This window comes from Rhizobium sp. IY2 (assembly GCF_047532935.1).
Taxonomy (GTDB): Bacteria; Pseudomonadota; Alphaproteobacteria; order Rhizobiales; family Rhizobiaceae; genus Rhizobium; species Rhizobium anhuiense.
The window spans coordinates 1-53,586 of the sequence record NZ_JBLKNU010000019.1 but is presented as its reverse complement, the minus strand read 5'-3'; the positions used below and the strand labels follow the sequence as shown (position 1 = coordinate 53,586).

The following is a 53,586-nucleotide window of genomic DNA, read 5'->3' as shown; positions in this document are numbered from 1 at the left end:
AGGCTCATAACCTGAAGGCCGCAGGTTCAAATCCTGCCCCCGCAACCAAATCCCACATAGACCGCCATACACGCTGATACAAAAAGCCCGCCTCGTGCGGGCTTTTGGCGTTTCCAGATGGAATTAAGCCAAGGCTTCAGCACTCGCCCCAGAGCCCATGGCAGCGTGGAAACGGAAAAATGTGTCGTGCCGGAACTGTCGGACCGCCTTTCCGCACCATGGCAAAAAGTCCTCAATGCAGACGCGGTCGGCGTCGTTCGCTGAGCTGCCGTCCCCGGTTCCAGCGGGCGATGGTTTCCGGCACGATGTCCGTCTTGCGGGCCGCCGGCTCGGCACATTCGCGAATGCGTTCAAGCGCCGCACTTGCCTTGGCGGCATAATCCAGTGCGGCCGGATCGTCCGAATGCACTCCCTGGATCGCAGCGAAGACGGCTTCTGCTTCAGCCAGCCGTCTGCTGGCAGTAAGGGCGATGCCACGCTTGTAATGCGCCTGGATGAGATGCGGCCCGATCTCGCCGACCTGGCGGAAAGTCTCTGCGGCCTGGTCATATTGATGCAGGGCAAGCTGCGTGTCGCCAAGCCGCATCTGGATCGGTGTCGGATCGGGCGCTCGCTCGGTGAGCGCGTTGTAGGCAGTCAGTGCCTCCGTCAGCTTGCCGCGGTCGAACAGCAGATTGGCAAGGCCGAATTCCGCGCCGGTATGGCCGGGAGCCGATTGCAGGACCTGGTTGAAGGCAATCTCCGCCTTACCGCGGGCGCCGTTGCGGTACATATCGAGCGCCTGTTCATAGACGAAGCGAATGCTGCGCGGGTTGAGCACGCCATGCAGGTTCTGGCCGTTGCGGGTGCGGAACAGGGTGCAACTGATCCGCCGTTCCTCTACCCCGAACATATATTTGTAAGGTTCGTTTCCGCGCAGGAAGTCATAGGTCTTGAAACCGTCCTCGATCGCCCGCCGGATGCAGTAGCCATGCAGGATAAGGCCGGGAGACGGCGTCTTCCAGTTCTCGTCGCGGCCGGTGATATAGAAGAGGATGGCCTTCTTCTGCCGGTCGACGATATTCGCCAGCGCGCCGAGCGGCTGGTCGCCGTACCACAAGACCGGCACGTCGAGATTGCCGCTGTTGAAGCAGTCCATCAGCATCTCGCGCGTGGTGACGATTAGCCGCTCGGTCCGCTCCGCACCCTTGCGGGCGCTCCATTTGATCCGCCAGAGATTGAAGAGGATGTTGAGGTCGCGATCGATGGTCTCGGGGGTTGCCATGGTGATCCGGTAGATATCGTCGCCTTCGACCTTGCGCAGGAACCGCCGGAGCTTCTGGCGTGTCTGGCTGCTCATGCGCTGTTCGAGATAATCGTCGAAGCTTGCCGGCAGCGGGACGATCGGGCAGATCGTGTTGTCGATGTTCTCGCTGTTCATCGGCGAGCTGTCGCGAAACATCACCTCCGGCCCTTGCAGCGCCTCGATCATCTTCTCACGCCGGCCCGCTGGGCCGCTGAAATATTCGATCTTCAGATCGGTCCAGTTCTGATGTTTGATAAACGAAGCAAAACCGGCAATGGCATGATGCTCGTAATCCGGCCTGACGATGAAGCCGGTGTAATCGGCCGCAAAATTCCCGGCCATTATGATTTCGTCGTAGAAGAGCCCGGTCTTCTCGTTCAGATGGGTGATGAGGCGCAGCGGAAAGAAGGCGACATAAGGTGCTGCGGGATCGCGCTCGCGAAGGGCAAGGATGAACCAGCGGCGCCGGCGAGAGAGATAATTCTTCAGCCAGATCCAGGAGAGGAAATGCTGCGCGTCGGGATCTTCCATGAAGACCCGATCCCAGTTGTCGCGTAGCGCCTCGAACCCGGCAATAGTGTCGATAACATCTATGCGCATGTCCGCCCCCCAATACCCCATACGTCACTCGGGAGGTTTCATTCTAATGGGAAACACCGATCTTCAAATAAACCGTCCGGATGATTTGCAGGGCTTAAATATGATTAGTCCTGAGCCGGCGCTTAACCCAAAATCGAAGTCGGTTTTCAGTAAAGATCACATATCAATTCAAAGACATAGAGCGCGATGCCCCTGTCGAATGCGACGCTTCAATCTATCTCGCCCGAAAGTGTGCAACGGTTTTGGAAAGAGATACTCGTAAGAGTTACTCAGAGCTCGCCGGCGATCCTCGGGCTCGCATGGATGAAGGCCCAGAGCGTCCGGCTGATGGCGACGATTTCGGCGATCGACTTTTCCAGAAGGTCGAGCTCGCGCGCGTCCATCTGCTCGATCTTGCCATAGCGGATCTCCTTGTCGTCCTCGACCAGCCGCATCAGCTGCGTGCTGGAGATCTCTCCCTTTTCGTCGAAGGAATAGATGCAGTGATTGTATTTGTTGCGTGTCTTGGATTCCTTCTTCAGCCGCGACATGGCTGAAAGGATCGCCTTCCGGTCGGAAGCTGAGGTCGAAGCGAGCTTGGCAAGCCGTTCGATGAGATCGATCCGGGCGCGCGTCGTATTGAGCGTCAGGAACACCACGATCGCCGCATCCTTTTCGACCCGGAGAAGATGGGCGATGATGTAGATCAGCAGGCTTTCGGTATTCGTCCAGACATAGTTCAGGCGGCCGACCCGCAACAGGACATCGGACATCGCCGCCATGCTCTACCCTTTCTCCCCCTGAGGGGACGACCCATCCCCAAGGGGATGATACGTGCCGACATTATATCAGAACAATGGACGAGGCCGTCATATTGCCGGACCGCTCCCTGCCTGATTGCGAGTGATCAGCGTTCCTTGAAAGCCCGTGACATGCTGTCGGTGATTGGTTTGCTCAGATATTCGAAAAAGGTGCGTTCCGACGTCTGGATCAGCACTTCTGCTGGCATGCCGGGAACGGGATGGAAATTGTGCACCCGGGAAATCTCGGAATCGGGTATTTCGACGCGGACGATATAGACGTCCTTGACCGAGACCCCGGAACTTTCCTCGATCGAGTCGGCCGAAACGTAGAAGACCCTGCCTTGCAGCACCGGCGTCGTGCGCCGGTTGAGCGCCGTCAGGCGGATCGAGGCTGTTTCTCCCTCGTGCAACTGATCGATGGAGGTACGCAGCACCTGCGCCTCCAGGATCAGCGGCACATGCGCCGGCAGGATTTCCATGATCGGCTTGCCGGTCGTGATGACGCCGCCGGCGGTATGAAAATAGGAGCGCACCACTGTGCCCGTCACCGGTGAGCGGATGGTGGTGCGTTCGAGCACGCCGGCAGCCTCGCGCATCTGTTCGCGCACGCTGTCCAGATCGGATTCGGCGGTTTCGAGCGCATCGAGTGCCGCCTGTTTGTTGGAGTTGACGGCGATGATGGCTTCCTGGCGGAATTTGGCGATCTCCGCCTCGCTCTCGTTGAGCTCGCCGTTCAGGCGAGAAATATCGCCCATCGCATCGGCGATCGCCCGTTCGATTGCCAGGAGATCCGTCTTGCGCATATAGCCGACCTTGACCAGGCGCGCCTTGGAATCGCGTTCCTCGGTCAGCAGCGCCAATTGTCTCTCGAAGGATTCGCGTTGGCCTTTATAGCCGCCGAACCGGTATTCCAGCGACTTGATGTTTTTCTCGATCAGATTGAGCTGCTCTTCGAGCTTGATCTGCTTGCTGTGGAAGACGACGTTCTGGCTCTGGATGATCGCGTTGATGTCTGGATCACTTGCTTCCTTCATGACGATATCGGGAACCTGGAATTCCCGCAGGCCCTGCGCTTCGGCACGGAGCCTTGCTACGACGGCTTCCAGGCGCAGGCGCCGAAGCTGCAGCATCCGTTCGTTCGAGCGGGATGCTGTCGGGTCGAGGGTCAGCAGGACGTCGCCTTCCTTCACCGTGTCGCCCTCGCTGACGCGCATCTCCTTGATGATGCCGCCTTCCAGATGCTGGACGATCTTGTTGTTGCCGGTCGCAACGAAGCTCGCCTGGGCAATGACGGCCGAGGCGAGCGGTGCCGTCGCAGCCCAGAAGCCGAACCCGCCGAACGAGGTGAAGAGAACCGTCAGGCCGACGATGCTGTGCACGCGGATCGAGCGCGGCACGTCGCTATACCATTCGAGCTGCGCCGGGCCTGATGTCTCCCGATTTTTGCGTCCCATGTCGTTCACCCTTCGATACGCGGTGCTTGTTGACCGTTATTGCCGTTGTTCTTGGAAAGCGCCTGCAGCACCTCGATCCTTTCCCCGAACATGGCGACAGTGCCCTCCTTGAGCACGAGGATCTTGTCGACGCATTGGAGAAGGGCGGGGCGCTGGGTGATGGTGACCGTGGTGATGCCCTGCTTCTTGGCGTGGATCAGCGCCTTGGCAAGCGCTGCCTCGCCCTGGGTATCGAGGTTCGAATTCGGCTCGTCGAGAACGACGAATTTGGGATTGCCGAAGAAGGCGCGGGCAAGCGCGATGCGCTGCTTCTGGCCGCCCGAAAGCGGAGCGCCGTCTGCCGCCACGATGGTTTCATAGCCCTGCGGGAAGCTTGCGATGAGCTCGTGCACGTCGGCGAGCACTGCTGCCTCGTAGATCTGATGATCGTCGACGTCGTCGCGCATGCGGCAGATATTGGCTTTGATCGTACCGGGAAAGAGCTGCACGTCCTGCGGCAGGTAGCCGATGCTTTCGCCGAACTGACGCTGATCCCAGTTGCGCAGATCCATCAGATCGAGGCGCACATTTCCCGATGTCGGAACGATCGAGCCGACGAGCATCTTGCCGAGCGTCGTCTTGCCCGATCCGGAATTGCCGATGATCGCAAGCGATTCCCCCTTCCTGAGCGAGAAGGAGATGCCGTTGAGAATGACCTTCTTCTGTGGCGGCGGCACGAAGAGAATGCGCTCGACATCGAGCCGGCCTTCCGGATTGGGAAGGCGCAGGCGCGGGAAGTTCAAGGGAGAGTTCAACAGCAGTCCCTTGATCCTGCCATAGGCGGCTGCCGACCGGTTGAATTGGTGCCAGCCTTCGATGGCGCCTTCGATCGGCGCCAGCGCGCGTCCCGAAATGATCGAGGCCGCAATCACCATGCCGCCCGTCAATTCTCCGGCGAGCGACAGATGCGCGCCCCAGCCGAGCAGGGTAACCTGGGTAATCATGCGGCAGGCCTTCGATATGCCCGAGAAGATAATGTTGCGGTCCTGAGCCTCGACTTGCGATTTCAGCGAGCCCGCCGTTTCCCGGCCCCACATCTTCACCGCCTCGGGGATCATCGCCATGGCGTTGATGATTTGCGAATTGCGCGACATGGAATCGAGATGGAAATTCGCCCGGCTGAGATAGCCGTTGGATTCGGCGAATTGCCGGGCGGTGAATTTCTGATTGAGATAGGCGATGAAAAAAAGCACCGCACAGCAGACCATGATGATGATGCCGAGATGCGGATGCACGAAATAGACGACGACCACGAAGAACGGCATCAGCGGCGCATCGAGAAATGCGATCAGCGTGCCTGACGTCACGAAGCCGCGCAGCAGCTGCAGGTCCTGCAGCGTCTGATAATCCTTGCCGCTGCCATGCAGCGACGCCCTCGCCGCAGCGCTGAGGATCGGCGCGCCGAGCTGTACTTCGAGCTCCACCGCGGTGCGCATCAGGATGAAGCGCCGCACCGAATCCATGAAGGCCTGCAGCAGCACGGCGCCGAGCACGGCGATCGAAAGCATGACGAGCGTGTCGATGGAGCGGCTGGTCAGCACCCGGTCGGATATCTGGAAGAGATAGAGCGGGATCGCCAACAGAAGCACGTTGATGGCGATCGTGAACATCATGACCACAGCCATGTTGCGTCGGACCGCCGCCATGCCGCGCGAGAGGCTGGCGGCGAAATTCACAGGCTCACTGCGCTTGTGAAAACCGCCGCCACTTCCCCCGCCCCCGCCCGCGCCGCCACCGGGATCGGAATCCTTGCCGGTTCCGCCGCCGCCGGTGCGCAGCCGTCTGTCATTCTCGCTGATCGGACCGCCCTCGCCTTCGATCGTCTTGCCGAAGGGCATCGTCGGGTTCGATTTGAGCTCGGTCGTCTCTTTCGGCAGTTCAGGCGCCGCCCGCGCTTCGATCTGCGGTTGGGCGGGCGCTTCCGCCGGTTTTGCTGTGGCCGGGGCCTGCACCACCCCGGCGAAAGGCGCCGTTTCCGCGGCCGAAGGTTTCGGCGAGGCTTCCGGCATCACCACCTTTTGCGCAGAGGGTGGCGGCGCTGTGTCTTCGCGCGCCATAGCGGCAGCCTCGCGTACTGCAACTTCGGCCGTCTTCTTGCCGCCTTCGGTCGATGAAGCAGCGGCGCCGCTGAGCCTGCGAAGGTTCTCGACCGCCTCGTCGATCGCAGAGATGCACAGATTGGCCGGCGCCGTTTCCGAAGGGGCAGCGGAGGGAATATTGCCCGACCTCAGATCGAGAGCGCTGCCTGCTGCAAAAACTTGTTTCGAAATCTGGTTCATCGTGGTTCCTTCGCAATACTTAAGGTCACGCGACCATGGCTTGCATTACGTCGGCGGGGTGCGCCGACGACCATGAAAGATCATGCCCGGCATTGATGACGCCATCGGCGGAACAGCCGCCCGTGGGATCGTCGTCATCGAGAAAGGCGATGACTTCGTTGGCGAGCCTGTCGTCGGCTGACTGCGGCTGCGTCGCATCATGCTCCACCAGCCCGCCTTGAATGAGGATGGCGTCTGAATAGAGCTGGCCTGCCAGATAGGTGGTCTGGCCGAAACTGTCGTAGTCGACGATCTCGGCGATGTTGATGACCGCATTGCTGCCAGTGTCGATCGTCACCGTCGCATCGGGATTGTTGCCGAGGAGCGTCGCCGCCGCCTGGGTCACATCGTCGGAATCGCCGAGGATGCTCACCTGCTTTATGATCGTCATGTCGTAGAGATTGCCGGTGATGTAGAGCACGTTGAGGCCGGCATATCCCTGAAAATTCACATCGAACGACAGCCCCTCCGGCATATTGGGATCGCGATCTTCGATCGCCTTCTGCGCTTCGATCATATAGTCCGGCATGGCCTCGAACGGGGTGCCCGTCCCGACATTGTGGATCGAGGCGAAATTCCAGATCAGGTTGTTGCCGGTCTGGATGTCGGCGCCCGGATCGACGCCGTCTTCCGCCCGCACCCAGTCATTGTCGTAGAGCAGCGAGATCTGCGTGATGCTGTTGATGTCGAGCACATTGCCGCCGATGATCACCAGGTCATACTGCATGCCCATCCCGAAAAAGGAGGATAAGTTGATGGAGGTATTGCCACCCGTCAGAACCGTGGCTTCGGATCCCGAGGTGGTGACCGTCATCGTGTCGTTGTCGCTGATGAAGTGATACTGCTCGATCCACTGTACGAAGGAGACGTCGCCATCGATGACGTTGACGCGCCAGCTGTTCGGGAATGTCGGGTCGGCAGCATCGGTGTCGGCGTGGCTCGATGCTGCGAAGGTGCTGTTTTCGAAGACGGCGATATTCTTGGCGATCGTTCCCGCCTCCTCGGCCGAATGGCCGGATGAGCGCAGCGTCGAGGCGATCTCGTCATTGTCGCTGTAGACGAAGGCCTGGGAGACCGCGTCGATCTGGTGGTAATTGCCCATGACAGCGGTGACCGAGGTGATGACGCCGGTATTGATCACCGAGGCGATGTTGACCACGAAATTTGCGCCGGCGGTCACATCAAGGCTGTTGCCGCTGGGATCTGTCTGCTCGACGGATGAATTGCTGTCGTCAGCTTCTTCCTGGAGCTTGGCGAGACCGCGGTCGGGCAGGAAGTCGTCGAGGACGGGGATGTCGGCTTGACGTTCGCCATTGACATAGATGATGGGGTCGTCGCCCACCAGATCGGTGGTGACGAAATGATGCGTCGGGTCGGTGCTGAGCGAGGTTGTTCCGCTGTCCTCGGTATTCTGGGCATTCTGGATATAGGTTTCGATATCCTCGGCAATCTTCAGCGCGCCATCATAGGTATCAATCCGGTGCAGGCTCGAAAAAGGCGTGAAGATCTCGGCTTTGGCGCTGAAATCCGCGAGCCGTTCGATGACGAAACTCGTGTCGCGAGGCGCATGGATGCCATTCGTCATGTCGAGATAGTCGTCGTCGTAGAGAACGTTGACCTGAAGGACATGGCTGATAGCCGAGCCAGGCCCGGCAAAGACGGTCAGTTCCGGCTCATCCGACAGCACGATATCCGTAGGATCGCCGAAATGCGGTAGCGGGATGTCCTTTGCGGCGATCGCCGCCAGCTTCTCAAGGCTTTCTTCGAGGACGCGGCCCACATGGCGCGTCGGACCATATTCGATCTCGTAACTGCCGCTTTGGTAAATGACGCCCGGATCGTAGTCCTTGAGCTGGAAATCGGAAGAAAAGGCGGCGGTAAAGGCATCCTGATCCGGCAGAGCCGGTCCATCCGCGCCGGGTCCTGCCCCTTCGGCATAATTGGTGCGCAACCTCATCTCGTCGATCGTCATCTCGAAGACACCGATGAAATGCGCAATGATTTCCGAAATCTTCTCGATATGCATGGTTCGGCCCTCCCATTCGAAATGACGATCGGCCTTATCAGGCGCCCCTCGTTGGGAGCCGTGGTGTGGTCGTCAAACCGTTTTCAAGCAGTCAAACTGCACCGGCCGGAGCCGGTGCAGTTCGTCTTGGTCGTTGGAGGTCAGTGTCAGGTGCCGGTATCCTCGCCGACGTCGGAGACATGAGAATTGCCGCCGATGACGCTGGAGTCGACTGTATTGCTGAGCAGGTTCGCACCCTGAACGAGCTCGAGGTGGAAGCCGGAATTGGCAAGGACTGCCGAAGCATCGGCCGTGCTCGAGCCGCTGGCATCGTCGCCCGCCTTGAGGTCCCAGCCCTTGCCGTCCATCTCAATGCCTTCGGCACTGTCGGCGTGACCGGCGTCCGCCTTCAGGTGGTTGTCGGCGCCGCCATTGTCCATCTTGATGTTCCAGGCCTGGTCCTGGTCGGCCAGATGGTTTGCCTGGACGGCACTGAAGCCGCTGTCATTGCCCTCGCCGGACAGCGAATTGTTCAGGATGCTGTCGACGTCGAGCGTGAAGGAGAAGTCGTCGCCGAGATTGAAGGTGAGGTCGTGGCCGGCAACGCCGAGGTTGTCGAAGTCCTTGACGTCCTCGATCACGGCGAAGTCGGTGTCCGTCTTGTTGAAGCTGTCGGAGGTGTTGTTGCTGTCGGAGACCGTCTTGGTATCCGTATCCGTGATGGTCTTGATATCGGTGTCGGTCACGGTTTTCGTGTCGGTATCCGTGATCGTCTTGGTGTCGGTGTCGTTGTCGCTGTACGACTTGCTGTCATAGCTCCAGTCGTAATCGGTTTTGGTGTCGGTGTCGGTGATCGTCGTGGTCTTGACGCTCGTATCGTCGTCGGACTTGTAGCTCCAGTCATAGTCGTTGTCACGGTTGTCGCCATTGCTGGCGGAGATTTCGGCCTTAACGTCGACGTCGACGCTGTTGTCCGTATTGTCGCGATTGTCGCCATTGGCGACGCCGACATAACCGGTCGAGCCGTCGTCGACTTCAGTTGAATTGACAGCACTGTTTGCAAAGCCGTCGGCCAGAGCCCCGACCTTCGTGATTTCGGTTTCGTCGCCCGAAGATTTCGGGGGCTTATAGTCGTCAGACATTGCAGTTACTCCAGAAAAAAACCGGAGCAGCTTTTCGAAATCCCTCTCATCTCAAATGGGATTTTGCTCGCGCTCGCTCCGATGCGGTGAACATCGGCAGATGTATTCGATACTAGTCATCTGCGGGTTTGTCGCGACTTGTTGATCAAATCGATAGTATTGGGAACGCACGTACTCAGTACAATGCCGCACATATCCGACTCCCTATCCTGAAGAGGATAAGGAGTATTCAGGTTTTCTTTTAGTTGAGTTGCCATAAATGGAAGTCATGCATCAAAAAGGCATGCAGATACATAGCTCTTCCATGTCACCACTTGGACGACGACCACAGATTGGTGGAAAAAATACGGATCCGATAGATATCAATTCGGGCTAAGGCGGATCTGCCACGTCCGGATAACCCCGTCGCGGGAGCGTTAAGACCTTGTCGGAATCGATGTTGCTGAGCAGCTGGAATGCGGGACGCCCGGCATTCGCGGCTGGGTTGAGAGGCGACTTTCGACACGTCTCTGCCTCATCCCGGTGCATCCCCGCATGACGAAAATATGACAATTTGTACTGAAATATTACATTCAGTCGATCATCTATAGTCACGACAAATATAACCTTGAAGTATCTATCGCAGTGAAAATACAACCAAAGCATTGTAACGTATCGTTTTTCGTCCGCGAAAACTAATCACTTTGGGCCATTTCCTTCCTTCTCAATCCGTATTAACATAATTAAGAAATGTCTAAAAAATAAAGCGGTGACATCAGGGGCCGGCATTTCATACTATTTAATACCCGCCATCGCTCCACGTTTGAGTAAAGTGTAACGCTAGGGGAGGCGTATATGTTCATGACAGGCTCAGGAATGGAGAATGCGGACCAGGGAAGGAAGTTGGGTTCGTCCGGAAATACTATACTAGTGGTGGCCAAGGCGGATCTGTTTTCAGAGTGCATGGTAGAGGCGCTCGCAAAGAAATTTCCGAACTGTGAAGTGACAAGTATAGCGAGTACAAATCCGATGCTGGAAAAAGACACCAGCGATATAAAGCTCGTTTTATTTTACCATATACCCGCCCCGGAGCTTCATGAAGCGCTGCAGGCTGCCCGCGAAAACCACCCCGAAACCTCAATCGGGCTCGTCGTTGAAGCGATCGACATGCTCGAACCCTATGTCAGCCGGCTGGTCGAGGCACGGATCATCGATGGTGTCCTGCCGCTGAATCTCCGGCTCGATGTCTTCATGGCCGCAGTGGATCTGCTGATGAAGGGCGGCGAACATTTTCCGTCAGCGCTTCTCAATCGTCTGACCAACAAGAATGCCCAGCTGGAACCTTCGCTCTATCAGACAAAATCGGTCGATGTGGCGCGCAGCAATGCGCTCAAGCTGAGACGTGACAGCATCTCCGCTTTGACAACCCGGGAGGTTCAGATCCTGGACCTCATTTGCAAGGGGACGCAGAACAAGATCATCGCCGACAAGCTGCATCTTTCCGAAAACACCGTGAAGGTTCACGTCCGCAACATCTACAAGAAGATGAACGTCCGAAACCGCACCGAAGCGGCATCGCGCTTCTTCAATGAGCATCCCGTCGGCGAAGACGACATGTCCGGCCGGTGGCGCAATTGATCTAATGGTTTTATTTCAGATCGAAGGACGCGCAAAGCAGCGCGACTTCTGTCCGAAGCCGCTCGGAGAGCAGATATAAGGCGCTGAGCCGTGATAGGCGACGGTGCGAACCGTTGCCGCAGCCCGGCGCTCGGTCCGGCTTGCCGGATAAGCATAGGCCTTCGAGACACGCGGTGCCTCGACCACGACGACATTCTTTTTCGCGACGACGGCGATATCGTCATCGACGGCCGTACAGGCCGTCGGCCCGGTCGCTAGAAGCGCCATTCCCCAGACAAACATTGTCGAGCGAAGACGCCAGCCTTTCAGCTGCGCTACATCTTGCTTTTTCAACATGGCCAAAACCCCTCGCATATCGCGCTCCCCGATGCAAGACCGGCCGTGCGGTCAAGCGCGGCCAAGCTGCACGCCGTCCGTTCTATATTAGTTTCATTGCGTGAAGCTTAAGCAATGGATGATGGGCGTTGCGGCGGAAAAGTGTCCGGAGTGATTAATCAATTGTTACTTTGAAGAATATTTGCGTAATTATTTTGGATATCTAGAATTTTTAAAGTTGACCTTGTCGGCAATAGACTTATCATTGAAATACTAATTCAGTTATCCGAAGAATAACTCAGAAAGTTATTCAAACTTGATAGTCATAATAATGAATATCAAGGCGGATAAGGGAGATATGAAGGGCATACCCAAATCAAAAGACTAAAAACATGGGAAGGAGTTTGTAATGCGTAGTTTCGTTCCCAACGACGGCTATTCTCAAGTGTCAGACATGCCGGTGCCCCAAGGCGCGCGCACCGTCCTTGTGAATGGTGGGGCCGGCTTCCTCGGCTCTCATCTCTGCGAAAGGCTTCTGCAGCGCGGCCACAAGGTCATATGCCTTGATAATTTTTCGACCGGCCGCCGTGTGAATGTCGATCACCTTCTATCGAATAGCCGCTTCCACATCGTCGAGCACGATGTTCGCCAGCCCTTCGATATCGACGCGTCACTCATCTTCAATTTCGCCTCTCCCGCCTCTCCGCCGGATTATCAGCGGGATCCTGTGGGAACGCTGCTCACCAACGTGCTCGGTGCGGTCAACACCCTGGACTGTGCGCGAAAGACCGGTGCGATCGTCGTTCAGTCGTCGACGTCGGAGGTCTATGGCGACCCGACCCACAGCCCGCAGCACGAATCCTATTGCGGCAACGTCAACCCGATCGGGCCGCGCGGCTGCTACGACGAAGGCAAGCGCAGTGCCGAAACCCTGTTCTTCGACTATCACAGGACTTACGGCGTCGACATCAAGGTTGGCCGCATCTTCAACACCTACGGGCCACGCATGCGCCTGGACGACGGGCGGGTTGTTTCCAATTTCATCGTGCAGGCCCTGCGCAATGCCGACCTGACGATCTATGGCGATGGCGAGCAGACCCGTTCTTTCTGCTATGTCGATGATCTTATCGAGGGTTTCCTGCGTTTTTCGGCTGCCGGCAGCGCCTGCAACGGTCCGATCAACCTCGGCAACCCGACCGAAATCACCGTTCGCCGCCTGGCGGAAATCATTCGGGACCTGACGAATTCCCGTTCGCGGATCGTCCACCTGCCTGCGGTCGCCGACGACCCTCGTCAGCGGCGGCCGGATATTTCCCGGGCCATGGCAGAGCTGGACTGGCAGCCCCGCATCGGGCTCGAAACCGGTCTGGCTCGCAGCGTCGACTATTTCGACGGACTGCTGGCGGGCACAGAGAAGGCGGAGATCGTATGAGATGCCCCGCTACATTCTGGTTACCGGCGGTGCCGGTTTCATAGGCAGTCATATCTGCAAAGCGCTGTCGCGCGCCGGCATGACCCCGGTTACCTACGACAATCTGTCGACGGGACATGCCGACAGTGTCCGCTGGGGCCCCCTCATTCGGGGCGAGCTTGCCGACGCCGCCATGCTGCGCCGGACTCTCGCAGAGTTTTCGCCCGATTGCGTTATCCATTGCGGCGCCAATGCCTATGTCGGCGAATCCGTCGACATGCCGAGGAAATATTACCGCAACAACGTCGTCGGCAGTCTGACGCTGCTCGAGGCGTGCCTCGACCAGGATATCGACCGGATCGTCTTTTCGAGCAGCTGCGCCACCTATGGCGTTCCCGACTCCTTGCCGATACGAGAGGAAAGCCCGCGGTTACCGGTCAATCCCTATGGGCGCACCAAGCTGATCTTCGAGATGGCCCTCGAGGATTTTGCCGCTGCCTATGGCATCCGCTTTGCCGCGCTGCGCTATTTCAATGCGGCCGGAGCCGATCCGGACGGTGAGCTTGCCGAGCGCCACGACCCCGAAACCCATCTCATTCCTCGCGCCCTTCTCGCCGCCGCCGGCAGGCTGGAGCGGCTCGATATTTTCGGCACCGATTATGCGACCGAGGACGGAACCTGTGTTCGCGACTATATTCATGTCAGCGATCTGGCGCAGGCGCATCTCGCCGCCGTCAACCACCTGATGGCGGACGGCGGCTCGCTCAGCGTCAATCTCGGCTCCGGCCGGGGCACCTCGGTGCGCGAGATTCTCGAAGCGATCCGTCGCGCGAGCGGCCGCGAAGTTCCCGTCCGTTATCGCTCCCGCCGCATCGGCGATCCGCCGATCCTCTTTGCCAACACGGCAAGGGCAAAGGCGGAACTCGGCTTCGTGCCGGTTTTCTCGGATATCGATACGATCATCCGCACCGCCGGTCCCACCTTCGGACTGGAGATGACCGCATGAGCGACGCTTCGCAAGTTGGCCACGGCGTCGGCATGGCGAAAGCCGCCACCGCGGCCGATGCATTCGATCCTGTTTTCACCGGCTGGAACCGCGTCGCCTATGGCTTCGGCATCCTCTGCTGGCTGGCGTCGCTCGGCTATTTCTGGATCTGGTGGTGCCAGTCCGCCCATATCATTTCCTGGGCGGCTTTCGTGCTCATCACCCTCGTGCTTGCCTGGATTACGCTGGTGCCGGCCTATTTCATCCTGATCTTCCTCGATGCGAGGACGATCAGCCCACGCGCACGGCTGCCGGAAGGGCGGGTGGCAATGGTCGTCACCAAGGCGCCGTCCGAGCCCTTTGCCGTCGTCCGCGCCACGCTGCAGGCGATGCTCGACCAGGTTGGCGTCGATTTCGATGTCTGGCTGGCCGACGAGGACCCTTCGGAGGAAACCAGGCGCTGGTGTGCGGCGCACGGCGTGCTGATCTCCACCCGAAAGGGCGTGGCGGAGTATCATCGCACCATCTGGCCGCGTCGCACACGTTGCAAGGAAGGCAACCTTGCCTATTTCTACGACCACTTCGGCTATGAGCGCTACGATTTCGTCGCCCAGTTCGATGCCGACCATGTACCGACGCCGACCTATCTCCGTGAAATCCTGTGCCCCTTCACCGATCCTGAGGTCGGTTATGTCTCGGCTCCCAGCATCTGCGATGCCAACGCCGGGGCAAGCTGGGCGGCGCGCGGCAGGCTCTATGCGGAGGCAAGCCTGCATGGTTCGCTGCAGACCGGTTACAACAATGGCTGGGCGCCTCTTTGCATCGGCTCCCACTATGCGGTTCGCACATCAGCCCTTCGTCAGATCGGCGGCCTCGGTCCCGAACTTGCCGAAGACCATTCGACGACGCTGATGATGAATGCCGGCGGTTGGCGCGGCGTGCATGCCGTCGATGCGATCGCCCATGGCGACGGCCCGGCAAACTTCGCCGATCTCGTCGTCCAGGAATTCCAGTGGTCGCGCAGCCTCGTCACCATTCTGCTGCAACATTCCCGCCACCATGTCATGCACCTGCCCTGGCGGCTGCGGTTCCAGTTCGTGTTCTCGCAGCTGTGGTATCCGCTCTTTTCCGCCTTTATGGCCGTAATGTTCCTGCTGCCGGTTGCCGCGCTTCTGACGGGCCATGTCTTCGTCAATGTGACCTATCCGGAATTCCTGCAGCATTTCGTGCCGATCTCGATCGTGCTGACGCTGTTTGCCTTCTTCTGGCGGGCCACGGCGACCTTCCGGCCCTATGATGCGAAACTGTTCGGCTGGGAAGGGCTTGCCTTCATATTCCTGCGCTGGCCATGGTCGCTGGCCGGCAGCCTGGCGGCCGTTCGCGATCATATCTGCGGCTCCTTCGTCGATTTTCGCATCACGCCGAAGGGAAGGCAGCAGCAGCAGCAGCAGTCGCTGCCGCTGCGCGTCATCGCACCCTATATCGCGTTCGCCGGGATGTGCGCTGTCGCGATGGTGCTCGCCAGTGAGGCCGCTGCCGCTCAGGGCTTCTATATTTTCGCGGCGATGAATCTTTCGATCTATCTGTCACTGACGGTGCTGATCGTCATTCGCCACGCAATCGAGAACGGTCTGCCATTACGGCCGCAATCACGCGGGCTGTGGCTTGCGACGGCCATGGGGTTTGCGATCTGCATCACCGGCGGCATGCAAGCGGGTACCCATGGTCTGCACAGCCTCGAGGCCCTTTCCCACGGCCAGACGCTCGTCAGTTTTACCCAATCGCAATTTGCCGTGGCCGGGGCCGGCCTCGGCGGCGGCAAGACCAGGATAGTGAAATTCCACTTGAGATGGAATGGTTTCGGTAGAACCGACCGAGACGAACGTGGTGTGTAAGCCGGCGGAACCGGCAAGTGTCGAGTATGGAGGATGTAATGAGTATCGGATCGAGACTATGGGGAGCAGCGCTTGCTCTCAGCCTGTGTCTGCCGGTGGCGGCGCACGGCGCCGAGATCGCCAAAACGAAGGCGCCGACGCCGCTGAGCGCCTATGAGCTCTATCGGATCTACGGCGACAAGACCTGGACCTGGAATACCGGAGGCGGCCGTTTCTTCGACGATGGTCGGCGGTTCGTCGCCTGGAGCAACGACAAGGGGAAACCGTCTTTCGCCGAAGGCAAATGGGTGGTCGACGATCTCGGCCAGCTCTGCATGCGCGCTACCTGGACGAATGCCGAGGGCGCGGCCCGCGCCAGCACCTGTTTCGGGCATCGCAAGGTCGGCAACACGATCTATCAGCGGCGCCAGCCGAGCGGCGAGTGGTACGTCTTCCGCCATGCATCGGTGCGCCAGGACGATGAGTTCGGGAAGCTTGTTGCCGCCGATACCGTAAGCGCGAAGGCAAGCGAACTGAAGCAGATCCTGCTGAGCCAGGAAGTAGCCCGAAAAGGAGGGTGAGCCATGAAGAAGCTAATGAAAAACCACCTCTCGACCGCCGCGATGGCGCTGCTGTTATTGTGTGTCGCGGATCTGCCGAGCCGAAGCGAGGTGCAATATGCCGGCATTGTCCCGAACCCGGCGGCGGCCGTGCGGACGATCATCGACAAACGCCCCGTCCTTCATGCCGACGGCATCAAGTTCGGGGCCTATGATCCGCACGGCGATTTCGGCGCGCAGGCGAATGTCGCGACCGAAGCCTTGTTCCTGCCCTGGGAGGACGTCGACCTCGAAACCTTGCGCGTCGCCGACGCCTATGCGCTGGCCAGAGGCCGCAACCTGCTGATAACAGTGGAGCCCTGGTCCTGGGACGTCGATTGGCGGCTGACCTCCGCTCAGCTTCGCGCAAAGGTTTTGCGCGGCGACTACGATGTCAACATGCGTGCGATCACGCAGATGATATCCCAGCTGAAAAGCCCGGTGATTGTCCGCTGGGGGCAGGAGATGGAAGACACGTCGGGGCGGTTCTCATGGTCCGGCTGGAGCCCGCAGGACTATATCACGGCCTACAAGCGGATGATGGATATCGTCCGCGAGGAGGCGCCCGGCACACAGATCATGTGGTCGCCGAAGGGACTGCCCGGCCTCGAGGCCTATTATCCCGGCGACGATTATGTCGACCTCGTCGGACTGTCGGTCTTCGGCCTGCAGCGCTATGACGAGCTTGCCCACAATGAGCACCGCACGTTCTCGGAAGCGTTGAAGCAGGGCTATGATCTCGTCGCCGGCTACGGCAAGCCCATCTGGGTGGCGGAACTCGGTTATCAAGGTGGCGACGCCTATATGAAGCCGTGGATCGAAACTGCCACGTTGAAGCAGAGCGCCTTCCCGAATCTGCAGGAGGTGGTCTATTTCAACGATCGGGATGTGCACGCCTGGCCCTTCGATCTCGGCCGGCCGGATTGGCGCGTGGTTGAAAGCCTGGGCAACTGAGATCCAGGATAACAGAAAGGCCCGCCGGGGTTTTGCGGGCCTCTCCTCTCATATCCGGCAACAGATCAGCCTTTGATCGTTGCCTTACCCTCTTCGATGAGCCGGGTTGCCGCGTCGGCGGGCGAGACCCGTTCGAAGGCGAGTTCGTCACAGATCGGGCGAAGCACCCGCTGGTCGAATTGGGTTGCGCCCATCGGCACCGGCGGCGGATATTCGCCGACCTGATCCTTGAGCAGGTTTACGTACTTGACCGTTTCCTGCTCCGTCGGGTTGAGTTGCGGCAGGATGGCTTCGCGCACTGTCGTTGACATGGGCACACCGCGTTCCACGCCGAGAATCTTGCCGGCTTCGGGATCGTTGACGAAGAAGCTGATGAACTTCGCGGCGGCTTCGCCCTGTTTGCTCGTTGCACCCACACTCCAGATCAGTGCCGGACGGTAATAATGGCCGGATGGACCGCCCTTCTTTTCGCGCGGCAGCATGGTGATGCCGAGCTTGTTCTTGATGATCAACTGATAGCCGATCATCTGGTTGGAATAAGCCATGCCGATCACCGATTTGCCGAGACCGAGGCAATTGGTATCGATGGTATTCTGATCGAGCGTCTGCACGTCGGCAGCAACAGTGCCGCCCGCCTTGCGCAGTGTCTCCCAGTAGTCGAACCATTCCCTGGCATCGTCGGCCGTGAAGCCGAGCCCAGCGCTTTCCCTGGCAAAGAGGCTTTTGCCGCGCTGGCGCAGCCAGGCATCGAACACATAGGCATAGCGCGCCGCATAGGGGCCGCCGCCCTTGCCCGAGGACTTGGCGAGTTCTACGGCGAGCTTGGCATACTCATCCCAGGTGAGGTCGGCCGTCGGCAGCGGGATGCCTGCCTTCTCGAATTCGACCGTGTCGAAGAACATCGAGAAGGAGTTGAGACCGAGGCCGACACCATAGAGCTTGCCGTCGATGGTGGTCAGCTTCAGCATGTCGGCGCCGAAGCTGTCGACCTTCAGCGTCGAAGGGACGAATTCATCGAGCGGCAGGCAGGCGCCGCGCTTGGAATAGTCGGAAATCGTTCCCGGCTCGAGCTGAAATATGTCGGCGATCGAGCGGCCGGCCATCTGCGTTGCGAGCTTCGTCCAATAACCGTCGCCCGAAAGCGATTCACCAACAATGGTGACGCCGGGCGTCTTGGATTGATAGAGCTTGGCGACATCGAGTGTGCGCTTGGCGCGGTCGTTGGAACCCCACCACATAGCCCTGAGCTGCGCATCTTCGGCAAAGGCCGGAATGGCGCTTCCGGCGCCGAAGGCGAGGCCGGCGGCCGCACCGGCTGAACCCATCAGGAATGAACGGCGATTGACCTGCATGATATCCTCCTTGTCCCAATATGCCCCGCTGCCATCCTCCAATGGCCTGTCGGGGCATTTCGGCAAACAGGGTACGCAAAAAAATATTTATTGCAAGAAGTAATCATTTTCTTGCAAATTTGCATAACTTGCATAATGTTTGCCTATGAACGACCAAAAGATCAGACGGCCGCGTCAGGCCGATATAGCCACATTGGCCGGCGTCTCCGTCTCCACGGTGTCGCGCGTGCTTGCCAACGAACCTGGTATCAGCGAAACCGTTCGCCGCCAGATCCTGAAGGTGGCGGCCGAGCACGGCTACCCGGTCAAGCCGGCTTCCGAAGCCGTTGCCGGGGGGCTGGCGCTGATTGCCAGCGACGGCGTCACGGGCGGTCTCAGCGTTTTCTATGAAGCGATCGTCGACGGCTTGCGTGCCGGAGCCGTCGACGCAGGCATGCCGTTCGAGGTCCGGCTGGTCCGGGAGGATCGCACCACGCCGGATGCCGTGCGCGACCATATGCAGGCGGCAGGCGTCGAAGGTCTCTTCCTCGTCGGCATCGATCCGAACGAGATGTTGCGCGGCTGGCTGCAAGCCGGCATGACGCCGACCGTTCTTGTCAACGGCACCGATCCCAGGATGCAGTTCGATGGCGTTTCGCCGGCTAATTTCTTTGGAGCCTATGAGGCGACCAGCCGGTTGACCAAGGCCGGCCATCGCCGCATCCTGCATCTGAGCGGCTCCCACCGCCATACGATCCGGGAGCGCGTGCGCGGTTTCGAGGCGGCGATCGCCGCCGTCCCCGGTGCCGAGGGCCGTTTTGTGTCCATGACGCTGCAGGGCAGCGCCAGCCGCGAGGCCCATGAACACACGGCTGCGATCCTTGCCGAAAATGCCGGTTTCACCGCCGCCTTCTGCATGAATGATTTCATCGCCGTCGGCGTGCTCGAGGCGGTCACCGAAGCCGGTCTGCGTGTGCCGGAAGATTTCGCGATCGTCGGCTTCGATGATCTGCCCTGCGCGCTGATGACCAATCCGCAGCTTTCCACCATGCGCGTCGACCGCGCCGCTCTCGGGCGCGAGGCCGTTTCGCTGATGCTGTCCCGTTTCCGCGACAGGACGGCACCGGCGCGCCACATCTGCCAGGCAGTCGTTCCCGTTCCGGGAGGGACCGTTGTGAACGTCGAACCCCGTGAGTGACGCCGATGACCTATGATCCCGCCAGCGCCAACCCGCTCGCAGGCAATCCGCTCGAAACCCGTGCCGATATGAGCCGCGCCCTCCTTGATCTGTTCGATCCGCTGCTTCCCTGCTTTTCGAAGGACAATGCCCGCGTCAGGTTGAGCGGCACCGCCGCCCATTTCGACCGGGCGGCGGCCGACCTCGAAGGCTTCGCCCGGCCGCTCTGGGGATTGGCGCCGCTTGGTGCCGGCAACGGCGACTTTGCCCATTGGCATCGTTTCGCCGAAGGCCTCGCAAACGGCACCGATCCCGCCCATCCCGAATATTGGGGAACGGTCAATGGCCGCGATCAGCGGATGGTCGAGCTTGCCGCTCTCGGTTTTGCCCTGGCGCTGGTGCCGGAAAAGATCTGGGAACCGCTCGATGCGCGTGCCCGCGGCAATGTGATCGCCTATCTCAAGCATGTCAGGCAGTTCGACTATGCCGACAACAACTGGAAATTCTTCCGGATTTTCGTCGACATCGCGCTCGATCGTCTCGGCGCCGATTTCGACCGCAGCCTGACGCGGCAATATCTGCAGGAACTCGAAGGCTTCTATATCGGCGACGGCTGGTATCGCGACGGCAACGTGCGCCGCATCGACCATTACATTCCCTTTGCCATGCATTTCTATGGCCTGATCTATTCGAAGCTCGTCGACGACGATTATGCAAAGCGCTATCGCGAGCGCGCGATCCTTTTTGCCCGGGATTTCCGGCATTGGTTTGCCGCGGACGGGGCGACGATCCCCTTCGGCCGCAGTCTGACCTATCGCTTCGCCTGCGCCGGCTTCTGGTCGGCGCTTGCCTTTGCCGATGTTGAAGCTCTGCCCTGGGGTGAGGTCAAGCATCTCTGCCTGCAGCATCTGCGCTGGTGGAAGGACAAGCCGATTGCCGATCGCGACGGCGTGCTGTCGATCGGTTTCGGCTATCCAAACCTGCTGATGTCCGAAAGCTACAATTCCACCGGTTCGCCCTATTGGGCCTTCAAGGCCTTCCTGCCGCTGGCGATCGCGGAGGATCATCCATTCTGGACCGCGACGGAAAAAGCGCCGGAGCAGGCGCCTGAGGTCGTTCCCCAGCACCATCCCGGCATGGTGATCATGCGGGCGGGCGGCGATGTCGTGGCGCTATCCTCCGGCCAGGAAAATCTGCAGATGCGGTTCGGCACGGAAAAATACGCCAAGTTCGCCTATTCCGCCCGCTACGGCTTCAGCGTCGAGGCCGATGAGCGCGCCTTTGCGCTCGCCGCCTTTGATTCGATGCTGGCCTTCAGCGATGACGGCCTGCACTACCGGGTGCGCGAAACGAACGAGGAGGCCAGGCTCGCAGGCGACGTGCTTTTTGCGAAATGGTCGCCTTTCCCGGATGTCGGCGTCGAAACCTGGCTCGTGCCCGCAGTACCTTGGCATATCCGCCTCCACCGGGTGAGGACAAGCCGGCCGCTGCGGATTGCCGAAGGCGGATTTGCCATCGGTCGCCGGGATTTCGAGCTGGATAGGCTGTCCGCCTCGAATGGGGTTGCCTATGCAATCGGCGAGGCCGATTTCACCGGCATTCTCGATCTCGGCTCTTCGGTGAAACGGTCCGGGCTCGTCCAGAAGGCAATGCCCAACACCAATGTGATCGTTGCGAAAACCCTCGTGCCGCAGCTGCGCGGCCAGATTCCGGCCGGCGAAACCATCCTGGTGACGGCGGTGCTGGGGCTTGACAATCCCGCTGCCGTTTCGTCTGCCTGGACAAGACCGCCGAAAGCGCCTGACATTACGGCGCTGGAGGCCGTGGTGAGGGAAAGGGGCGTGACGGTGAGCGCCATCGAAGCGCCGGGGCAGATGCCATGAGCCATCCGGCGATTGTCCTTGCCATGCAGCCGTCGCGCACCGAGCATGTCTTGCCGGATGAGGTTCTGCGCCGGCTGGACGGCATCGGCCGCCTGCTGGACGCTAAACCGCTGCAGCGTTTCGACGACGAGCGTGCGAGGCGTCTGCTGGCCCAGGCCGAAATCCTGATCACCGGCTGGGGCGGACCCTATGCCGGGACCGAAATGCTTACCGCGGCGCCGCACCTCAAGCTCATCGTTCATGCTGCGGGCACGGTCAAGGGCGTCATCGACGACGCCATCTTCGCGGCCGGTATCCCGGTCAGCCATGCGGCCGAGGCCAACGCCGTGCCGGTTGCCGAATTCACGCTTGCCGCGATCATCTTCGCCGGCAAGCGGGTCTTCCGTTTCCGCGATCTCTATGTCGCCGATCGCAACCGCGACCGGACCCATTCGATGCAGCGTCAGGCGATCGGAAATTACCGCCGCACCGTCGGCATCGTCGGCGCTTCGCGCATCGGTCGGCGCGTCATCGAGCTGTTGAAACCCTTCGACTACAGGCTGCTGCTCTCCGATCCCACGCTCGATGCCGCCGAGGCGGCCTGCCTCGGAGCGGAAAAGGTCGAGCTCGACGAATTGATGCGGCAAGCCGATATCGTTTCCCTGCATGCGCCGTCGCTGCCCTCGACGCAGCATATGATCGATGCGCGAAGGCTGTCGCTGATGAAGGACGGGGCGACACTCATCAACACGGCGCGCGGCATTCTTATCGATGAGGCCGCACTGCTCTCAGTGCTGAAGAGCGGCCGCATCGACGCGGTCATCGACGTCACCGATCCGGAGATCCCTGAGCCCGATTCTGCTTTCTACGATCTGCCGAATGTCTTTCTGACGCCGCATATTGCCGGCGCCGTCGGCCTGGAACGGGCGCGCCTCGGCGAGATGGCGGCTGACGAGGTCGAGCGCTTCGTGGCCGGTCGGCCGCTGCTCTACCAAATCCGCCGGGAGAATCTCGAAAACATCGCCTGACGCGTGCCTCGCCGAGCGAGCTTACACAGCAGGCGTCAGCGTGACGACCTCAGCGAATTCGGCGAACCGTCATTGGCAAGCTCAGGCATCAGCTCGGCGATGTCGACCACCTTGCCGGTGCGCGAGCTCGTCAGCGCGGCAATACCGCAAAGCACGGACATGGCGCCCGCCCGCGTGCCGGCGCGCTGCGCGAGCCTGTCTTCCATATCCGGCTTGAAGATCATGTTGCGCATCCGGTCGTCGCCGCCGTAATGGCCGCCGGTGAAATGCGGAACGACGATGCGCTCCACCGCCTCCTTGCCGTTCGGGAAATTCCGGATCAGCAGAATCGTGTCCTGCTTCGGCTCTTCCCAGGGCTGGGCCTCGTATTGGCGAAGCTCGATCCGCCCCTTGGTGCCGTTGAAGGCGAGGTGATGGCCTTCGATCGGCTGGAAAGTGTTCAGCGAATAGGAGACGTGGACGTTGTTGCGGTAACGGAGCGACACCACCATCGTATCGGGAATGTCGATGTCCTCGCGGAAGACGCAGCCGTCGCGGAAGTAGCCGTCGATCTTCGAGGGATCCTCGTAGAGCTGGTCGAGGAAGGGATCGGCTTCAAGATCGAGATAGTAGTCGCATTCCTGCGTGTGCGGACAGAGCTTGCAGCGGGGCCCGCGGAACGGGCCCTTGCGGCCGTAATTCTGCAGGTCGGCAAACGAGGTGACGGACTCCGGATCGCTGTCGAGATACCAGTTCAGCAGATCGAAATGATGCGTTGCCTTGTGGACGAATAGGCTGCCGGAATTTTCCGTATAGGCGTGCCAGCGACGGAAGTAGTCGGCGCCGTGCTTGGTGTTGAGATACCAGTGGAAGTCGACTGAGGTCACCCGGCCGATCTCGCCGGCGTTCAGCAGTTCCTTGATCTTGCCGGCCGTCGGCGCATAGCGATAATTGAAGGAGACGTCGACCCGGCGGCCGGTGCGCTTTTCTGCGTCGAGAATCCGGCGAATTTTCTCGATCGAGGTGGTCATCGGCTTTTCGGTGATGACATCGATGCCGGACTCCAGCGCCCGCACAATGATATCGTCATGCGTATGGTCGGGCGTGCAGACGATGACCAGATCCGGCTTCTGCTCGACGAGCATGGAATCGATATTGTCATAGAGCGGCGCGTTGCTGCCGATCATGTTGCGGGCGCGCTCGCCGCGCAGCGAATTCTTCTCGACGATGGCTGTGAGGTCGACATGTTCGCGCCAGCCGGCCAGCAGATCCTTGCCCCACATGGTGGTGCCGCGGTTCCCGGTGCCGATCAGGGCAAAACGGCGTTTCTCCATCGAATGATCCTCCTGCATGCGTGATGAAACAATTATTGAAAATCAGATCTGGCAGCAGCTCCGGAAGCGTTCGACGCAGGTGGCGATCACCTCGTCGGCCGGGCGTTTCCACCAGGTCTCGGCCGAGAAGATCTCCACCTCCTGCGCGCCGAAGAAGCCGGCGGCCTCGATCATTCGTCTTATGCCTTTGAGGTCGATCACGCCATCGCCCATCATGCCGCGGTCGAGCAGCATATCCCGGGTCGGCACCAGCCAGTCGCAGATGTGATGGGCAAAGATGCGTTTCATGCGGCCCGCTCGAGCAATCTGGTTGGCAAGATCGGGGTCCCACCAGACATGGTAGACATCGATCGCCACCCCGACATCCTCGCCAAGCGGCTCGCACATGTCGAGCGCCTGACCGAGCGTGTTCACGCAGGCGCGGTCGGCGGCATACATCGGATGCAGCGGTTCGATCGCGAGCTTCATGCCGGCCGCCTGCGCATGCGGCAGCACGGCGGCAATGCCGTCGAACACCATCTGACGGGCCGCAACGATATCCTTCGAACTGCCCGGCAGGCCGCCGACGACGAGCACGAGGCAGTCGGCTGAAAATGCGGCCGCCTCGTCGATGGCGCGCCTGTTGTCGTCGAGATTTTTCTGCCAGTCGGCATTATTTGCCGCCGGGAAGAAACCGCCGCGGCAAAGCCCGGTCAGCTTGATGCCGTTCGATTTGACGATGCGCACCGCCTCGTCAAGACCGACCTTGGCGACCTGATCGCGCCAGGGCGCGATCGAGGTGATGCCGTGTTTCAGGCAGATGTCGACGGCTTCGGCAAAGCCACATTGCTCGCGGATCGTCGCCAGATTGATCGAAAGTCCTTCGACCTGCATGTCATTCTCCTCCCAGCCGGTGTCCCGCTTCAGTTGACGCCGTGGACGGCGAGCACCTGGCGCATGCGGCTTGCGGCGAGTTCGGGGTCGGCCAGCACCCGCGCTTTGTCGGCGAGACGGAAAAGCTCCGCCAGGTGCGCCAGCGAGCGAGTGCTCTGCTGTCCGCCGACCATGACGAAATGATCCTGCAGACCGTTGAGATAGGCGAGGAAGACGACGCCGGTCTTGTAGAAGCGCGTCGGCGCCTTGAAGATGTGGCGCGACAGCGGTACGGTCGGCTCCAGCAGATCGAAGAATTCATGGTTGCTCTTGCGGCCGAGCGCTTCGAGGGCCGCCGAAGCTGCCGGCGCGATCGCATCGAAAATACCGAGCAGCGCGTCGGAATGGCCCGCTTCGTCGCCGGCGATCAGTTCGGCATAGTTGAAATCGTCGCCTGTATACATGCGCACGCCCTTCGGCAGTTGGCGGCGCATCGCCACTTCCTTCTCCTTGGAGAGCAGCGAGATCTTGATGCCGTCGACCTTGTCGGCATGGGCCCTAATCACCTCGAGGCAGGTCTCCATGGCTTTCAGATGGTCGCCATTGCCCCAATACCCCTCGAGCGCCGGATCGAACATTTCGCCGAGCCAATGGATGATGACAGGGTCTTTCACCTGGCGGAGGATGCGGTCGTAGACGCTGACATAGTCGTCCGGCCCCTTGGCGGCGGCGGCAAGTGCCCGGCTCGCCATCAGGATGATGCGGCCGCCGGCCGCCTCCACCGTTTCGATCTGCTCCTCATAGGCCCTGAGAATAGTGTCGACGGTGACGTCGGGGCCAGGCGTCAGATGATCGGTGCCGGCCCCGCAGGCAATCATCGCATCCTTGCGCCCGGCCGCTTCATCAAGCGCCCGGCGGATCAGCTCGCGCGCTTCCGGCCAGCCCAGGCCCATGCCGCGCTGCGCCGTATCCATCGCCTCGGCAACGCCGAGGCCGAGATCCCAGAGCCGGTGGCGGAAGGCAAGCGTCCGCTCCCAGTCGATCGCCGGCGTCAGCCACGGATCGTTGTCGGCAAGCGGATCGGCAACGACATGAGCGGCGGCAAAGGCGATGCGCGGAAAGGCCTTGGCGTCGCGCTTGGCGACCGCGATCGGCGTGCCGGTCAGCGTATAGGGGACGATCTTGCCGTCGAGGGGGAGATTGATCGTCGTCACGGTTCAGAGCTCCAGTGCGGGAACGTCGAGCCAGCGGCGTTCGGCCCAGGATTTCAGGCCGAGCTCGGCGAGCTGCACGCCCTTGGCGCCGGCTTCCAGGCCATAGGGCCACGGCGCATCTTCGACGACATGGCGGATGAACATTTCCCACTGCGCCTTGAAGCCGTTGTCGAAGGCCTGGGTGTCCGGAACCTCGTCCCAGGTCTTGTAGAAGTCGATCGTCTGCGGTTGATCCGGGTTCCAGACCGGCTTCGGCGTGTTGACGCGGTGCTGGCTCCAGCATTTCGTCAGGCCGGCGACGGCCGAACCATGGGTGCCGTCGACCTGGAAGGTGACGAGATCGTCACGACGGACGCGCACCGCCCAGGAGGAATTGATCTGCGCGATCGCGCCGCCCTCGAGCTCGAAGGTCGCATAGGCCGCATCATCCGTATCGCAATCATAGGGCTTGCCCTGTTCGTCAATGCGGCGCGGAATATGCGTTGCGCCAAGGCAGGAGACGGCCTTCACTTCGCCGAACAGATTGTCGAGCACGTAACGCCAGTGGCAGAGCATGTCGAGAATGATGCCGCCGCCGTCGCCCTTGCGGTAGTTCCAGGACGGACGCTGGGCGGGCACGCCCCAATCGCCTTCGAAGACCCAGTAGCCGAATTCGCCGCGCACCGAGAGGATCTTGCCGAAGAAGCCGGAATCCTTGAGCAGCGCCAGCTTGCGCAGGCCGGGCAGGAAAAGCTTATCCTGCACGACGCCGTGCTTGAGGCCCGAGCGGCGCGCCTTGCGGGCAAGGTCGACCGCCACTTGCAGGTCGTCGGAGATCGGCTTTTCGCAATAGACGTGCTTGCCGGCATCGAGCGCCTTGGACAGCAGCTCGGCGCGCATCAACGTCGTGCCGGCGTCGAAGAAGATCGTGTCGTCGGGATTGGCGAGCGCGGCGTCGAGATCGGTCGACCAGCGCTTGATGCCGTGCCTCTTCGCCAGCTCTTCCATCTTGGCGCCGTTGCGGCCGACGATGATCGGGTCGATCTCGAGTTTCTCGCCCGATTTCAGCGTGATGCCGCCCTGATCGCGGAAGGCGAGGATCGAACGCACCAGGTGCTGATTGTAACCCATACGGCCGGTAACGCCGTGCAAGATGATCCCCAAGCGTGCCATTTTTTCCTCCCTGGAATCTTTTGCGGCGGGGAGCGGGCATTTGCCCCCCCCTCCCGAGCCGGTAACTAAACAGTTACTTGATGGCAGAAGAGCGGCGCGGCTGTCAAGAGTCGAATCCGACTTTCAGAGACTCAGCGCTTGATCGAGGTGAGCGTGACGTGGACGATATGCCTTTCCCAGGCATTGAGATGAGTCGGCTCGATCAGGTCGCGGCCGAAGATCGTCGAAAGCGTGTACTGGTTCGACAGGTAGAAATAACCGAGTGAGGCGATTGTCAGGTAGACATGCAGGGGATCGGCGGTTTCGATGAAGACACCCTGTTTCTTTCCCTGCTCGAGCACTTGAGAAAGCTCGCCGATCAGATGCGAATGCAGTTCCTTGAGCCGGACTGACTGGCGCAGCCAGCGGGCGCGATGCAGATTTTCTGTGCCGAGCAGGCTGAGGAATTCCGGGTGCTGGAGAAAATAACGCCAGGTGAACAACGCCAGTTCGCCGATGCCCTCCTCCGGGCTGCGGTCGCCGATATGAAGCGCGCGCTCGGCGGTACGGATGCCGACATAAGCTTCTTCGAGCACGCGGAGATAGAGCTGCTCCTTGTCGCCGAAATAATGATAGAGCATGCGCTTGTTGGTGCCGGCGCGTTCGGCGATGGCGTCGACGCGGGCCCCGCCCATGCCGTTTTCGGCGAATTCCCGGGTTGCCGCCTCAAGGATCGCGGCGCGCGTCCGCTCCGGATCGCGTTGCGTCGTCCGTTCCTGAGGTGGGCGTCGAGACCTTTTCTTCTCCCCATTCTCCCCGCTGTCGTTCATCGCTCCACCTCCGTCTCGCATGTTGCGCTCATAAGCCTTCGGTGCGAAATTGTAAAAACCGAATTTGCAGGGCTCAAACAGCCGGAGCACGATGTCGCCCGAAACCGCTCACACTTTTCGGCACCACGCTCTAGCCGACACCGCTTGACACACTTGCCGCTTTGCTCGTAGCTTGTAACCAATTAGTTATTTATGCAAGGGTAACTAGTTTCGGAAGCGTGTGGAGGCGCTTCCCTTTGGAGGAGGAAAAAATGACCCTACGTGTAAGCAGACGTAATTTCGTTGCGGGAGGGGCCACGCTCCTTTCGCTCTCGGCGCTTGGAACCAGCGCTTTGGCACAGGAAAAGCGCTTGCGTCTCCTGTGGTGGGGCTCGCAGCCACGCGCAGATCGTACCAACAAGGTATCGCAGCTCTATCAGTCTAAGAATTCGGGCACGTCGATCACCGGCGAATTCCTCGGCTGGGGCGATTACTGGCCGCGCCTTGCGACCCAGGTCGCCGGTCGCAACGCGCCCGACGTCATCCAGATGGATTACCGCTATATCGTTCAGTATGCCCGGCGCGGCGCGCTTGCCCCGCTCGAATCCTATATGCCGGCCAAGCTCAACCTCGACGATTTCGACAAGGCGCAGATCGAAGGCGGCAGCGTCGACGGCCATCTCTATGGCGTCAGCCTCGGCGCGAATTCGGCCGCCACGGTCCTGAACACCACCGCCTTCAAGGAAGCCGGCGTCGATCTGCCGACGCAGGCGACCACTTGGGAAGAATTCGCCCGCATGGGTGCGGAGATCACCAAGGCCGGTAAACGCAAGGGCATGTTCGGCATGGCCGACGGCAGCGGCGGTGAACCACTGTTCGAAAACTGGCTGCGCCAGCGCGGCAAGGCGCTTTATACTGCCGACGGCAAGATCGCCTTCGGCGTGGACGACGCCTCGGAATGGTACGACATGTGGGCCAAGTTCCGTGAGGCCGGCGCCTGCGTTCCCGCCGATGTCCAGGCTCTCGACAAGAACGATATCGACACCAACACGGTCTCGCTCGGCAAGTCGGCTGCCGGTTTTGCCCATTCCAACCAGTTCGTCGCCTATCAGGCAATGAACAAGGACAAGCTGGCGCTGACCAACTATATGCGGATCAAGGCGGATTCGAAGGGTGGCCATTATCGCAAGCCTTCGATGTTCTTCTCGGTCTCGGCCCAGTCGCAAGCGGTCGACCTGGCCGTGGACTACGTCAATTTCTTCGTCAAGAACCCCGAGGCAGCGGTCCTCCTGGATGTCGAACGCGGCATTCCGGAATCGAGCGCCATGCGCGAGGTCGTCGCGGCGAAGCTCGATGAGAACGGCAAGGTTCCGCTGGAATATGTCAGCGGCCTTGGCGATCTCGCCGGCAAATTGCCGCCGCCGCCGCCCGCCGGCGCCGGTGAAGGCGAACTGATGCTGCGTAACATCGCCGAACAGGTGGCCTTCGGACAGCTATCTCCTGCCGATGGCGGCAAACAGCTTGTCACCGAAATCACGCAGATTCTCGCACGAGGCTGATCCCGTATGAGCAATGCGATGCGCACGCCCGCAGGGGCCATAAATGTGGAAAGATATCAGGGGGCCGTGGCCGAAGGACGTTTCAGGCGTCTCTGGAACGCCAATGCTCCCGGCTATCTCTTCCTTCTTCCATGGCTCATCGGCTTTTTCGGGCTGACGCTCGGGCCGGCCCTGATTTCGCTCTACCTCTCCTTCACCGACTTCGACATGCTGCAGTCGCCGAGGTGGGTGGGAATAGCGAATTACGTGCGCATCGCCACGGCGGATCCGAAATTTTCGGCCGCCATGCACGTCACCTTGACCTATGTCGTCTTCTCCGTCCCGTTCAAACTGACCTTCGCCTTGCTGGTCGCCATGGCGCTGAACCGCGGCCTGCGCGGGTTGCCGATCTATCGGGCCATCTTCTATCTCCCCTCATTGCTGGGCGGCAGCGTGGCGATCGCCGTGCTCTGGCGTCAGCTTTTCGCCAGCGATGGCCTCGTCAATGCCGCGCTCTCGCATTTCGGCATCGAAGGTCCGAGCTGGATCTCGCATCCGAACTATTCGATCTACACGCTGGTGGCGCTGTCGGTCTGGCAGTTCGGCTCGCCGATGATTATTTTCCTGGCCGGCCTGCGCCAGATCCCGCAGGACATGTATGAGGCGGCCAGCCTCGACGGCGCCTCGAAATTCCGGCAATTCTACAAGATCACCCTGCCGCTTCTGACGCCGGTGATCTTCTTCAATGCCGTCGTCCAGACGATCGAAGCCTTCAAGGCCTTCACGCCGGCCTTCATCATATCAGGCGGCACGGGCGGCCCGATCAACTCGACGCTGTTCTACACGCTCTACCTCTATCAGGAAGCCTTCGGCAATTTCCGCATGGGCTATGCCTCGGCGCTTGCCTGGATCCTGGTGGTGATCATCGCGATCTTCACCGCTTTCTCCTTCCTGACCTCGCGTTATTGGGTGCACTACGATGACTGAGATGACCGCTTCCGTCACTGCGGCCAGGCCGCCATCGGATATCAACAAACGCAGCCTGCCGGGGTCGCTCATCATCCACGCCCTGCTGATCGCCGCGTCGCTTCTCATGCTCTATCCGCTGTTGTGGATGGTTTCGGCATCGGTCAGACCGGAAAACGAGATCTTCTCCTCGACCTCGCTTATCCCGTCGTCGATCGATCTCTCCTCCTATGCGCGCGGCTGGGTCGGCCTCGATGTCAGCTTTGGCCGGTTCTTCTGGAATTCGCTCGTCATCTCGCTGCTGGTGGTGACCGGCAATGTTATCGCCTGTTCGCTGACGGCCTTCGCCTTTGCGCGGCTGCGTTTTGCCGGCCGGAACTTCTGGTTCGCGATCATGCTCGGCACGCTGATGATCCCCTATCACGTGACGCTGATCCCACAATATGTGCTCTTCCTCAACCTCGGCTGGGTTAACACCATCCTGCCGCTCGTCGTGCCGAAGTTCCTGGCAAGCGATGCCTTCTTCATCTTCCTGATGGTGCAGTTCTTCCGCGGCATCCCGCGCGAACTCGATGAGGCGGCGATGATGGATGGCTGCAGCGCCTGGCGCATCTACTGGAAGATCATGCTGCCGCTGTCGCTGCCGGTGCTGGCGACGGCCGCCATCTTCTCCTTCATCTGGACCTGGGACGATTTCTTCGGTCCGCTGATCTACCTGAACGACATGAACACCTATACGATCCAGCTCGGCCTGCGCACCTTCGTGGATTCCACCAGCGCATCGGATTGGGGTGGCCTGTTCGCCATGTCGACTCTGACGCTGGTGCCGGTCTTCTTCTTCTTCCTGTTCTTCCAGCGCCTTCTGATCGAGGGCATCGCCACGACGGGCATGAAGCGCTGATGGCGGCAACGGGAAAGAACGAGATGAGCATCAGGACGGTCGCGATTGTCGGCTGCGGTATCGGCCGCTCCCATATCGTCGAGGGTTATTTGCCGCATGCCGACAAGTTCAAGGTCGCGGCAATCTGCGACCTGAATGAACAGCGTCTGGCGGCCGTCGGCGACGAGTTCGGCATCGAACGGCGTACCACCTCCTTCGCCGAGCTGCTCGCCGACGACACGATCGACATCATCGATATCTGCACCCCGCCGGGCATCCATCTGGAGCAGGTGGTCGCCGCGCTCGCCGCCGGTAAACATGTCGTTTGCGAAAAGCCGCTGACCGGTTCGCTTGCCGGCGTCGATACCATCATGGAAGCGGAAAGGAACGCCAAAGGCGTGCTGATGCCGATCTTCCAATACCGCTATGGCGACGGTATCCAGAAGGCCAAGCGGATCATCGACGCCGGTATTGCCGGCAAAGCCTATACGGCCTCGGTCGAAACCTTCTGGCTGCGCAAGCCGGAATATTACGCCGTGCCCTGGCGCGGCAAATGGGCGACGGAACTCGGCGGTGTGCTCGTCACCCATGCCCTGCATCTGCACGACATGCTGATGCATCTCATGGGTCCGGCGGCAAGGGTCTTCGGCCGCGTCGCCACCCGCGTCAACGATATCGAGGTCGAGGATTGCGCCTCCGCCAGCCTGCTGATGGAAAACGGCGCCTTCGTCTCGCTGTCCTGCACGCTTGGTTCGCAGGAGCAGATGAGCCGGCTTAGGCTGCATTTCGAGAATGTCACTTTCGAAAGCACCCATGAGCCCTACACACCAGGCAAGGATCCCTGGAAGATCATCGCCGCGAATGACGACGTGCAGGAAAAGATCGACCGGGTGGTCGGCGACTGGCAGCCGGTCGCGCCGCGCTTCACCACCCAGATGGGCCAGTTCCATGCCTTCCTCAGCGGTCAAGGACCGCTGCCGGTGACAACGACGGACGCGCGCCGCGCGCTGGAACTCGTCACCGCCATCTACCAGTCTTCCGACAGCGGCGCTGAAGTGCCGCTGCCGGTCGGTCCCGACAGTCCGAAATACGCCGATTGGCGCGCAAGAACGAAGTAATCGGCAAAAGAGAGGTTTTGAGAAGATGGCAACCAGTGTCGTTCTTCAGAAGGTCGAGAAGCGTTATGGCTCGCTGGACGTGATCCATGGCATCGACCTGACGATCGATCCCGGCGAATTCGTCGTTTTTGTCGGCCCCTCGGGCTGCGGAAAATCGACCCTTCTGCGCATGATCGCCGGTCTCGAGGAGATCTCGGGCGGCGCGTTGCTGCTCGACAGCGAGCGCATGAACGAAGTGGCGCCGGCCAAGCGCGGCATCGCCATGGTCTTCCAGTCCTACGCGCTCTATCCTCATATGTCGGTCTATAAGAACCTCGCCTTCGGCCTGGAGACGGCGGGTTACAAGAAGGCCGATATTCAGCCGAAAGTGAAGCGGGCCGCCGAGATCCTGCAGATCGAGAAGCTCCTGGAGCGCAAGCCGAAGGCGCTCTCCGGCGGCCAGCGCCAGCGTGTCGCGATCGGCCGCGCCATCGTGCGCGAGCCGCGTATTTTCCTGTTCGACGAGCCGTTGTCGAACCTCGATGCCGAACTGCGCGTGCAGATGCGCGTCGAAATCTCCCGCCTGCACCGCAGCCTCGGCAACACGATGATCTATGTCACCCATGACCAGGTCGAAGCCATGACGATGGCGGACAAGATCGTGGTGTTGAATTCCGGCCGCATCGAGCAGGTCGGCGCGCCGCTCGATCTTTACAACAACCCGGCCAACCGCTTCGTCGCCGGTTTCATCGGCAGCCCGAAGATGAATTTCCTGAAGGCCCGCATCGAGCAGGTCGGTGAGACCGAAACCAGCATCCATGTCTGCGGCAATTCCGTCCATCTGCCGCGCCGGTTGAAAGGCGCGGTCGGACAGGATGTCACCTTCGGCATCCGCCCCGAGCATCTTTCGCTGACCGAAGGCGCTATCACGCTCTCGACCGTCAATGTCGATCTCGTCGAAAACCTGGGCGGCGCCACCATGCTCTACACCACGACGCCGGATAGCCAGCTCCTGACCGTCGCGCTTGACGGCCAGCAGAAGGTGGAACGTGGCACCAATGTGAAGACCTTCTTCGATCCGGCCCGCTGCCACGTCTTCGACGCCGCCGGCAAGACGATCTAAGCGCTGCTTGACATAGGATCCTCCTCTGCCCCATCATTTCCGAAGGGGCTGAAGGGGAATAAGCATGACGCCTGAAGATAGGATTCATGCGCTTGGCATCTGGCAGGGCCCGATCGATATTTCGCCGATAGCAGGCGGCATCACCAACAGGAACTACCTGGTCAGCGATGCCGTCGCGCGTTGCGTCGTCAGGCTCGGCACCGATATCCCGATCCATCACATCAGCCGGCAGAACGAGCTTGCCGCAAGCCGTGCGGCGCATGCCGCCGGCATATCGCCTGCCGTCATCCATCATTCGCCGGGCGTTCTGGTGCTCGAATATATCGAGGCGAGAGCGCTTTCGCCTGATGATATCAGGAGGCCGGAAACGCTCGCCCGGGTCGTGCCGCTGGTGCGCGCCTGCCACCGCGACATCGCCCGGCATTTCCGCGGCCAGGCGATGATCTTCTGGGTCTTTCACGTCATCCGCGATTACGCCGCCAATCTGAAGGCCGCGGGCAGCGCCTATCTGCCTCTGCTGCCGGTGCTGGTCGGCCGAGCCGAGGCGCTGGAAGAAGCGGCAGGGCCTTTCGAAATCGCCTTCGGCCACAACGACCTGCTGGCCGCCAATTTTCTCGACGACGGCAAGCGGCTCTGGCTGATCGACTGGGATTATGCCGGCTTCAACACGCCGCTTTTCGATCTCGGCGGATTGGCCTCCAACAATGAGCTCCCGCAAACGGCAGAACACACGATGCTGGAGACCTATTTCGACCGGCCGCTGACCGATGATCTCAGCAGGCGCTATGGCGCGATGAAATGCGCTTCGCTGCTGCGCGAGACGCTCTGGAGCATGATTTCGGAAATCCATTCCAGCATCGATTTCGACTATGCCGCCTATACGGCCGAAAATCTCGCGCGTTTCGAACGCGCCTATCAAGCCTTTGAACAGGATCAATAAATGACGAGGGAATTACCGAAGACGGCGAAAGCCGTGGTCATCGGCGGCGGCATTATCGGCTGTTCGACAGCCTATCATCTCGGCAAGCTCGGCTGGACCGATACCGTCCTGCTGGAGCGCAAGAAGCTCACCTCGGGCACCACCTTCCATGCCGCCGGCCTCGTCGGCCAGCTGCGCACCAGCGCCAACATCACCCAGCTTCTCGGTTATTCCGTCGATCTCTACAAGCGGCTGGAGGAGGAGACCGGCCTCGGCACCGGCTGGAAGATGAATGGCGGCCTGCGCCTTGCCTGCAACGAGGAGCGCTGGACCGAGGTCCGGCGCCAGGCGACCACCGCCCAGTCCTTCGGCCTCGAAATGCAATTGCTGACGCCGCAGGAAGCATTCGATCTCTGGCCGCTGATGACAACGGACGATCTCGTCGGCGCCGCCTTCCTTCCCACGGACGGCCAGGCCAATCCCTCCGACATCACCCAGGCGCTGGCGAAAGGCGCCCGCATGTCAGGCGTTTCGATCTTCGAGGACACCGAAGTCATCGACCTGGAAATCGACAAGGGAAGGATCCGCGCCGTCGTCACCGCTGAGGGCCGCATCGAATGCGAGCGCGTCGTCGTCTGCGCCGGCCAGTGGACGCGCGCCTTTGCCGCCCGCTTCGGCGTCAACGTGCCGCTGGTCTCCGTCGAGCATCAATACATCATCACCGAATCCTTCGGCGTGCCCTCCAACCTGCCGACGCTGCGCGATCCCGATCGCCTGACCTATTACAAGGAAGAGGTCGGCGGCATCGTCATGGGCGGCTATGAGCCGAATCCCATTCCCTGGGCGCAAAACGGCATCCCCGACGGCTTCCACTACACGCTGCTGGACAGCAATTTCGATCATTTCGAGCAGATCATGGAACAGGCGCTCGGCCGCGTTCCGGCATTGGAAAATGTCGGCGTCAAGCAGCTGCTGAACGGCCCGGAAAGCTTCACGCCGGATGGCAACTTCATTCTCGGCGAGGCGCCGGAGCTGAAGAATTTCTTCGTCGGCGCCGGCTTCAACGCCTTCGGCATCGCCTCGGCCGGCGGCGCCGGCATGGCGCTTGCCGAATGGGTGACGAAGGGCGAACCACCCTATGATTTGTGGCCGGTCGATATCCGCCGCTTCGGCCGCCCGCATTTCGATACCGACTGGGTGCGCACCCGCACGCTCGAAGCCTATGGCAAACATTACACCATGGCCTGGCCGTTCGAGGAGCATTCGAGCGGCCGCCCCTGCCGCAAATCGCCGCTTTACGACCGGCTGAAGGCGCAGGGCGCCTGTTTCGGCGAAAAGCTCGGCTGGGAGCGGCCGAACTGGTTTGCCGATCTCTTCGCCAACGAGGAGCCGAAGGATGTCTACAGTTATGCCAGACAGAACTGGTTCGACGCCGTCGGCCGCGAGCACAAGGCGGTGCGTGAAGCGGCCGTCATCTTCGACCAGACCTCCTTTGCCAAATTCGTGCTGAAGGGCAGGGATGCCGAGGCAGCGCTCTCCTGGATCGCTTCCAACGATGTCGCAAGGCCTGTGGGATCGCTCATCTACACGCAGATGCTCAACGACAAGGGCGGCATTGAATGCGACGTGACGGTCGCCCGCATCGCCGAGAACGAATATTACATCGTCACCGGCACCGGTTTTGCCACCCATGATTTCGACTGGATCGCCCGCAATATACCGGCAAAGATGCATGCCGAGCTGGTCGACGTCACGTCAGCCTATTCGGTGCTGTCACTGATGGGACCGAATTCGCGCGCCGTGCTGGAAAAGGTGACGGGCAGCGACGTCTCGAATGCGGCCTTCCCCTTCGGCCGGGTCAGGACCATCGGCATATCAGGCTGCCCGGTGCGGGCGCTGCGCATCACCTATGTCGGCGAGCTTGGTTACGAGCTGCATATTCCCGTTGAATATGCGACGACGGTCTATGACGTGCTGATGGCATCAGGCGGCGAATTCGGCCTGGTCAATGCCGGCTACCGCGCCATCGAGAGCTGCCGCCTGGAAAAGGGCTATCGCGCCTGGGGATCGGATATCGGTCCCGACCATACGCCTGTTGAAGCCGGTCTCGGTTGGGCGGTGAAGATGCGCAAGGCCATTCCCTTCCGCGGCCGCGAAGCGATCGAACGGCAGCTTGCAGGCGGGGTGAACAAGCGCCTTGCCTGCTTTGTTCCCGAAAATGCCGATACCGTGTTGCTCGGCCGTGAAACGATCTATCGCGACGGCAAGCGCGTCGGCTGGCTTTCGAGCGGCGGCTTCGGCTACACGCTGGGCAAGCCGATCGGCTATGGCTATGTCCGCAGCCCCGAGGGGGTGACCGAGGATTTCGTCCTCTCCGGCACCTATGAGCTCGATGTCGCGCGGGAGCGTATCCCCTGCAAGGTGTCACTGTCGCCGCTCTACGATCCCGATATGGCGCGTATCAAGGCGTAGCGGGGGAGTCTAGAACAGCGGCAACCTATCGTCCTGGATCAGAATCTCCAGCTTGTCGGAGACATCCTGCGTCCACGCCCGGTGTCCTGTCAAAGCCGCCGGAAAAAGTCCGGGAAGGGTGAAGAGTGCCGCCGAAATCGCCAGACCGGTGCGCGGGACATCGGCGATGAGGGCGGCGATCTCAGCCGCACGGGGGTCGCGCAACTCATAGCGATCGCCGTTGCCGTGTTCGCCGATGGCATAGCGCATCCAAGCCGCAACAGCGATCGCATAGGTCTCTGCCCTGTCGCCAAGGGCCAGTGCCTCGCAGGCCGGTTCCAGGAGCCGCTGCGGCAGTTTCTGCGTGCCGTCCATGGCGATCTGATAGGTGCGATGGGCGATCGCCTTGTTTGCAAAGCGTGCTATCAATTCGCTGGCATAGTGATCGAGATCGATGCCGGGAACCGCATCGAGCGTTCTCGCGGCCGCATGCATGTGCCGGTAGGCAAGGGCGGCAAGGCCGGCATCGTCCATCACGTCGCGGATGAATTCATAGCCGCCGATATAACCGAGATAGGCGAGCAGCGAATGCGCGCCGTTCAGCATCCGCAGCTTCATCTTCTCGTAGGCGGAGACATCTTCGACCATCAGCGCACCGTGCACCTTTTCCCAGGCCGGCCGGCCATTGGCGAAATGGTCTTCGATGACCCATTGCGTAAAGGGTTCGGTCTCGATCGCCGCCATATCCGTGCGGCCCGTCAGCCGCTCTGCATCGGCATAGGTCGCGTCCGTGCTGGCCGGCGTGATACGGTCGACCATCGTGGAGGGGAAGGGTACATTCGCTTCGATCCAGCGATGCAGGTCGGGATCGATGCGGGAGGTGAATTCCAGCACGAGGCGTTTCAGCACGGCGCCGTTGCTCGGCAGATTGTCGCAGCTCAGCGGCGTAAAGGGCGCTATGCCCTTCTTCCGCCGGCGTGCCAGGCCTTCGACGAGATAACCGATGACGCCCCGCGGCGCATGCCGGTTGGCAAGGTCGGCGACAATATCGGGATGCTTCAGGTCGAGGCCACCCGTCGCAGGATCGAAGCCATAGGCCTTTTCCGTCACCGTCATGCTGACGATGCGGATATCAGGGTCCTCGAGCCGCGCCAGCAGGCCGGCCGGATCGCGCGGCGCCACATGCGCCTTCAGGATCGACCCGATCACCTGCGCCGTCGTACCTGACGTATCGCGGATCAGCATCGTATAGAGGCCATTCTGGGCAGTCAGATTATCCGCGACGTCAGGCGTGCGCAGGCTTGCCACATCGATGCCCCAGTCACCGCCCGCGGCCGAGAGCGCATCTTCCGTGAAGGGCGCGAAATGCGCGCGGAAGAATGCGCCCGGCCCGAGATGCAGGATGCCGCTCTTCAGCCGGCTGCGGTCATAGGCGGGAAGCTTCGCCGTCGGGGCGAGGCCGGAAAGGGTCTGCAGTCGTTCGCTCACAGCTTGTAGGCCTTCTTCGCATTGCCATAGGAGAGTTCGCCCGCGACGATCTCGGCGTCCCGTTTGGAAATCCGGTGCTCGGCGGCGAGCTGGGCGAGGAAGCGGCAGACTTCGCGGCGCCAGACATCATGCCGCGCTGGGATCGACAGCAGCGCGCGCGTATCATCGTTGAAACCCGCCATATTGGCAAAGCCTGCCGTCTCGACGACTTGGTCGAGATAGCGCCTTATGCCGTTCGGGCTGTCGTGGAACCACCAGGGCGGGCCGATCATCAGGCAGGGCCAATGGCCGACCATCGGCGCCATCTCGCGCGCATAGGTCGTCTCGTCGAGCGTGAAGAGCAGCACTCTGAGCCCCGGCGCATGGCCGTATTTGGAAAGCAGCGCATTCAGGCCGCCGACCCAGTCCGTGCGTGTCGGAATATCAGCGCCCATATTGGGGCCGCGCGTCGCAAAAAGCCCGCTGTCGGTATTGCGTCGGGAGCCGGCATGGATCTGCATCACCATGCCGTCTTCGGCCGAAAGCCCGGCCATCTCCGTCATCATCAGGCCGCGGAAGAGTTCGGCGTCTGCAGGCGAAAGCGGTCCCTTCAAGGCCTTGTCGAGCAGCGCCTGTTTTTCCGCAAGCGGCAGATCCGCGGTAAAGGCGGTGGGCACGCCATGGTCGGTCGCGGTGGCGCCGAACTGGCGGAAATAGGCGCGCCGGCGGCGATGCGCCTCGACCAGGCCGTCCCAGCGCGTTACGTCGGCGCCGATGATCTCTCCGAACTTGACGAGATTGTCGCGGAAGCCGACGGCGTCGGGATCGGTGACGCTGTCCGGCCTGTAGGTGGTGCGCACCTTGCCGATCCAGCCGTCCGCCGCCATCTTCTGGTGATGCGCCAGCGGGTCGAGCGCGCCTTCGGTCGTCGCGATCGTTTCGATGCCGAATCGCTGATGCAGCGCCCGCGGGCGGAATTCGGGAAGAGCAAGCTGAGCATTGATATGGTCGTAGAGCGCATCGGCATTGTCTGGTGTCAGCGGCTCGGTGCAGCCGAGCACGGCCGACATCGCATGGTCGACCCAGATGCTTGAAGGCGTCCCGCGGAAGAGATGGTAATGCGCGGCAAAGCTCCGCCAGATCGCCCGCCCCTCAGCCACCGGCTTGCCGTCGAGCCGCGGCACGCCGAGTTCGTCCAAAGTGACGCCGACGCTGTGCAGCATCCGGAAGAGATAGTGATCGGGAATAACCAGCAGCGAGGCCGCGTCTTCGAAGGGCTTGTCGTCGGCAAACCAGGAGGGTTCGGTATGCCCGTGCGGGCTGACGATCGGAAGGTTGCGCACTGTCTCGTAGAGGTCTCGCGCGATGGTCCGTGTTGCCGGATCAGCCGGAAAAAGCCGGTCCGGATGAAGAAAGCCGTTCCCTGCATCCATCAGTATTCCTCCCTGGTGGATAAGGGCCTACCCCACAACATCAGGCACGGCAAGGTCTTTTAGTAACCAAACGGTTCAGTTTTGCGCATCGCTGCATTGGGCATGGAAAGCATTGACGAGGTGGCCTATTTCCGCTTTGGGAGAACCATCTGTTCTGCCGGTTTCGGCAAAGGAGGATCGATGTCCGACGAGACGAACCGCATCACCCGGCTGGAAGAAATGCTGGCTTACCAGGCAAAGACGATCGAAGAGCTTTCCGATCAGCTCGCCGAGCAATGGAAGACGGTGGAGCAGATGCGCACCAAGCTCGACCGGCTGACCGAACGCTTCCTGTCGCTGGAGGAGCAGTCGCTGGAAGCTCCTGGTATCACCCGTCCGCCGCATTATTGACGACACGCGGCTGAATGCCGCGTGTCCCAGTGCTTCTTGTATCGTAGATGACCCGGATCAGACGCCGCCGATGCAGAGATATTTCATTTCCAGATAATCGTCGGCGCCGTGACGCGAGCCTTCGCGGCCGAGGCCGGATTGCTTGATGCCGCCAAAGGGCGCCGTCTCGGACGACATCAGGCCGGTATTGATGCCGATCATGCCGTATTCCAGCGCTTCCGCTACACGCCAGACCTTCTTCAGGTCACCGGCATAGAAATAGGCGGCAAGACCGAATTCCGTATCATTGGCCTGGGCGATGACGTCCTCGACCGTCTCGAAGCGGAAGAGCGGCGCCACCGGCCCGAAGGTTTCCTCGCGCGCCACCTTCATGCCGCGCGCCACACCGGTCAGTACCGTCGGCGCAAAGAAGGTGCCGGCGCCGTCGATGCGCTTGCCGCCGATCAGCACCTTGGCGCCCTTGGCAAGCGCGTCGCTGACATGGTCTTCCACCTTGGCAAGGCCCTGCTCGTCGATCAGCGGCCCGATCAAGACACCCGGCTCGAAGCCGTCGCCGACCGGCATCTCGGCGACCTTGGCGGCGAGCTTGGCCGCAAAGGCGTCATAGACGTTCGACTGGACGTAGAGGCGGTTGGCGCAGACGCAGGTCTGACCTGCATTGCGGTATTTGGAGGCGATCGCGCCCTCGACGGCGGCGTCGAGGTCGGCATCGTCGAAGACGATGAACGGCGCGTTGCCGCCGAGCTCCAGGCTGACCTTCTTGATCTGGTCGGCGCATTGCCGCATCAGGATGCGGCCGACCTCCGTCGAGCCGGTGAAGCTGATCTTGCGCACCTTTTCATTGCCGCAGAGCTCGCGGCCGATCGCCGGGCCGTCGACGCCGACGATAACGTTGAAGACGCCTGGGGGAATGCCGGCCTGCTCGGCGAGCACGGCAAGGGCGATCGCCGTCAGCGGCGTCTGTTCGGCCGGCTTCGACACCGCGGTGCAGCCGACGGCAAGTGCCGGCGCGATCTTGCGGGCAATCATCGCCGCCGGGAAATTCCACGGCGTGATCGTGCCGACGACGCCGACCGGCTGCCGGATGACGATCATGCGCTTGTCTTGGGAAGGTGCGGGGATCGTCTCGCCGTAGATGCGCTTGGCCTCTTCCGCATACCATTCAATATAGGCCGCGGCATAAAGGATCTCGCCGCGCGCTTCCGGGAACGGCTTGCCCATTTCTGCGGTGAGGATCGCCGCGAGCTCGTCGGCATTGGCGACCATCAGGTCGAACCATTTGCGCAAGAGCGCGCTGCGCTCCTTGGCCGGACGGGCAGCCCAGGCCGGCTGGGCGGCATGGGCCGCATCGATCGCCGTCCGTGTCTCGCTCGCACCCATGTCGGGCAGCGAAGCGAGCAACTCGCCGGTTGCCGGGTTGAGCACGTCGAAAGTCTTCGTGGCATCGCCTGAGGTCCAGACGCCGTTGATATAGCCGGCATCGCGCAGCAAGGGCGAGGAGAAGGGAACGTGCCTGGTCAGTGCGGTGGTGAAAGCCATGTCATATCCTCCTGGGGAGTGCGGCTGCCGGTGGCCGGCAGCCATTGAAATCCGGTTCCGATAGGCTTAGCCGGCCGCGCTCGCTTCCAGCATCGAAGCCTCGAGAATGTCGAGCGCCTCGCCGAGGATTTCGTCCTGGATGGTGATCGGCGCCAGGAAGCGGATGACGTTTCCGTGGGTGCCGCAGGTGAGCAGGATCAGCCCCTTGTCGAGGGCGATCAGCCGCACCCGGTTGGCGAAATCCGCGCTCGGCAATCCGGTCGTCCGGTCGTTGAATTCGACGGCATTCATGAAGCCCGGTCCGCGAATATCGACGATTTCGGGCACCGTCTCGCGCAGCGATTCCAGTCGCTGCTTCAGCCGCCCGCCGAGCTGGTTGGCGCGGTTGCAGAGATCCTCGTCCTTGATGACGTCGAGCACGGCATGGGCGGCTGCGATCCCCAGCGGATTGCCGCCATAGGTGCCGCCGAGCCCGCCCGGTCCCGGCGCATCCATGATGGCGGCGCGGCCGGTGACGGCGGCAAGCGGAAAGCCGCCGGCGAGACTCTTTGCCATCGTCGTCAGGTCGGGCGCCACCTCGTGATGATCCATGGCGAACATCTTGCCGGTGCGGGCAAAACCGGTCTGCACCTCATCGGCGATCAGCAGGATGCCGTGCTGGTCGCAGAGTTCGCGCAACGCCTTCATGAAGGCGGCGGGCGCCGGGTAGAAGCCGCCTTCGCCCTGCACCGGCTCGATGATGATGGCTGCGACCCGCTGCGGGTCGACATCGGCGGCGAAGAGCTTCTTCAGCGCCGCCAGCGACTGGTCTGTAGTGACGCCATGCAGCTCGACGGGGAAGGGAATGTGGAAGACATCGCCCGGCATCGCGCCGAAGCCGACCTTGTAAGGCACGACCTTGCCGGTCAGAGCCATGCCCATGAAGGTGCGGCCGTGGAAGCCGCCGCCGAAGGCGATGACGGCAGAGCGGCCGGTTGCGGCCCGCGCGATCTTGACGGCATTCTCGACCGCTTCGGCGCCTGTCGTGACGAAGATCGTCTTCTTCTCGAAGTTGCCCGGCACCAGTGTGTTCAGCCGTTCGGCGAGATGCACGTAGCTTTCGTAGGGCACCACCTGATGGCAGGTATGGGTGAAGCGGTCGAGCTGCTCCTTGACTGCCGCGATCACCCGAGGATGGCGGTGGCCGGTGTTGAGGACGGCGATGCCGGCGGCGAAATCGATGTAGCGGCGGCCTTCCTTATCCCAGATCTCGGCATTCTCTGCACGATCGGCATAGATCTGGGTCGTCATGCCGACGCCGCGTGAAATGGCTGCGTTCTTCCGGTCCGTAAGGCTTGTCGCGGTCATCGATGCGCTCCTGCGCTGAAAGGGGCTTGAGAACTGTCTTGCATAAATTCTGCAAGACATGTAGAAAACTCCTACATTTTTCCTGCAAGAAAACAAGTGGGATTTTTTGCTTCAAACATCACGCCTTTTGATGAATGCTCGCGGGCGATTGGAATCAGGGATATTTCGGATGGGTGACAACGGACCTGTGCGCTACAAGGTGGCGGAGGCCGCGCGGCTGGCGGGCGTTTCGGCCTCGACCTTGCGCCTCTGGGAAAGCCAGGGTTTGCTGGTTCCCGGCCGTTCGCAAACCGGCCATCGGCAATACAGCGCCGACGATGTGGCGCGGCTGAAGCGCATCTCCTGGTATCGTGTCGAACGTGGCCTCAATCCCGCGGCAATCCGGGAGGCGCTGGAGAGCGAGGAACCTTCCGCCGATGGCGCCGAGGCGAGCCAGGATTCCGGCATCGGCCGCAAGCTGCGCAGCCTGCGCCATGCGAGCGGCAAGACGCTCGATCAGGTCGCCGGCGACATCGGCGTCACCGCGTCGACGCTCTCGACGCTGGAGCGCACCTCGCAGGGCGTCAGCTTCAAGACGCTGCACGATCTCGCCGAATATTACGGCACCACCGTCTCGCGCCTCTCGGGCGAGGAGCGCGCGGACGTGCCGACGCTGGTGCGCGCCGGCGAATGGCGGACATGGCCGGAAACGACGCCCGGCGTCACGGTGCAGCTCCTCGCCGAAGGCCGCAGGATGATGGACTGCCATCGTTTCGTGCTGGCGCCCGGTGCCGCCAGCGAAGGCGCCTATCGCCACGAGGGCGAAGAATTCATGCATGTCCTGTCCGGCCGGCTGGAACTGGTGCTCGACAGCGATCAGTTCTTCGATCTTGGCCAGGGCGATTCACTTTATTTCGAAAGCCGACGTTACCATTCTTGGCGTAATCGCCATGATGGTGAAACCGTGATTCTCTGGATCAACACGCCGCCGACATTCTGACCGCTGCACGAAGCGGAGATTGAAGATCAAAAGAGTAGAGCGTCCTTTGTGCGTCCGAGAGGACGGGACGGCTCTGCGGCAGGAAAGCGGTTTCGCATTCTGCACCTTTGCGCTATAGCGCTGCTGCATAATTGCTTAAATCGGCATGGATTTAAGGATAAATTATACAGCCATTCAAAGCGCTACAGCGTCCTTTGCGCGTCTGAAAAGACGCACCGCGCTGTAGAGGATGCATTCGAACGAAAGATTGTCTCATGGCGGCTACCATACGTTATCACGAAGGCGATATTTCCGCGGCCGATGCCGCCCGCTACACTGGCGCGGTCGCGATCGACACCGAAACGCTCGGCCTGGTGCCGCGCCGCGATCGGCTCTGCGTCGTCCAGCTTTCGCCGGGTGACGGCACTGCCGACGTTATCCGCATTGCTGCCGGCCAGAAGCAGGCTCCCAATCTCGTCGCTCTGCTCGAAGACCCCACCCATCAGAAGATCTTTCATTACGGCCGTTTCGATATTGCCGTGCTATTCCATACTTTCGGCGTCACGACGAACCCGGTTTTCTGCACCAAGATCGCCTCGCGCCTGAGCCGGACCTATACGGATCGCCACGGCCTCAAGGACAATCTCAAGGAGATGCTCGACGTCGATATCTCCAAGACGCAGCAATCTTCCGATTGGGCGGCCGCGACGCTGTCCCCGGCCCAGCTCGAATATGCCGCTTCCGATGTGCTTTATCTGCACGCGTTGCGCGACAAGCTGACGGAACGCCTGATCCGCGACGGCCGCTTCGACCATGCGACGGCCTGCTTCGCATTCCTGCCGACCCGCGCCAAGCTCGACCTGCTCGGCTGGGAAGAGGCCGATATCTTCGCTCATAGCTGAGCGATTCATTCTTCGACAGGTGACCAAAGACCGTGGGCATGTTTGCCTGCGGCCGTTATCGATTCGTTAACGCCTCTTTCCTAAAATTCCAGTTAATATTTATGCATTCGATGACGCGAGAATGCGTCATGCGGACAGGAGGATCTGCTGGGATGCAAGGGGACCGGATGAGCGCGGTCCTTTTATAGAGCCTGCTTTCATCGTCACTTTGCGAAAGGAGCATGCCATGTTGACTCCCGTTCGTGCAGCGTCCAATGCAAGCTTTTCGTCCCAAGGCCAGACTGCGGCGATCGTCGCCGGTGGTCTCGGTCGTTCAGTGATTGCCCCCGCGCCTGTCAACGCCGTCGAAGCGGCTGATCTCAATTCCGCCATTGCCGGCAAGCTCAATATTCTGCTTCTGGCCGCGCGCGAGCGTATGGTCGAAGCGCTTTTCGATGTCATCGATGCGGCAGGCCGCTCGATCTCGCTGGATCGCGGCGAGGACGAGACCAATCTTGCCTTTGCCTCCCGGCTTGCCGATGCCATCCGGCGGCTGCCGGCTGTCAGGATCGACGAGGTCGAGCGCCAGCTGACCGATGAGGGCCATAGCCTGCCGTTGCGGATGATCGCCGAAGCCCTGAAGAACCCGGCAGGCCCGGAAGCAGCCCGCATCGTCGCCTATCTGGAAATCATCCGCTACAAGGATCGCGACCTCGCCGCCCGCGCCGTCGTCCGCTCTTATGGCCAGAACGACGCTTCGCCGATGCGCGCCGAAACCCGTCCCGAGATCCAGCTGCATGAGGACAGCCTGCCTGCCGCCATGCGCCAGCCTGCGGAAAAGGCGCCTGTGCAAGCCGATCCGCTGATCGAGGCCGCAACTTCGGCGACTGCCGAGGAAGCGGTCATCGCCGAAGCTGTGGAAGCTGCCGATCCGGAAACGCCGCAGGCTGCAAACCGGGCTCAGTCCGCCCCGGCGACGACAAGCGAGGTAGCACCGAAAAAATCGGCGCCGCAGGAGATCGAAGACCGGCAACCGCTGTCGACGAATGCCGCAGCGGCCGACGACGCGCAGGAAACGCCGGCGCCGCCTGCCATCCAACCCCACGCGACATCGGAAAAAGTCGATCCTGTCATTCCGAAGAACTGGACAGGCATTGTCGCCTCCATGACCGGAGAAGCCTCCGAGATGATCGCCACCATCATCCGCGAGCAGGACGTCGAAGCCCTGCTGGAGGATGTCCCCGTCGAGGCGGCGGTGGAGATCGATACGATCCTCGATGACGCCGTGATCAGCGATGCGACCGAGACCTTGACCCGGCAGCCGGCCGAATTCGTCGCTCCCGATGCTCGCCAATCCGCAGCGCTCCACCCCTCGCAGATGGATATCGAGAGCGCGGTCGCGGTCGCCCGTCAGCCGAAAGAAATCGCCGCGCAACCGCAAATCATCCCGATGTCCGAGACCGTCGAGGCTTCCTATATGCCGCTGGCGGCAAAGATGCCGGAGGGGTTTGCCTATGCCCAGCTGCCTTACCAGTTCGCCAAGGATACGCCACCGAACGAGACGGCAGGCGAAACGCATCACCAGCATCAGCACCATCGCGACGACGCGTCCGAGGATCAGCAGCAGGCGCAGTCCGGTGGCGAGGATGCCGAGCCTGATGCCGAAGAAACCGAGGCAGCGCCCGGGCGAAGAACGCCAAGGATGATCGATGCCGAGCCGTCCGTTTATCAGGCAGGCACGGCTGCCGACCCGGTCTATGCGCTCTATCAGCGCATGGTCGGCTGGGAATAAGATTTCTATCGCCTGAAAATGAAGAACCCGCCGGATCGCTCCGGCGGGTTCTTCAATTCAGAGGCGGATGCGAGGCTTATTCGCCGCCGCGGTTCTTCAGGGCTGCGCCCAGGATGTCGCCGAGCGAAGCGCCGCTGTCGGACGAACCGAACTGGGCGACGGCTTCCTTCTCTTCCGCAATCTCCAGAGCCTTGATGGACAGCATGATCTTGCGGTCCTTCTTGGAGAAGTTGGTGACGCGGGCATCGAAGACCTGGCCGACCGAGAAGCGCTCGGGGCGCTGCTCGTCGCGGTCGCGAGCGAGGTCGGCGCGGCGGATGAAGGAAGTGATGTCCTCGTGGTTGACGAGCTTCACTTCGACGCCGCCGTCGTTGACTGCGATGACTTCGCAGGAAACGACTGCATTCTTGCGCAGGTCGCCCGATGCAGCGGCTTCGCCGACCGCATCCTTGCCGAGCTGCTTGATGCCGAGCGAGATGCGTTCCTTCTCGACATCGACGTCGAGAACGACGGCCTTGACGACGTCACCCTTGTTGAACTCCTCGATGACCTGTTCGCCCGGACGGTTCCAGTCGAGGTCGGAGAGGTGCACCATGCCGTCGACATCGCCGTCGAGGCCGATGAACAGGCCGAATTCGGTCTTGTTCTTGACTTCGCCTTCGACTTCAGTGCCGGCCGGATGGCTGCGGGCGAATGCTGCCCACGGATTTTCCAGCGTCTGCTTGAGGCCGAGCGAGATACGGCGCTTGGACGGATCGACTTCGAGAACGACGACTTCGACTTCCTGGCTGGTGGACAGGATCTTGCCGGGGTGAACGTTCTTCTTGGTCCAGGACATTTCCGAGATATGGATCAGGCCTTCGATGCCCGGCTCCAGCTCGACGAATGCACCGTAGTCGGTGATGTTCGTGACGGTACCGGAAATCTTCTTGCCTTCCGGATACTTGGCCTGGATGCCATCCCACGGATCGCTCTCGAGCTGCTTCATGCCGAGCGAGATACGGTGGGTTTCCTGGTTGATGCGGATGATCTGAACCTTGACCTGCTGGCCGATGTTCAGGATTTCCGACGGATGGTTCACACGGCGCCATGCCATGTCGGTGACGTGCAGCAGGCCGTCGATGCCGCCGAGGTCGACGAACGCACCGTAATCGGTGATGTTCTTGACGACGCCGTCGACAACCTGGCCTTCTTCGAGGTTCTGAACGATTTCAGAACGCTGTTCGGCACGGGATTCTTCCAGAACCGTACGGCGCGAAACCACGATGTTGCCGCGGCGCTTGTCCATCTTGAGGATTTCGAAGGGCTGCGGGTTGTGCATCAGCGGAGTGACGTCGCGGATCGGGCGGATATCGACCTGCGAACGCGGCAGGAAGGCGATCGCACCGTCAAGGTCGACCGTGAAGCCGCCCTTGACCTGGTTGAAGATCACGCCTTCGACGCGCTCGCCGGCTTCGAACTTGGCTTCGAGCTTGATCCAGCTTTCTTCGCGGCGAGCCTTCTCGCGCGATAGAACGGCTTCGCCAAGCGCGTTTTCGATGCGCTCGACATAAACTTCGACTTCGTCGCCGACCTTCAGCGAACCGTCCTTGGCGCGTGCGCCGAATTCCTTGAGCGCGATGCGGCCTTCAACCTTGAGGCCGACGTCGACAACGGCGACGTCCTTCTCGATGCCCGTGACGATGCCCTTGGTGACATAGCCTTCGGCCAGGTCGTTCTTGGCAAAGGACTCTTCGAGAAGAGCCGCGAAATCCTCGCGGGAGGGGGTAGCTACTGACATAAAATCTCCTGCGTGCCCTAAACGGAAGCGGACACGTATGCGCCGGTTGGTTTGCGTTGAACGGGCCTGAACCCAGTCCGCCCTCTCTCGAAGGCAATCCGGCGCTTGGACGGAATTTCAGGCTGCTGCATTAGAAGCGATCCGTGCTCAGAGCACGCAAAATCGCTTGAATTTAGGCATTTCGGCTCAAGACCGCATCGATGATCGATTGAGCGGCATGAAACGCGGCCTCTATACTCATTTCCGACGTATCAAGCAAGTGCGCATCGACCGCTGGTTTCAAAGGGCTGTCGGCCCGTCCCATGTCGCGTTCGTCGCGCCGCTTGACGTCCTCGAAAATCGCATCGAAATCCGCCGTCGCCCCCTTGCCGAGGATCTCGTCGTAGCGGCGTCTCGCGCGAACCTCGGGCGACGCCGTCACATAGAGCTTCACTGGCGCATTGGGGCAGACGACCGTGCCGATATCGCGCCCGTCGAGCACCGTCCCCGGCGCTTTCGCCGAAAACCGCCGCTGCGCCTCGACCAGCGCCCGGCGCACCGCCGGCATGACGGCAATCTTCGAGGCGGCTTCGCCGATCTCATGTTTGGAAAGTATATCGCGATCCAGTCCGGCGAGTTCAACCTCGCGCGCGATCTTTTCCGCCACCGCCTCGTCGTCGAGCGGCAGGCCGGCATCGAGCAGCGCCTTGGCCGTGGCGCGATAGGTGAGGCCGGTATCCAGATGATGGAAGCCGTATTGCTCGGCGATGCAGCGTGAAAGCGTGCCCTTGCCGGCAGCCGCCGGGCCATCGATGGCGATGATGAAAGTCTTGGTTGTCATGCGATCAATCCTGCGGCAGCGCATGGGAACGGCAAATGAGATCGTCTTTGCGGAAATGCGGGGCGTTGGTCCATCACTGCGGCACCTCCTCGATCTTTGCTCCAAGGCCGGCCATCAGCTGCATGAATTCCGGAAAGCTGGTCGCGATCATCGCCGCGTCGTCGATCGTCACAGCATGCTCCGATGCAAGCCCCAGGACAAGGAAGCTCATGGCGATGCGATGGTCGAGATGCGTGCTGACCTTGCTACCTCCAGCGCTGCCGAGGCCCTTGCCGTCCGGTCGGCCGCGGACGATCAGAAAATCCTTGCCTTCGTCGCAGTCGACGCCATTCAGCTTCAGGCCGTCGGCGACGGCGGAAAGGCGGTCGGATTCCTTGACGCGCAGTTCCTCCAGCCCCTTCATCACGGTCGTGCCCTCGGCGAAACAGGCAGCAACCGCGAGGATCGGATATTCGTCGATCATCGACGGCGCCCGTTCTTCGGGAACGGCCACACCCTTCAGCTCGGAATGGCGCACGCGCAAATCCGCCACGTCCTCGCCGCCGGCAAGACGCGCATTCAGCACCTCGATGTCGGCCCCCATCTCCTGCAGCGTCAGGATCAGCCCCGTGCGGGTCGGGTTCATCAGCACGTTGACGATGGTGATATCGGAGCCGGGCACGATCAGCGCCGCAACAAGTGGGAAAGCGGTGGAAGACGGATCGCCGGGAACGTCGATCACCTGGCCCGTCAGCCGGCCGCGGCCTTCGAGCCGGATCATGCGGATGCCGTCCGCGTCGGTCTCGACGGAAAGGGCGGCGCCAAAGCCCTGCAGCATCTTTTCGGTATGGTCGCGCGTCTTTACCGGCTCGATGACCGTGGTGATGCCAGGCGTATTGAGACCGGCAAGCAGGACGGCCGATTTCACCTGGGCGGAGGCCATCGGCACGCGATAGCGGATCGGGCTTGGGGTTCCCGGCCCTCGCAGCGTCACTGGCAGCCTGTCGCCCGCCGATGCGCTGACTTGCACGCCCATGTCGCGCAGCGGATTGAGCACGCGGCCCATCGGCCGTTTCGAAAGTGAGGCGTCGCCGATGAAGGTGGAGTGAAAGTCGTAAGTGCCGACCAGGCCCATGGTCAGCCGCACCCCGGTGCCGGCATTGCCGAAATCGAGCGGCGCGTCAGGCGCAAGCAGCGCACCATTGCCGGTGCCCTCGATCACCCACTCTTCGCCTTGCTTGCGAATCCTGGCGCCCATCGCCTGCATCGCCCGGCCGGTATTGATCACATCCTCGCCTTCGAGCAGGCCGGTGATCCGCGTTTGCCCGGAAGCAAGCCCGCCGAACATGAAGGAACGATGCGAGATCGATTTATCGCCCGGAATGCGGACGCGGCCGGAAAGGCCGGCGGATTTGCGGGCGGTGGCGGGCCTGGGCGCAGAGCCGTGAAGCATGGCGCAATCCTTTGCAAACGCAGTCTATTTTTACAGCAGGACACGCTTGGCCGGTCGCAATCCTCGCTCGGTTCTGTGGCTGCCGCGGCTCGTTAACATAAACGCGCCGGGCGGTCATCCGTCGGCGCGGGGAAAACCCCGCAGGGCGTTCATAAAGTTTGGCTTTGACATGGGAAGCCACAGCGATTAAGGGGACCGGCTTATAAATTCCGATGGAACGCCGGCTTGATCGGCATTTGCCGAATCTCGAATTCGGTCATTCTCACGAGGCTTATAGTGGCGAAAGCGGAACTTGGAACCAAGCGTACCGATCCGGAAACCGGCAAGAAGTTTTATGATCTGAACCGGGATCCGATCGTCTCTCCTTATACCGGCAAGTCCTACCCTCTGTCCTTCTTCGAGGAAACCTCGGCGATCGCCGAAGTTGCCGAGGAAGACGAGGTGGCGGAAGTCGATACTGAAAACACCGAAGTCGAACTGGTTTCGCTTGAGGATGCCGATGACGCCGCCAGCGGCGACGACATCCCGGATATCGGTGATGACGATGTTGAAATCGAAGGCGACGACGACGACGATACCTTCCTGACGCCTGACGAAGACGATGACGATGATGACATGAGCGACATCATCGGCGTGACCGGCGACGACGACGAAGTTTGACGATTGCATTTCGGCCCGGCGAGGAAAAAATTCTCCGGGCCGGATTTTTTAGGCTTGCTATCTCCGGAAACCGGAAGTAATAAGCCGCCACTCCGCAGGGCACGCCCTGAGGAGCATCCCAGGACCGGCCCTGCGCCGGACCACCTTGATGGGGCTATAGCTCAGCTGGGAGAGCGCTTGCATGGCATGCAAGAGGTCAGCGGTTCGATCCCGCTTAGCTCCACCAAACTCGTTAGCCAACCGATCTTCAATGTAAAGCTGTGGCCCGTAGAGCTTTGTTCCATTCAACCGAATGAAACGGACCATCGAACCTTGGATTTAACAGCCAGGCTGCGGCTGGCTCCCCTGGCAGGATCGAGGCTCCGGCCGATCGCCGATCTTCATGCGGCCTCTGGGCAGAAGTCCGAGAAGCCGAACATCGACATCTGCAGTCCGTCGGGAAACAATATGCCGTTGAGGAGAGAGACGGCTTTCTCGCTTCGATCGCTGGCGAGCGAATAGTAGATCGTTTGCGATTCGCGGCGCGCCTTGACGACCTGCTGACGTTTCAGCACGTTCAGATGGTGCGATAACGCCGACTGGCTGAGTCCGACACTTGTGGCGAGCTCCGTGGCTGAGATCTCACCCTTGGCCAGCCTCCGCAGCACCGATAAACGGCTGGCATTGGCGAGCGCGGAAAAATAGTCCGCCAGTTCACGGTCATTGACGATCATCGCCTGCCTCCTCTGAACACGAATGTACATTAGCGGCGCGCAAGACAGGCTCATTGACCTAACGCAAATCTCATAGCGAAAAGGCCGCGCTTGGCATGATGTATTCGCGGTATCCTTGGTGCCGTCAAAATGCACTGAGGGTCAGCGCGGCCGAGAACACCAGCAGGGTTGCGGATCCGCATCGCCGGGCCAGCAACGGCATTTCTTTTTCGCTTCCAAGAACAATTCTGCCTGTCGACAGCCAGATCAAGGATGCGAAAAGGACGACGAAGGCGAGCGCCGCGGTGGCGGCTATCCCAGACACCTCCTGCGCGGAGGGCATCATCGTAAGCCCGATGATAAGCGCCTTGGGATTCAACAGCGTCGTGATCGCCAACTGCCGTACTGTCACAACCTCGGTGGGACTGGATCCGGAGCCCCAGAGCCGTAGCGCGAGGTAGAATACCCAGGTTGCTGAGGCAAGCTTGACACCTTGCGCGACCAGCGGGTGCTGGTTGAGAAAAGGACCGGCCAGGCCGGACGCCGGAACGACAATGGCAAGATAGGCGGCGACCACCGTACCAAGCAGCATGACCGCGCGCCCGGCGGTCAGACCCTGAGAGGCCATCGCCAATATCGCGTTGGTCGGCCCAGGCAAAATGAGAAGCGCAAAAACGCCGGCTGCGAAAGGGAAGAGATGCACTGCTTTGGTCCCTCGGTTCCGTCCGCTTTTTGCACGGTCAGCCACGTCAGTCGTTGACAAAGATCACTCCGCGGCCGGAACATTCTCGTGGCCTGGCCGTTGGCATGAGCTAACTCTGAGGTGCCGCCATGCCTCGCATGATCAGCTTCATGCTCACTCGATTGGCCACGGGCTTTGCAATTGGATGCGCCACAGGATTCCTGGTCTGGCAGAACGGTTTTTTGTCTTCCAGCGCCGCGGCAGGCACTCTTGAGAATTACCTTGCCCAAGGGCTGTTCATGTATCTCTTCGCGAGCACAATAAGCATGGGCTACCTGGCCACAGCTCTTCTGCTGGAAGAGGAATAGCCGCTTGATCCCCATCAAAAGACCCCCGGCTTTTGTCGCGGTGTCCGATAGTTGCTGAGGATAGGTCCCCGCTCAGGCAACCATCCGCGCCAATGCACAGCGCGACCAGAGCGAATGCAGCGCCTCGACCAGATGGGCGATATCGGCATCGGAATGCAGCGGCGTCGGCGTGATGCGCAGCCGCTCGGTCTTCTTCGGCACCGTGGGGTAGTTGATCGGCTGGACGTAGACGCCGCAATTGTCGAGCAGCAGATCGGAGATCCACTTGCACTTG

45 protein-coding genes and 1 tRNA gene are annotated in these 53,586 nt (G+C 61.0%); 23 read left to right on the top strand and 23 right to left on the bottom strand.

Going from position 1 to position 53,586, the window contains the following annotated elements; translation table 11 throughout:
* Window positions 1-232: 232 nt before the first annotated feature.
* The 6 genes from ACMUVN_RS31945 to ACMUVN_RS31920 all read right to left on the bottom strand — a co-directional run bounded on the left by ACMUVN_RS31945 (window position 233) and on the right by ACMUVN_RS31920 (window position 9,625).
* Window positions 233-1,885, bottom strand: coding sequence for a GNAT family N-acetyltransferase (locus tag ACMUVN_RS31945; RefSeq protein ID WP_029733027.1), 1,653 nt, complete (start codon window positions 1,883-1,885; stop codon window positions 233-235).
* Between the two features lie 269 nt (window positions 1,886-2,154).
* Window positions 2,155-2,646, bottom strand: coding sequence for a hypothetical protein (locus tag ACMUVN_RS31940; protein ID WP_028756241.1), 492 nt, complete (start codon window positions 2,644-2,646; stop codon window positions 2,155-2,157).
* A 125-nt stretch (window positions 2,647-2,771) separates the two neighbouring features.
* Window positions 2,772-4,121 (bottom strand): HlyD family type I secretion periplasmic adaptor subunit, encoded by a 1,350-nt coding sequence (locus ACMUVN_RS31935; RefSeq protein WP_028756240.1) that lies wholly within the window; start codon window positions 4,119-4,121, stop codon window positions 2,772-2,774.
* Window positions 4,122-4,126: 5 nt separating this feature from the next.
* Window positions 4,127-6,439 (bottom strand): type I secretion system permease/ATPase, encoded by a 2,313-nt coding sequence (locus ACMUVN_RS31930; RefSeq protein WP_183906596.1) that lies wholly within the window; start codon window positions 6,437-6,439, stop codon window positions 4,127-4,129.
* A 25-nt stretch (window positions 6,440-6,464) separates the two neighbouring features.
* Complete coding sequence (locus ACMUVN_RS31925) at window positions 6,465-8,504, bottom strand: hypothetical protein (RefSeq protein ID WP_127431879.1); 2,040 nt, start codon at window positions 8,502-8,504, stop codon at window positions 6,465-6,467.
* 146 nt (window positions 8,505-8,650) lie between these two features.
* Entirely contained in the window at window positions 8,651-9,625 is a 975-nt protein-coding gene (locus ACMUVN_RS31920) for a hypothetical protein (RefSeq protein WP_052215224.1), read from the bottom strand.
* 834 nt (window positions 9,626-10,459) lie between these two features.
* Here ACMUVN_RS31920 and ACMUVN_RS31915 point away from each other — a divergent pair.
* Window positions 10,460-11,242, top strand: coding sequence for a helix-turn-helix transcriptional regulator (locus ACMUVN_RS31915; protein ID WP_028756235.1), 783 nt, complete (start codon window positions 10,460-10,462; stop codon window positions 11,240-11,242).
* Window positions 11,243-11,257: 15 nt separating this feature from the next.
* Here the strand turns inward: ACMUVN_RS31915 and ACMUVN_RS31910 are convergent, their stop codons facing one another.
* Window positions 11,258-11,578 (bottom strand): hypothetical protein, encoded by a 321-nt coding sequence (locus ACMUVN_RS31910; RefSeq protein WP_028756234.1) that lies wholly within the window; start codon window positions 11,576-11,578, stop codon window positions 11,258-11,260.
* 388 nt (window positions 11,579-11,966) lie between these two features.
* Here ACMUVN_RS31910 and ACMUVN_RS31905 point away from each other — a divergent pair, with 388 nt between their 5' ends.
* The 5 genes from ACMUVN_RS31905 to ACMUVN_RS31885 are packed head-to-tail and all read left to right on the top strand — an operon-like array spanning window position 11,967 to window position 17,380.
* Window positions 11,967-12,989 (top strand): UDP-glucuronic acid decarboxylase family protein, encoded by a 1,023-nt coding sequence (locus ACMUVN_RS31905; protein ID WP_414815973.1) that lies wholly within the window; start codon window positions 11,967-11,969, stop codon window positions 12,987-12,989.
* A 1-nt stretch (window position 12,990) separates the two neighbouring features.
* Window positions 12,991-13,974: a UDP-glucose 4-epimerase GalE gene (galE, locus tag ACMUVN_RS31900; RefSeq protein ID WP_183906594.1), complete on the top strand. Its 984-nt coding sequence runs from the start codon at window positions 12,991-12,993 to the stop codon at window positions 13,972-13,974.
* Window positions 13,971-15,848 (top strand): glycosyltransferase family 2 protein, encoded by a 1,878-nt coding sequence (locus ACMUVN_RS31895; RefSeq protein WP_414815972.1) that lies wholly within the window; start codon window positions 13,971-13,973, stop codon window positions 15,846-15,848. The genes galE and ACMUVN_RS31895 overlap by 4 nt, the downstream gene beginning before the upstream one ends.
* 38 nt (window positions 15,849-15,886) lie before the next feature.
* Complete coding sequence (locus ACMUVN_RS31890; RefSeq protein ID WP_028756230.1) at window positions 15,887-16,408, top strand: DUF995 domain-containing protein; 522 nt, start codon at window positions 15,887-15,889, stop codon at window positions 16,406-16,408.
* Between the two features lie 3 nt (window positions 16,409-16,411).
* Window positions 16,412-17,380, top strand: coding sequence for a glycoside hydrolase family 26 protein (locus tag ACMUVN_RS31885; RefSeq protein ID WP_028756229.1), 969 nt, complete (start codon window positions 16,412-16,414; stop codon window positions 17,378-17,380).
* 65 nt (window positions 17,381-17,445) lie between these two features.
* Here the strand turns inward: ACMUVN_RS31885 and ACMUVN_RS31880 are convergent, their stop codons facing one another.
* A complete protein-coding gene (locus ACMUVN_RS31880) occupies window positions 17,446-18,732 on the bottom strand; it encodes an ABC transporter substrate-binding protein (RefSeq protein WP_028758439.1) in 1,287 nt (428 codons plus the stop codon).
* A gap of 145 nt (window positions 18,733-18,877) precedes the next feature.
* On the opposite strand from ACMUVN_RS31880, the gene ACMUVN_RS31875 reads away from it, so the two are divergent.
* Genes ACMUVN_RS31875 through ACMUVN_RS31865 form a run of 3 tightly spaced genes read left to right on the top strand, consistent with a single transcriptional unit; the run spans window position 18,878 to window position 22,778 of the window.
* On the top strand, window positions 18,878-19,909 hold the full coding sequence (locus ACMUVN_RS31875) for a LacI family DNA-binding transcriptional regulator (protein WP_414815971.1): 1,032 nt from the start codon (window positions 18,878-18,880) through the stop codon (window positions 19,907-19,909).
* A 5-nt stretch (window positions 19,910-19,914) separates the two neighbouring features.
* A complete protein-coding gene (locus tag ACMUVN_RS31870; RefSeq protein WP_029733080.1) occupies window positions 19,915-21,771 on the top strand; it encodes a DUF2264 domain-containing protein in 1,857 nt (618 codons plus the stop codon).
* On the top strand, window positions 21,768-22,778 hold the full coding sequence (locus ACMUVN_RS31865) for a hydroxyacid dehydrogenase (RefSeq protein WP_029733081.1): 1,011 nt from the start codon (window positions 21,768-21,770) through the stop codon (window positions 22,776-22,778). Before ACMUVN_RS31870 ends, ACMUVN_RS31865 begins: the two co-directional genes overlap by 4 nt.
* Window positions 22,779-22,813: 35 nt before the next feature.
* Here the strand turns inward: ACMUVN_RS31865 and ACMUVN_RS31860 are convergent, their stop codons facing one another.
* The 5 genes from ACMUVN_RS31860 to ACMUVN_RS31840 form a co-directional block, all read right to left on the bottom strand.
* Window positions 22,814-24,091 carry a Gfo/Idh/MocA family protein gene (locus tag ACMUVN_RS31860; protein WP_029733082.1) on the bottom strand — a complete coding sequence of 426 codons (1,278 nt, stop codon included), beginning with the start codon at window positions 24,089-24,091 and terminating at the stop codon, window positions 22,814-22,816.
* A 42-nt stretch (window positions 24,092-24,133) separates the two neighbouring features.
* Window positions 24,134-24,964, bottom strand: coding sequence for a sugar phosphate isomerase/epimerase family protein (locus ACMUVN_RS31855; RefSeq protein WP_029733083.1), 831 nt, complete (start codon window positions 24,962-24,964; stop codon window positions 24,134-24,136).
* Between the two features lie 29 nt (window positions 24,965-24,993).
* Window positions 24,994-26,157 (bottom strand): dihydrodipicolinate synthase family protein, encoded by a 1,164-nt coding sequence (locus ACMUVN_RS31850; protein ID WP_183906590.1) that lies wholly within the window; start codon window positions 26,155-26,157, stop codon window positions 24,994-24,996.
* 3 nt (window positions 26,158-26,160) lie between these two features.
* Window positions 26,161-27,309 (bottom strand): Gfo/Idh/MocA family protein, encoded by a 1,149-nt coding sequence (locus tag ACMUVN_RS31845; protein WP_047619811.1) that lies wholly within the window; start codon window positions 27,307-27,309, stop codon window positions 26,161-26,163.
* A 131-nt stretch (window positions 27,310-27,440) separates the two neighbouring features.
* Window positions 27,441-28,118 (bottom strand): TetR/AcrR family transcriptional regulator, encoded by a 678-nt coding sequence (locus tag ACMUVN_RS31840; protein WP_168334036.1) that lies wholly within the window; start codon window positions 28,116-28,118, stop codon window positions 27,441-27,443.
* Window positions 28,119-28,369: 251 nt separating this feature from the next.
* Between ACMUVN_RS31840 and ACMUVN_RS31835 the strand changes: the two genes are divergently transcribed.
* From ACMUVN_RS31835 to ACMUVN_RS31805, 7 genes are all read left to right on the top strand, one after another.
* Window positions 28,370-29,656, top strand: a complete 1,287-nt coding sequence (locus tag ACMUVN_RS31835) for an ABC transporter substrate-binding protein (RefSeq protein ID WP_029733086.1) — start codon at window positions 28,370-28,372, stop codon at window positions 29,654-29,656.
* 6 nt (window positions 29,657-29,662) lie between these two features.
* Window positions 29,663-30,622: a carbohydrate ABC transporter permease gene (locus ACMUVN_RS31830; RefSeq protein ID WP_028758429.1), complete on the top strand. Its 960-nt coding sequence runs from the start codon at window positions 29,663-29,665 to the stop codon at window positions 30,620-30,622.
* Complete coding sequence (locus ACMUVN_RS31825) at window positions 30,615-31,502, top strand: carbohydrate ABC transporter permease (protein ID WP_028757923.1); 888 nt, start codon at window positions 30,615-30,617, stop codon at window positions 31,500-31,502. The genes ACMUVN_RS31830 and ACMUVN_RS31825 overlap by 8 nt, the downstream gene beginning before the upstream one ends.
* The gene (locus tag ACMUVN_RS31820) at window positions 31,502-32,599 is read left to right on the top strand and encodes a Gfo/Idh/MocA family protein (RefSeq protein ID WP_028757924.1); all 1,098 of its coding nucleotides are present in this window, start codon (window positions 31,502-31,504) and stop codon (window positions 32,597-32,599) included. Before ACMUVN_RS31825 ends, ACMUVN_RS31820 begins: the two co-directional genes overlap by 1 nt.
* A 25-nt stretch (window positions 32,600-32,624) precedes the next feature.
* Window positions 32,625-33,701, top strand: coding sequence for an ABC transporter ATP-binding protein (locus ACMUVN_RS31815; protein ID WP_029868036.1), 1,077 nt, complete (start codon window positions 32,625-32,627; stop codon window positions 33,699-33,701).
* 64 nt (window positions 33,702-33,765) lie between these two features.
* Window positions 33,766-34,641: a phosphotransferase gene (locus ACMUVN_RS31810; RefSeq protein ID WP_047619813.1), complete on the top strand. Its 876-nt coding sequence runs from the start codon at window positions 33,766-33,768 to the stop codon at window positions 34,639-34,641.
* Window positions 34,642-37,092, top strand: a complete 2,451-nt coding sequence (locus ACMUVN_RS31805; RefSeq protein ID WP_029868034.1) for a GcvT family protein — start codon at window positions 34,642-34,644, stop codon at window positions 37,090-37,092.
* Window positions 37,093-37,101: 9 nt separating this feature from the next.
* Here the strand turns inward: ACMUVN_RS31805 and ACMUVN_RS31800 are convergent, their stop codons facing one another.
* Window positions 37,102-38,559: a mannitol dehydrogenase family protein gene (locus ACMUVN_RS31800; protein ID WP_028757928.1), complete on the bottom strand. Its 1,458-nt coding sequence runs from the start codon at window positions 38,557-38,559 to the stop codon at window positions 37,102-37,104.
* Window positions 38,556-39,971 carry a glucuronate isomerase gene (gene uxaC / locus ACMUVN_RS31795; protein WP_414815970.1) on the bottom strand — a complete coding sequence of 472 codons (1,416 nt, stop codon included), beginning with the start codon at window positions 39,969-39,971 and terminating at the stop codon, window positions 38,556-38,558. The genes ACMUVN_RS31800 and uxaC overlap by 4 nt, the downstream gene beginning before the upstream one ends.
* Window positions 39,972-40,151: 180 nt before the next feature.
* On the opposite strand from uxaC, the gene ACMUVN_RS31790 reads away from it, so the two are divergent.
* Window positions 40,152-40,361, top strand: a complete 210-nt coding sequence (locus tag ACMUVN_RS31790; protein ID WP_028757154.1) for a SlyX family protein — start codon at window positions 40,152-40,154, stop codon at window positions 40,359-40,361.
* A 57-nt stretch (window positions 40,362-40,418) separates the two neighbouring features.
* On the opposite strand, the gene ACMUVN_RS31785 is transcribed toward ACMUVN_RS31790, so the two are convergent.
* The gene (locus tag ACMUVN_RS31785) at window positions 40,419-41,900 is read right to left on the bottom strand and encodes an NAD-dependent succinate-semialdehyde dehydrogenase (protein WP_414815969.1); all 1,482 of its coding nucleotides are present in this window, start codon (window positions 41,898-41,900) and stop codon (window positions 40,419-40,421) included.
* A gap of 66 nt (window positions 41,901-41,966) precedes the next feature.
* Window positions 41,967-43,247, bottom strand: a complete 1,281-nt coding sequence (locus ACMUVN_RS31780; RefSeq protein ID WP_414815968.1) for a 4-aminobutyrate--2-oxoglutarate transaminase — start codon at window positions 43,245-43,247, stop codon at window positions 41,967-41,969.
* 169 nt (window positions 43,248-43,416) lie between these two features.
* Between ACMUVN_RS31780 and ACMUVN_RS31775 the strand changes: the two genes are divergently transcribed.
* The 3 genes from ACMUVN_RS31775 to ACMUVN_RS31765 all read left to right on the top strand — a co-directional run bounded on the left by ACMUVN_RS31775 (window position 43,417) and on the right by ACMUVN_RS31765 (window position 46,878).
* The gene (locus tag ACMUVN_RS31775; RefSeq protein WP_028757151.1) at window positions 43,417-44,226 is read left to right on the top strand and encodes a MerR family transcriptional regulator; all 810 of its coding nucleotides are present in this window, start codon (window positions 43,417-43,419) and stop codon (window positions 44,224-44,226) included.
* Between the two features lie 254 nt (window positions 44,227-44,480).
* The gene (locus ACMUVN_RS31770; RefSeq protein ID WP_028757150.1) at window positions 44,481-45,107 is read left to right on the top strand and encodes a ribonuclease D; all 627 of its coding nucleotides are present in this window, start codon (window positions 44,481-44,483) and stop codon (window positions 45,105-45,107) included.
* A gap of 226 nt (window positions 45,108-45,333) precedes the next feature.
* Window positions 45,334-46,878 carry a hypothetical protein gene (locus ACMUVN_RS31765; protein WP_028757149.1) on the top strand — a complete coding sequence of 515 codons (1,545 nt, stop codon included), beginning with the start codon at window positions 45,334-45,336 and terminating at the stop codon, window positions 46,876-46,878.
* 76 nt (window positions 46,879-46,954) lie between these two features.
* On the opposite strand, the gene rpsA is transcribed toward ACMUVN_RS31765, so the two are convergent.
* The 3 genes from rpsA to aroA form a co-directional block, all read right to left on the bottom strand.
* Complete coding sequence (gene rpsA, locus ACMUVN_RS31760) at window positions 46,955-48,658, bottom strand: 30S ribosomal protein S1 (RefSeq protein WP_028757934.1); 1,704 nt, start codon at window positions 48,656-48,658, stop codon at window positions 46,955-46,957.
* Window positions 48,659-48,830: 172 nt separating this feature from the next.
* On the bottom strand, window positions 48,831-49,478 hold the full coding sequence (gene cmk / locus ACMUVN_RS31755; protein WP_047619846.1) for a (d)CMP kinase: 648 nt from the start codon (window positions 49,476-49,478) through the stop codon (window positions 48,831-48,833).
* Window positions 49,479-49,551: 73 nt separating this feature from the next.
* A complete protein-coding gene (aroA, locus tag ACMUVN_RS31750; RefSeq protein WP_047619821.1) occupies window positions 49,552-50,910 on the bottom strand; it encodes a 3-phosphoshikimate 1-carboxyvinyltransferase in 1,359 nt (452 codons plus the stop codon).
* Window positions 50,911-51,186: 276 nt separating this feature from the next.
* Here aroA and ACMUVN_RS31745 point away from each other — a divergent pair, with 276 nt between their 5' ends.
* Window positions 51,187-51,570 (top strand): TIGR02300 family protein, encoded by a 384-nt coding sequence (locus ACMUVN_RS31745; protein ID WP_028757143.1) that lies wholly within the window; start codon window positions 51,187-51,189, stop codon window positions 51,568-51,570.
* A gap of 150 nt (window positions 51,571-51,720) precedes the next feature.
* Window positions 51,721-51,796, top strand: a tRNA-Ala gene (locus ACMUVN_RS31740).
* Window positions 51,797-51,950: 154 nt separating this feature from the next.
* On the opposite strand, the gene ACMUVN_RS31735 is transcribed toward ACMUVN_RS31740, so the two are convergent.
* Window positions 51,951-52,283 carry an ArsR/SmtB family transcription factor gene (locus tag ACMUVN_RS31735; RefSeq protein WP_063473422.1) on the bottom strand — a complete coding sequence of 111 codons (333 nt, stop codon included), beginning with the start codon at window positions 52,281-52,283 and terminating at the stop codon, window positions 51,951-51,953.
* 124 nt (window positions 52,284-52,407) lie between these two features.
* The gene (locus ACMUVN_RS31730) at window positions 52,408-52,965 is read right to left on the bottom strand and encodes a hypothetical protein (RefSeq protein WP_063473423.1); all 558 of its coding nucleotides are present in this window, start codon (window positions 52,963-52,965) and stop codon (window positions 52,408-52,410) included.
* 128 nt (window positions 52,966-53,093) lie between these two features.
* On the opposite strand from ACMUVN_RS31730, the gene ACMUVN_RS31725 reads away from it, so the two are divergent.
* A complete protein-coding gene (locus ACMUVN_RS31725; RefSeq protein WP_028757940.1) occupies window positions 53,094-53,312 on the top strand; it encodes a hypothetical protein in 219 nt (72 codons plus the stop codon).
* 72 nt (window positions 53,313-53,384) lie between these two features.
* On the opposite strand, the gene ACMUVN_RS31720 is transcribed toward ACMUVN_RS31725, so the two are convergent.
* Window positions 53,385-53,586 (bottom strand): aminotransferase class I/II-fold pyridoxal phosphate-dependent enzyme (locus ACMUVN_RS31720; protein ID WP_414815967.1); only part of this gene is annotated, 202 nt, incomplete at its 5' end.

Excerpts from the sequence above, each read along its gene's own strand:
- ACMUVN_RS31945 (WP_029733027.1), bottom strand. The coding sequence starts at position 1,885 with ATGCGCATAGATGTTATCGACACTATTGCCGGGTTCGAGGCGCTACGC.
- ACMUVN_RS31940 (WP_028756241.1), bottom strand. The coding sequence starts at position 2,646 with ATGGCGGCGATGTCCGATGTCCTGTTGCGGGTCGGCCGCCTGAACTAT.
- ACMUVN_RS31935 (WP_028756240.1), bottom strand. The coding sequence starts at position 4,121 with ATGGGACGCAAAAATCGGGAGACATCAGGCCCGGCGCAGCTCGAATGG.
- ACMUVN_RS31930 (WP_183906596.1), bottom strand. The coding sequence starts at position 6,439 with ATGAACCAGATTTCGAAACAAGTTTTTGCAGCAGGCAGCGCTCTCGAT.
- ACMUVN_RS31925 (WP_127431879.1), bottom strand. The coding sequence starts at position 8,504 with ATGCATATCGAGAAGATTTCGGAAATCATTGCGCATTTCATCGGTGTC.
- ACMUVN_RS31920 (WP_052215224.1), bottom strand. The coding sequence starts at position 9,625 with ATGTCTGACGACTATAAGCCCCCGAAATCTTCGGGCGACGAAACCGAA.
- ACMUVN_RS31915 (WP_028756235.1), top strand. The coding sequence starts at position 10,460 with ATGTTCATGACAGGCTCAGGAATGGAGAATGCGGACCAGGGAAGGAAG.
- ACMUVN_RS31910 (WP_028756234.1), bottom strand. The coding sequence starts at position 11,578 with ATGTTGAAAAAGCAAGATGTAGCGCAGCTGAAAGGCTGGCGTCTTCGC.
- ACMUVN_RS31905 (WP_414815973.1), top strand. The coding sequence starts at position 11,967 with ATGCGTAGTTTCGTTCCCAACGACGGCTATTCTCAAGTGTCAGACATG.
- galE (WP_183906594.1), top strand. The coding sequence starts at position 12,991 with ATGCCCCGCTACATTCTGGTTACCGGCGGTGCCGGTTTCATAGGCAGT.
- ACMUVN_RS31895 (WP_414815972.1), top strand. The coding sequence starts at position 13,971 with ATGAGCGACGCTTCGCAAGTTGGCCACGGCGTCGGCATGGCGAAAGCC.
- ACMUVN_RS31890 (WP_028756230.1), top strand. The coding sequence starts at position 15,887 with ATGAGTATCGGATCGAGACTATGGGGAGCAGCGCTTGCTCTCAGCCTG.
- ACMUVN_RS31885 (WP_028756229.1), top strand. The coding sequence starts at position 16,412 with ATGAAGAAGCTAATGAAAAACCACCTCTCGACCGCCGCGATGGCGCTG.
- ACMUVN_RS31880 (WP_028758439.1), bottom strand. The coding sequence starts at position 18,732 with ATGCAGGTCAATCGCCGTTCATTCCTGATGGGTTCAGCCGGTGCGGCC.
- ACMUVN_RS31875 (WP_414815971.1), top strand. The coding sequence starts at position 18,878 with ATGAACGACCAAAAGATCAGACGGCCGCGTCAGGCCGATATAGCCACA.
- ACMUVN_RS31870 (WP_029733080.1), top strand. The coding sequence starts at position 19,915 with ATGACCTATGATCCCGCCAGCGCCAACCCGCTCGCAGGCAATCCGCTC.
- ACMUVN_RS31865 (WP_029733081.1), top strand. The coding sequence starts at position 21,768 with ATGAGCCATCCGGCGATTGTCCTTGCCATGCAGCCGTCGCGCACCGAG.
- ACMUVN_RS31860 (WP_029733082.1), bottom strand. The coding sequence starts at position 24,091 with ATGGAGAAACGCCGTTTTGCCCTGATCGGCACCGGGAACCGCGGCACC.
- ACMUVN_RS31855 (WP_029733083.1), bottom strand. The coding sequence starts at position 24,964 with ATGCAGGTCGAAGGACTTTCGATCAATCTGGCGACGATCCGCGAGCAA.
- ACMUVN_RS31845 (WP_047619811.1), bottom strand. The coding sequence starts at position 27,309 with ATGGCACGCTTGGGGATCATCTTGCACGGCGTTACCGGCCGTATGGGT.
- ACMUVN_RS31840 (WP_168334036.1), bottom strand. The coding sequence starts at position 28,118 with ATGAACGACAGCGGGGAGAATGGGGAGAAGAAAAGGTCTCGACGCCCA.
- ACMUVN_RS31835 (WP_029733086.1), top strand. The coding sequence starts at position 28,370 with ATGACCCTACGTGTAAGCAGACGTAATTTCGTTGCGGGAGGGGCCACG.
- ACMUVN_RS31830 (WP_028758429.1), top strand. The coding sequence starts at position 29,663 with ATGAGCAATGCGATGCGCACGCCCGCAGGGGCCATAAATGTGGAAAGA.
- ACMUVN_RS31825 (WP_028757923.1), top strand. The coding sequence starts at position 30,615 with ATGACTGAGATGACCGCTTCCGTCACTGCGGCCAGGCCGCCATCGGAT.
- ACMUVN_RS31820 (WP_028757924.1), top strand. The coding sequence starts at position 31,502 with ATGGCGGCAACGGGAAAGAACGAGATGAGCATCAGGACGGTCGCGATT.
- ACMUVN_RS31815 (WP_029868036.1), top strand. The coding sequence starts at position 32,625 with ATGGCAACCAGTGTCGTTCTTCAGAAGGTCGAGAAGCGTTATGGCTCG.
- ACMUVN_RS31810 (WP_047619813.1), top strand. The coding sequence starts at position 33,766 with ATGACGCCTGAAGATAGGATTCATGCGCTTGGCATCTGGCAGGGCCCG.
- ACMUVN_RS31805 (WP_029868034.1), top strand. The coding sequence starts at position 34,642 with ATGACGAGGGAATTACCGAAGACGGCGAAAGCCGTGGTCATCGGCGGC.
- uxaC (WP_414815970.1), bottom strand. The coding sequence starts at position 39,971 with ATGGATGCAGGGAACGGCTTTCTTCATCCGGACCGGCTTTTTCCGGCT.
- ACMUVN_RS31790 (WP_028757154.1), top strand. The coding sequence starts at position 40,152 with ATGTCCGACGAGACGAACCGCATCACCCGGCTGGAAGAAATGCTGGCT.
- ACMUVN_RS31785 (WP_414815969.1), bottom strand. The coding sequence starts at position 41,900 with ATGGCTTTCACCACCGCACTGACCAGGCACGTTCCCTTCTCCTCGCCC.
- ACMUVN_RS31780 (WP_414815968.1), bottom strand. The coding sequence starts at position 43,247 with ATGACCGCGACAAGCCTTACGGACCGGAAGAACGCAGCCATTTCACGC.
- ACMUVN_RS31775 (WP_028757151.1), top strand. The coding sequence starts at position 43,417 with ATGGGTGACAACGGACCTGTGCGCTACAAGGTGGCGGAGGCCGCGCGG.
- ACMUVN_RS31770 (WP_028757150.1), top strand. The coding sequence starts at position 44,481 with ATGGCGGCTACCATACGTTATCACGAAGGCGATATTTCCGCGGCCGAT.
- ACMUVN_RS31765 (WP_028757149.1), top strand. The coding sequence starts at position 45,334 with ATGTTGACTCCCGTTCGTGCAGCGTCCAATGCAAGCTTTTCGTCCCAA.
- rpsA (WP_028757934.1), bottom strand. The coding sequence starts at position 48,658 with ATGTCAGTAGCTACCCCCTCCCGCGAGGATTTCGCGGCTCTTCTCGAA.
- cmk (WP_047619846.1), bottom strand. The coding sequence starts at position 49,478 with ATGACAACCAAGACTTTCATCATCGCCATCGATGGCCCGGCGGCTGCC.
- aroA (WP_047619821.1), bottom strand. The coding sequence starts at position 50,910 with ATGCTTCACGGCTCTGCGCCCAGGCCCGCCACCGCCCGCAAATCCGCC.
- ACMUVN_RS31735 (WP_063473422.1), bottom strand. The coding sequence starts at position 52,283 with ATGATCGTCAATGACCGTGAACTGGCGGACTATTTTTCCGCGCTCGCC.
- ACMUVN_RS31725 (WP_028757940.1), top strand. The coding sequence starts at position 53,094 with ATGCCTCGCATGATCAGCTTCATGCTCACTCGATTGGCCACGGGCTTT.